General features: G+C 57.9%; 44 protein-coding genes (1 of these 44 running past the window's edge). 13 read left to right on the top strand and 31 right to left on the bottom strand.

Translation table 11 applies throughout. From position 1 onward, the window contains the following. From AB1724_18670 to AB1724_18660, 3 genes are all read left to right on the top strand, one after another. On the top strand, nucleotides 1-1,803 hold the 3' portion of the coding sequence (locus tag AB1724_18670; protein ID MEW6079838.1) for a Tex family protein. Its footprint begins 462 nt before the window's first position; the window shows 1,803 of its 2,265 coding nt (coding positions 463-2,265); the start codon falls outside the window, past its left edge; the stop codon is at nucleotides 1,801-1,803. A gap of 85 nt (nucleotides 1,804-1,888) precedes the next feature. Next, a complete protein-coding gene (locus AB1724_18665; protein ID MEW6079837.1) occupies nucleotides 1,889-3,172 on the top strand; it encodes a methyl-accepting chemotaxis protein in 1,284 nt (427 codons plus the stop codon). A gap of 11 nt (nucleotides 3,173-3,183) precedes the next feature. Next, the gene (locus AB1724_18660) at nucleotides 3,184-3,975 is read left to right on the top strand and encodes a DUF169 domain-containing protein (protein MEW6079836.1); all 792 of its coding nucleotides are present in this window, start codon (nucleotides 3,184-3,186) and stop codon (nucleotides 3,973-3,975) included. A gap of 1 nt (nucleotide 3,976) precedes the next feature. Here the strand turns inward: AB1724_18660 and AB1724_18655 are convergent, their stop codons facing one another. From AB1724_18655 to AB1724_18645, 3 genes are read right to left on the bottom strand one after another with little or no spacing between them, the layout of a single operon-like run. Beyond that, nucleotides 3,977-4,606, bottom strand: coding sequence for a TetR/AcrR family transcriptional regulator (locus tag AB1724_18655; protein ID MEW6079835.1), 630 nt, complete (start codon nucleotides 4,604-4,606; stop codon nucleotides 3,977-3,979). After that, nucleotides 4,603-6,177 carry an FGGY-family carbohydrate kinase gene (locus tag AB1724_18650; GenBank protein ID MEW6079834.1) on the bottom strand — a complete coding sequence of 525 codons (1,575 nt, stop codon included), beginning with the start codon at nucleotides 6,175-6,177 and terminating at the stop codon, nucleotides 4,603-4,605. Before AB1724_18650 ends, AB1724_18655 begins: the two co-directional genes overlap by 4 nt. A gap of 5 nt (nucleotides 6,178-6,182) precedes the next feature. Continuing rightward, nucleotides 6,183-7,448 (bottom strand): saccharopine dehydrogenase NADP-binding domain-containing protein, encoded by a 1,266-nt coding sequence (locus AB1724_18645; GenBank protein MEW6079833.1) that lies wholly within the window; start codon nucleotides 7,446-7,448, stop codon nucleotides 6,183-6,185. 151 nt (nucleotides 7,449-7,599) lie between these two features. Between AB1724_18645 and AB1724_18640 the strand changes: the two genes are divergently transcribed. The 3 genes from AB1724_18640 (at nucleotide 7,600) to AB1724_18630 (ending at nucleotide 12,532) form a co-directional block, all read left to right on the top strand. Continuing rightward, nucleotides 7,600-10,239, top strand: coding sequence for a response regulator (locus tag AB1724_18640; GenBank protein MEW6079832.1), 2,640 nt, complete (start codon nucleotides 7,600-7,602; stop codon nucleotides 10,237-10,239). Between the two features lie 86 nt (nucleotides 10,240-10,325). Continuing rightward, complete coding sequence (locus AB1724_18635; protein MEW6079831.1) at nucleotides 10,326-11,096, top strand: MCP four helix bundle domain-containing protein; 771 nt, start codon at nucleotides 10,326-10,328, stop codon at nucleotides 11,094-11,096. Further along, nucleotides 11,093-12,532, top strand: a complete 1,440-nt coding sequence (locus AB1724_18630) for a TrkH family potassium uptake protein (protein ID MEW6079830.1) — start codon at nucleotides 11,093-11,095, stop codon at nucleotides 12,530-12,532. The genes AB1724_18635 and AB1724_18630 overlap by 4 nt, the downstream gene beginning before the upstream one ends. On the opposite strand, the gene holA is transcribed toward AB1724_18630, so the two are convergent. From holA to AB1724_18560, 14 genes are all read right to left on the bottom strand, one after another. Then, the gene (holA, locus tag AB1724_18625) at nucleotides 12,516-14,009 is read right to left on the bottom strand and encodes a DNA polymerase III subunit delta (GenBank protein MEW6079829.1); all 1,494 of its coding nucleotides are present in this window, start codon (nucleotides 14,007-14,009) and stop codon (nucleotides 12,516-12,518) included. The genes AB1724_18630 and holA overlap by 17 nt on opposite strands. After that, complete coding sequence (gene lgt, locus AB1724_18620; GenBank protein ID MEW6079828.1) at nucleotides 14,009-14,785, bottom strand: prolipoprotein diacylglyceryl transferase; 777 nt, start codon at nucleotides 14,783-14,785, stop codon at nucleotides 14,009-14,011. The genes holA and lgt overlap by 1 nt, the downstream gene beginning before the upstream one ends. Nucleotide 14,786: 1 nt before the next feature. Next, complete coding sequence (gene lspA, locus AB1724_18615) at nucleotides 14,787-15,293, bottom strand: signal peptidase II (protein MEW6079827.1); 507 nt, start codon at nucleotides 15,291-15,293, stop codon at nucleotides 14,787-14,789. Between the two features lie 22 nt (nucleotides 15,294-15,315). Beyond that, entirely contained in the window at nucleotides 15,316-18,111 is a 2,796-nt protein-coding gene (ileS, locus tag AB1724_18610; protein ID MEW6079826.1) for an isoleucine--tRNA ligase, read from the bottom strand. Between the two features lie 135 nt (nucleotides 18,112-18,246). Beyond that, nucleotides 18,247-19,152, bottom strand: a complete 906-nt coding sequence (locus tag AB1724_18605) for a DMT family transporter (protein ID MEW6079825.1) — start codon at nucleotides 19,150-19,152, stop codon at nucleotides 18,247-18,249. Between the two features lie 156 nt (nucleotides 19,153-19,308). After that, nucleotides 19,309-20,703: a hypothetical protein gene (locus AB1724_18600; GenBank protein ID MEW6079824.1), complete on the bottom strand. Its 1,395-nt coding sequence runs from the start codon at nucleotides 20,701-20,703 to the stop codon at nucleotides 19,309-19,311. 12 nt (nucleotides 20,704-20,715) lie between these two features. Next, a complete protein-coding gene (locus AB1724_18595; protein MEW6079823.1) occupies nucleotides 20,716-21,174 on the bottom strand; it encodes a hypothetical protein in 459 nt (152 codons plus the stop codon). A gap of 404 nt (nucleotides 21,175-21,578) precedes the next feature. Beyond that, on the bottom strand, nucleotides 21,579-21,863 hold the full coding sequence (locus AB1724_18590; protein MEW6079822.1) for an RNA-binding protein: 285 nt from the start codon (nucleotides 21,861-21,863) through the stop codon (nucleotides 21,579-21,581). Nucleotides 21,864-22,059: 196 nt separating this feature from the next. Next, nucleotides 22,060-22,260 (bottom strand): cold-shock protein, encoded by a 201-nt coding sequence (locus AB1724_18585; protein ID MEW6079821.1) that lies wholly within the window; start codon nucleotides 22,258-22,260, stop codon nucleotides 22,060-22,062. A 165-nt stretch (nucleotides 22,261-22,425) separates the two neighbouring features. Then, the gene (gene rsmG / locus AB1724_18580; GenBank protein ID MEW6079820.1) at nucleotides 22,426-23,121 is read right to left on the bottom strand and encodes a 16S rRNA (guanine(527)-N(7))-methyltransferase RsmG; all 696 of its coding nucleotides are present in this window, start codon (nucleotides 23,119-23,121) and stop codon (nucleotides 22,426-22,428) included. Between the two features lie 52 nt (nucleotides 23,122-23,173). Next, nucleotides 23,174-25,045, bottom strand: coding sequence for a GNAT family N-acetyltransferase (locus AB1724_18575; protein ID MEW6079819.1), 1,872 nt, complete (start codon nucleotides 25,043-25,045; stop codon nucleotides 23,174-23,176). 59 nt (nucleotides 25,046-25,104) lie between these two features. After that, entirely contained in the window at nucleotides 25,105-25,806 is a 702-nt protein-coding gene (gene tsaB / locus AB1724_18570) for a tRNA (adenosine(37)-N6)-threonylcarbamoyltransferase complex dimerization subunit type 1 TsaB (GenBank protein ID MEW6079818.1), read from the bottom strand. Further along, nucleotides 25,803-28,271, bottom strand: coding sequence for an endopeptidase La (gene lon, locus AB1724_18565; GenBank protein ID MEW6079817.1), 2,469 nt, complete (start codon nucleotides 28,269-28,271; stop codon nucleotides 25,803-25,805). The genes tsaB and lon overlap by 4 nt, the downstream gene beginning before the upstream one ends. Before the next feature lie 19 nt (nucleotides 28,272-28,290). Continuing rightward, nucleotides 28,291-28,548 (bottom strand): hypothetical protein, encoded by a 258-nt coding sequence (locus AB1724_18560; protein MEW6079816.1) that lies wholly within the window; start codon nucleotides 28,546-28,548, stop codon nucleotides 28,291-28,293. A 20-nt stretch (nucleotides 28,549-28,568) separates the two neighbouring features. Here AB1724_18560 and AB1724_18555 point away from each other — a divergent pair, with 20 nt between their 5' ends. The 5 genes from AB1724_18555 (at nucleotide 28,569) to AB1724_18535 (ending at nucleotide 35,880) form a co-directional block, all read left to right on the top strand. Continuing rightward, nucleotides 28,569-29,357 (top strand): prepilin peptidase, encoded by a 789-nt coding sequence (locus AB1724_18555; GenBank protein MEW6079815.1) that lies wholly within the window; start codon nucleotides 28,569-28,571, stop codon nucleotides 29,355-29,357. Between the two features lie 60 nt (nucleotides 29,358-29,417). Next, entirely contained in the window at nucleotides 29,418-30,803 is a 1,386-nt protein-coding gene (gene purB / locus AB1724_18550; GenBank protein MEW6079814.1) for an adenylosuccinate lyase, read from the top strand. Between the two features lie 259 nt (nucleotides 30,804-31,062). Further along, a complete protein-coding gene (locus AB1724_18545; GenBank protein ID MEW6079813.1) occupies nucleotides 31,063-32,076 on the top strand; it encodes a beta-ketoacyl-ACP synthase III in 1,014 nt (337 codons plus the stop codon). Nucleotides 32,077-32,478: 402 nt separating this feature from the next. Continuing rightward, nucleotides 32,479-33,300, top strand: a complete 822-nt coding sequence (locus tag AB1724_18540) for a secretin N-terminal domain-containing protein (GenBank protein MEW6079812.1) — start codon at nucleotides 32,479-32,481, stop codon at nucleotides 33,298-33,300. A gap of 144 nt (nucleotides 33,301-33,444) precedes the next feature. Beyond that, complete coding sequence (locus tag AB1724_18535; protein ID MEW6079811.1) at nucleotides 33,445-35,880, top strand: tetratricopeptide repeat protein; 2,436 nt, start codon at nucleotides 33,445-33,447, stop codon at nucleotides 35,878-35,880. A gap of 78 nt (nucleotides 35,881-35,958) precedes the next feature. On the opposite strand, the gene pgi is transcribed toward AB1724_18535, so the two are convergent. The 14 genes from pgi to hmcA form a co-directional block, all read right to left on the bottom strand. Further along, on the bottom strand, nucleotides 35,959-37,584 hold the full coding sequence (gene pgi / locus AB1724_18530) for a glucose-6-phosphate isomerase (GenBank protein MEW6079810.1): 1,626 nt from the start codon (nucleotides 37,582-37,584) through the stop codon (nucleotides 35,959-35,961). A gap of 137 nt (nucleotides 37,585-37,721) precedes the next feature. Further along, complete coding sequence (gene fusA, locus AB1724_18525) at nucleotides 37,722-39,794, bottom strand: elongation factor G (GenBank protein MEW6079809.1); 2,073 nt, start codon at nucleotides 39,792-39,794, stop codon at nucleotides 37,722-37,724. Nucleotides 39,795-39,893: 99 nt separating this feature from the next. After that, nucleotides 39,894-40,652: a TlyA family RNA methyltransferase gene (locus AB1724_18520; GenBank protein ID MEW6079808.1), complete on the bottom strand. Its 759-nt coding sequence runs from the start codon at nucleotides 40,650-40,652 to the stop codon at nucleotides 39,894-39,896. Further along, a complete protein-coding gene (gene dxs, locus AB1724_18515) occupies nucleotides 40,642-42,531 on the bottom strand; it encodes a 1-deoxy-D-xylulose-5-phosphate synthase (protein MEW6079807.1) in 1,890 nt (629 codons plus the stop codon). The genes AB1724_18520 and dxs overlap by 11 nt, the downstream gene beginning before the upstream one ends. Before the next feature lie 28 nt (nucleotides 42,532-42,559). After that, nucleotides 42,560-43,474: a polyprenyl synthetase family protein gene (locus tag AB1724_18510; GenBank protein MEW6079806.1), complete on the bottom strand. Its 915-nt coding sequence runs from the start codon at nucleotides 43,472-43,474 to the stop codon at nucleotides 42,560-42,562. Beyond that, a complete protein-coding gene (gene xseB / locus AB1724_18505; GenBank protein MEW6079805.1) occupies nucleotides 43,464-43,709 on the bottom strand; it encodes an exodeoxyribonuclease VII small subunit in 246 nt (81 codons plus the stop codon). The genes AB1724_18510 and xseB overlap by 11 nt, the downstream gene beginning before the upstream one ends. Continuing rightward, nucleotides 43,706-45,061, bottom strand: a complete 1,356-nt coding sequence (xseA, locus tag AB1724_18500) for an exodeoxyribonuclease VII large subunit (protein MEW6079804.1) — start codon at nucleotides 45,059-45,061, stop codon at nucleotides 43,706-43,708. Before xseA ends, xseB begins: the two co-directional genes overlap by 4 nt. 67 nt (nucleotides 45,062-45,128) lie before the next feature. Next, the gene (locus AB1724_18495) at nucleotides 45,129-48,170 is read right to left on the bottom strand and encodes an FAD-dependent oxidoreductase (GenBank protein ID MEW6079803.1); all 3,042 of its coding nucleotides are present in this window, start codon (nucleotides 48,168-48,170) and stop codon (nucleotides 45,129-45,131) included. Between the two features lie 9 nt (nucleotides 48,171-48,179). Next, nucleotides 48,180-49,049: a CoB--CoM heterodisulfide reductase iron-sulfur subunit B family protein gene (locus AB1724_18490; GenBank protein MEW6079802.1), complete on the bottom strand. Its 870-nt coding sequence runs from the start codon at nucleotides 49,047-49,049 to the stop codon at nucleotides 48,180-48,182. Nucleotides 49,050-49,060: 11 nt separating this feature from the next. Next, nucleotides 49,061-50,572, bottom strand: a complete 1,512-nt coding sequence (locus AB1724_18485; protein ID MEW6079801.1) for a 4Fe-4S dicluster domain-containing protein — start codon at nucleotides 50,570-50,572, stop codon at nucleotides 49,061-49,063. A gap of 3 nt (nucleotides 50,573-50,575) precedes the next feature. Next, on the bottom strand, nucleotides 50,576-50,719 hold the full coding sequence (gene hmcD, locus AB1724_18480; GenBank protein ID MEW6079800.1) for a sulfate respiration complex protein HmcD: 144 nt from the start codon (nucleotides 50,717-50,719) through the stop codon (nucleotides 50,576-50,578). Nucleotides 50,720-50,748: 29 nt separating this feature from the next. Continuing rightward, complete coding sequence (hmcC, locus tag AB1724_18475; protein MEW6079799.1) at nucleotides 50,749-51,921, bottom strand: sulfate respiration complex protein HmcC; 1,173 nt, start codon at nucleotides 51,919-51,921, stop codon at nucleotides 50,749-50,751. Beyond that, nucleotides 51,921-52,856: a sulfate respiration complex iron-sulfur protein HmcB gene (gene hmcB, locus AB1724_18470; GenBank protein ID MEW6079798.1), complete on the bottom strand. Its 936-nt coding sequence runs from the start codon at nucleotides 52,854-52,856 to the stop codon at nucleotides 51,921-51,923. Before hmcB ends, hmcC begins: the two co-directional genes overlap by 1 nt. Before the next feature lie 24 nt (nucleotides 52,857-52,880). Further along, on the bottom strand, nucleotides 52,881-54,464 hold the full coding sequence (gene hmcA, locus AB1724_18465; GenBank protein MEW6079797.1) for a sulfate respiration complex hexadecaheme cytochrome HmcA: 1,584 nt from the start codon (nucleotides 54,462-54,464) through the stop codon (nucleotides 52,881-52,883). 162 nt (nucleotides 54,465-54,626) lie between these two features. On the opposite strand from hmcA, the gene AB1724_18460 reads away from it, so the two are divergent. Next, the gene (locus AB1724_18460) at nucleotides 54,627-54,839 is read left to right on the top strand and encodes a hypothetical protein (protein MEW6079796.1); all 213 of its coding nucleotides are present in this window, start codon (nucleotides 54,627-54,629) and stop codon (nucleotides 54,837-54,839) included. Nucleotides 54,840-54,922: 83 nt separating this feature from the next. Continuing rightward, nucleotides 54,923-57,586 carry a formate dehydrogenase subunit alpha gene (gene fdhF / locus AB1724_18455; protein ID MEW6079795.1) on the top strand — a complete coding sequence of 888 codons (2,664 nt, stop codon included), beginning with the start codon at nucleotides 54,923-54,925 and terminating at the stop codon, nucleotides 57,584-57,586. Nucleotides 57,587-57,671: the final 85 nt, after the last annotated feature.

Genomic DNA, 57,671 nt, shown 5'->3' with positions numbered 1-57,671 from the left:
GCCGGTGCCCGGGACATCATCGCCGAGATGGTCAATGAGGATGATGCCGCCCGGGCCGGCCTGCGGGAACTGTTTTTCAACACCTCCACCGTATCGTGCCGGGTCATCGCCGGCAAGGAGACGGAAGGGGCCAAGTACCGGGATTATTTCGACTGGAAGGAACCGCTGAAGGATGTGCCGTCCCACCGCATGCTGGCCATGCGGCGAGGAGAAAAGGAGGAGTTCCTGATCCTGTCCATCACTCCTGATGAAACGGCCGCCGTCGCCATCCTGGACCGGCTGTTTGTCCGGGGCGAAACCGAAGACGCCGCCCAGGTGGCCATGGCCGTGCGGGACGCCTACAAGCGGCTTCTGTCCGTGTCCATGGAAACCGAGACCCGCCTTCAGGCCAAGAAAAAGGCCGACACCGAGGCCATCCGCATATTCGCCGAAAACCTGCGCCAGCTTTTGCTGGCCCCGCCCCTGGGCGCCAGGCGGGTCATGGGCATCGATCCCGGGTTCCGGACCGGCTGCAAGGTGGTCTGCCTGGACCGCCAGGGCAAGCTTCTCCACTGGGACACGGTTTTCCCGCATTTTTCCGAAGGCGGTCTCCAGGACGCGGCCGGACGGGTCAAAGCCCTGTGCGATCAGTTTGAAGTGGAGGCCATTGCCGTGGGCAACGGCACCGCCGGCCGGGAGACCGAGTCCTTTGTCCGTTCCATTTCCTTTTCCCGGCCGGTCCAGGTCATCATGGTCAATGAAAGCGGCGCTTCCATCTATTCAGCGTCCGAGGTCGCCCGGGAGGAATTCCCGGATCATGACATCACCGTCCGGGGCAGCGTCTCCATCGCCCGGCGGCTCATGGACCCGCTGGCCGAACTGGTCAAGATCGATCCCAAGTCCATCGGGGTGGGGCAGTACCAGCACGACGTCAACCAGACGGAACTCAAGCAGGCCCTGGACGACGTGGTGGTCAGTTGCGTCAACGGCGTGGGGGTCGATCTGAACCGGGCCAGCGCCCAACTGCTGACCTATGTTTCCGGCCTGAACGCCGCCATCGCCAAAAATATCGTCGCCTGGCGGGAGGCCAATGGCCCGTTCCCGTCCCGGGAGACGCTGAAAGAAGTCCCGCGGATCGGCCCCAAGACCTTTGAACAGTGCGCCGGGTTCCTGCGGATACCCGATGCCGCCAATCCCCTGGACGCCAGCGCCGTCCACCCGGAGAGCTACCCCATCGTCGAGGCCATGGCCCGGGACCTGGGCGCCCGGGTGGCCGATCTCATGCGGGATCCGGACCTGCGCCGGCGGATCGATCTGGCCGCCTACGTCACCGACACCGTGGGCATGCCCACCCTGACCGACATCATGGCGGAACTGGCCAAGCCCGGCCGGGACCCGCGCCGTACCTTCGAGGCGGTCTCTTTTACCGAAGGCGTCAACACCATCGACGATGTCCGGCCGGGCATGCGGCTGCCGGGCGTCGTCACCAACATCACGGCCTTCGGAGCATTCGTGGATATCGGCGTGCACCAGGACGGGCTGGTCCATATCAGCGAAATGGCCGACCGGTTCGTCAAGTCTCCGGCGGATGTGGTCTCCGTCCAGCAACGGGTCATGGTTACGGTCCTGGAGGTGGACCGGGACCGCAAACGGATCGCCCTGTCCATGAAGTCGGCGGCGGCCCCGACCGGGGACAACGCCGCCCAGCCGCCCCGCAAATCCCCGGCTCCGGGCCGAACGAATCCCGCCGGCAAAAAGGTAAAGAAAGAAACCGCCTTCAACTCGCCTCTGGCCGACGCCCTGCGCAAAAGCGGCCTGTCCTGAGCCGTATATTGACATATCCTCCCGGTTTCGCTATTATTTCCGATTCAAAATTGAATTCACCGGATAAGAGGAGAGGGGCTGCAAGATGAATCCGCATGTGACGTACCTGCTGTGCGCGGGGACCGCCACCGTGGTCGCCGTGATCATGGTCCGGCTGGCGTACAAGAAAACCATTGTCACCACCATCGGCAATTCCATTGTCATGGGCGGGGCGATATCCTCGCTGGTCACCTATGTCTTTTATGTGACGCGCTGGGAAAGTATCTTCGGGATTATTCCATTTGGCATAATGGTTTTTTTCCTCATGCTGCAGCGGATCCGGCGGAGAATTCATCAGCCGCTCAAGGCCATAGTCGCCATCAGCAACGCCATCTCCGAGGGACGGCTCAAGGACAGCGGCATCGATACCAGCGCCTTTGCCTCGGAGAACGAGCTGGGGGAACTGTCTCACAGCATTTACGGCACCTACCAGGACCTGAGCCGGATCGTATCCGATATCGTTCAGAACATCGGCATTCTGACCGGCACCGTGGATGTGCTGGTGGATAAATCCGGACAGCTCCAGACCAATTCCATGCAGATGAAAGCACAGTCCGCCAACGTATCGGCGGCTTCAAAGGAAATGAATGAAAGCATGGCGACGGTCTCGCAATCGGCCGAGCAGTCGGCCAAGCGGTTAAACCTGATTTCCATGTCGATCGAAGGGATGAGCGTGACCGTGGGGGAAATCGCCCGCAATACCGAACTGGCCCGGGGTATTTCCAGCCAGGCCGTGTCCCAGACCGGAAGAGCCGCTGAAAATATTCAGCGGCTGGAGTCCAGCGCCCAGGAGGCCAACACGATTATCGACACCATCAACGAGATTGTCGACCAGACCAAGCTGCTGGCCTTGAACGCCACCATCGAAGCGGCCCGGGCGGGTGCTTACGGCAAAGGCTTTGCCGTTGTCGCCGATGAGGTCAAACAACTGGCCAATCAGACCCAGGAGGCGGTGGAAGGCATCCGCCAGAAACTCACGGCCATGGCCCGGGTCCGGATGGAAACCATTAGTGATATCGGTCAGATTAACGATGTCATCCGCAAGGTGGACGAGGTGGTTTCGTCCATCGCCGCTTCCATCGAAGAGCAGAACATCTCCACCAAGGACATCGCCCGGAACGTGGAAGAGATCAATCGCGGCGCTTCGGACGTCAACCGCAAGGTGATGGAATCGGCCGGCCTCTCCCGGCAGATGGTGACCGATATGTCCGACCTGGGGCAGGCGGTGGACGATGTCAGCGCGGCCGGGGAGTCGGTCCGGGAAAGCGCCGGGAAACTGTCCCTGATGAGCGAAAAGATGACGCAACTGGTAAGCAAGTTCGAGGTGTGAAAGGATTCCGCATGACATATCAGGAAATGCAGCGGATGCTGATGGAGGAGTTGCGGCTTTATCATTATCCCATAGCGGTTAAATTTTTTTTTGACCAGTCCCGGGTCGACGCTTTTAAGGAAAAGGCCGATGAATACCATTCACCGGTCAAGCCGCTGACGTTCTGCCAGTGGGAGATCGCGGCCCGGATGCAGGGCCGGATCGTCTACGGCGAGAAGAAGCACCTGGGGTGCGGCAACGCCCAGTACAATTTCGGCTGGAAGGAACTGGACGAGGGCGAAATCAAGGGCCAGGCCAAATACACGAAATCCCTGGAACAGGCCGAGCGCTTTATCCGGACCAAGGCCCGCATGACCGAAGGCCTGATCGGCATCGCCGTGGCCCCCCTGGCCAAAGCGGATGTCTTCGGCGGGCCCGACACCGTCCATTTCTACTGCGACAACATGCAGGCCTACCACCTGGCCGTGGATTACATGGCGGCCACGGACACCCATCCGCTGCGCGGCAACATCACCATGAATTCCTCGGCCTGCGGGGGGAACATCTGGAGTTTCCTTAACCGGGAATTCAACATGCTGCCGTCCTGTTCCGGCGCCTATAACGCCGGCAAGACCGAACGGGGCGAAATCAACGTTATCATCCCCGGTTCCGCCATCGCGGCGGTTTGCCTGCGGCTGAAGGAGCGGATCGATGAGTGCGGCAGCGGCGCCATCACGCGCCCCGGCGACGGGTTCCCCGGCGCGGACATCTGCAAGAACTGTCCGCTGATCGTCTTTAAGAAAGAACCCGGTAAAGAAGCGTAACTCACATTCGCCCGGTCAGGCTGATCAGTTCATCCGCCGTTCGGCGGTAGATTTCGGGCAGGTCTTCGGCCACGTAAGCGGCCACCTTGCTGTTGTGCAGGCTGACCATGCCGTGCAGCAGGCTCCAGACCTGGATCAGGCGGCGGAGGACGGTGCTGTCATCCGTTTCTTTATCGACCATCTCCCGGATCATGTCCGCGGCCATGGCGGCGATCTCCATGGAGATCCGCAATTCGGTTGCGGAAAGCTGCTCGTGGGGCGTGCCCCGGTAGTCGTCGTGCTTGGGTGTCGGCAGGACAAACATGATGTCGTAATAGCGGGAGTGGTCGATGCCGAACCGGATATAGGCCTCGATCATGGCCCGGGCCCGGGCCTTTCTATTCCGGTGTCCGCCCCGGGCCTTTCCCAGGGCCGCGTGCAGCATTTCAAACCCCTTGACCACCAGGGACAGGTAAATTTCGTCTTTACCCGAATAATAGTTGTAGATGTTGGGGGCGGTCATGCCCACCCGGCCGGCCAGGTTGCGCATGGTCAGATCGTCCAACCCCTCCCGGATGATGATGTCCAGGGCCTGGTCCAGGATGACGTTGCGGATTCGCTCTATTTCTTCGGGGTCGCGGGGCGTTCTCATGGGCTGACCTTGTTGAGGGTTCGGCAGATTTTCTTGTGGACCCGGTACAGGCGCAGGAACTGCCCGTACAGGGTGTCATAAATCTCCCGGTTCTCCGGGCGGGGATGATAGGTTTCGTCAAAAACCACCAGTCCGGGGATATCGTCAAACCGGATATGGCCCAGGGCCACGGCGGCGATAAAGGCCGCGCCCCGGGCATTGGCCATCATGGGCTCTTTGACCTTGCGGATGTCCCGGTTCAGCACGTCGGCGAATATCCGGCACCACAGGTCGGATTTGGCGCCGCCGCCGATGATGTTGAGAGGGTCCAGCTTCCGGCCGATGAACCGTTCCACGTAGGTCAGGCTCCAGCGGTTGTTGTAGGCCACGCCCTCCATGACCGCGCGGATGATATGGCCGGCGGTGGCGGTCTGGGACAGGTTGAACAGGCCGCCCCGGATGGTTTCGTTGTCCACCGGCGTGCGTTCACCGTTGAGCCAGGGGGTGAAGATCAGTTTGCCGCTGCCGGCCGGCGCCCCGGCCGCCAGTTCGTTGATGTGGCGGTAAACGTCCGGCCCGGTTTTCCCCCCGGCGTGGCCGGCGTAAAATTGCTCCACGAAGAAATCCAGGGCTTCACCGGCAATGTCCTGTTCGTTGACGGACTGGTATTTGCCGGGGATGGCGGTGGGGAAGGAAGCCACCGAATGGAGCACGTCGGTCTTTTTGAAGGGAACGACGCACTGCACCCAGGAGGAAGTGCCGATGTAGAGGTGGCCGGCGAAATCGGCCACCGCCCCGGAGCCGATAAGCGCCGACTGGTGGTCCGGAGAACCGGCCACTACCGGCGTGCCCCGGGGCAGACCCATGCGGTCGGCGTTTTCGTCGGTGACGGCACCGAGGATGTCGGTGGCGGCCACCAGCGGCGGCAGCTTGTCGCGATCGATGCCGAAGTCCCGGATCAGCCGGTCGTCGTAACGGACGTTGTTGATGTCGCGGATGTCGGTCACCCAGAACAGGTGGATGGAGTCGAAGGTGGCGGCGAATTCGCCGGTCAGCTTCAGGTTGAGAAAGTCCTTGCTGGGCAGGAACATGTAGGTCCGCTCGTAGATCTCCGGAAATTCGTTCCGGATGAGCAGGACATGGCCGATATCGTCCTTGCCCGACAGGGTCGGGGCGCCGCCGGTCCGGTTCACCCAGCGCAGGGCCCGGATAACGCCGTAGCCGTCGAAGCTGGGGAACCCGGCCATGGCCTTCTTGACATAAGGCCCGCCCCGGGTGTCCATCCAGGTGATGGCGTTGGCCAGGGGGCGGCCCTCCCGGTCCACGGCCACGGTGCTGGAAAAGGTGCTGGACACCGACACGGCCACGATGTCGGTTTTGTCCACCTTGCCGGAACCCGTCAGCCGGGCGGAAGTGTTCAGCACCGCCTGCCACCACTCTCCGGGATCCTGCTCCACTCCCCCGCCGGGAAGAAAATGAAGGGCGGTTTTTTCAAAGGTGAAATCCACCACCCGGCCGAAGACCGAAATCAGCGCGGTCTTGATACCGGATGTACCGTGATCCACGGCCAGAATATATTTCTCCCGGGTCATAGTGGTCAGCCTTGTTTTTTGGCCGCCGTCAGCAGGCTTGCCGCCGCCAGCATGTCCATGGTGGTTTTTTGGCCGTCTTCGTCGATGATGTCGATGATGAGCTGCTCGCTTTTGGACGGGGACTCGGCCCGGTTTTTCGAAAGAACACCCGGGATCAGCGAAACAAAATCCAGGGGATTGATGCCGGCCTCGGGCGGGAAGATTCCCTGGCGGGTGATTTTGCCCTGCTGCAGCAGGATGGCGCCCAGGGCCGCGGGAATGCCGGTGCCTTCTCCCAGGGCCTGGGAATCCGAGGCCATGTGGAAACGCAGTTCCTGGCGGCGGCCTTCCTTTTTTCCGGTGACCACCGTGGAGGTGCAGCCTTTCTGGTTACCGAAGGCGGTTTCTTTCAGGATTCTTTCCCGCTCCCGGATCAGGAAGGAGGCGGCAAAATCATAGGGGCTGACCTTGACCCCGTCCATGTCCAGGGGGGTCCGGTCGGCCATGCCCAGCCGGCAGACATCCATGGTCAACTGATAATAGGCGGCCGGCAGGATGGTGCCGCGGTTGGTGACCTGTTTCACCTTGAGATATTGGGGCAGGGTGACCTGTTCCGGATGGGGGTAGGGATAGACCATGATGCCGCTGCCCAGGATCGGGAAATCAAAAGTCCGCCGCAGGGCCATGCCGTCCGGCTCGAAAAATTTCACGTATTGCAGCCGGCCGTCCAGGTACATGGGGATATCGATGGACATGCAGTGAAAGCGGTGGCCGATGACGCCCTTGCCTTCAAAACTTTCGCCGCCGTGGGCGTGGAAGATGTCCACGGCCTCGGTCTCGTCCAGCAGGTGGTCGGCCGCCAGCTTGGCCAGCAGGTTGGTGGCGCCGGGGGAATTGCCCATGCCGATGACCATGGTGATGCCGGCCTTCTCCGCCCGGCCGCTCATGGCCAGCAGATCGCCGGTGACGTCCACGTCATCGCAGATATCCAGGTAGTTGATGCCGCTTGCGATGACCGTCTCGACGATGGGCATGACCGTCTTGTAAAAAGGGCCCACGCAGTTGACCACCAGGTCGCAGCCGGTGATGGCCTGTCGCACGGTCTCCGGCTCCAGGGCGTTGACGGCCGTGGCCGAAACCGGTTTGGTCTTTATGCCCGCGGCCAGGGACCGGGCCGTGTCCAGGTCAATGTCGCCGATGACGATAGAATCAAAAGTTTCATCCGCGGCCAGGGTTTTCACCACCACCCGGCCGACCGCTCCGCATCCGCCTAATACGATTACTTTTGCCATGTTGCTTTCTCCTGAAGGTTAAAAATTTAACAAAGTTAAATTTAACATAGTTCAGTGAAATGGGGATGTCAAGAAAATTTTGGGATTTTAGTAATTTGTTTTCCTTATATTGAAATGTTATATTAATTGATAATCTTATTTCCCGGTTACGATGAAAAGACAATTTACGGTTTCCACAAAAATCTGGTTAAGCTTGAGCCTTCTGGTGCTGGGGTATTTTATCTCCATCTCCCTCGGGTTTTATCTGGGGCGGCAGACGGAATACCGCCTGGCAAGGGTTTCCGAATACCTGTATCCGGCCGCCAGAGACAGCCAGACCGCGCTGGCGGCTTTTGACGAGCAGGTCAAGATTTACCAGGAAGCCATCATGATGGGCGAATCTCTCTATTTTACCTCGGCCGACAATCAGGCCGGGCAGGTAGATAAATCCCTGTCTCAGATCGCCGGCCGTCAGGACACGAATGCCGGGAAAATTGAGGAAGTAGCCGCTATCCGGAGGGAGTGGAGCGCTTTCACGGAGAGGGCCCGGGAGTTTTATCCCCTGCTGTTGAGTCATATGTCCCGCACCAACGCGCAAGCGGCGCTGACGGAGGTGATGAATGAAACCGCCCGCCAGCTTTCCCGGGAAAAAGACATGGTTCGGTCCGATCTGTCACGGTTGGCAGGTTCCTTTTCGCGGGAATTGAACGATGAACTGGCTTCCATCCGGAAAATCAGCAAGCATCAGCGCTACCTCAACCTGATTATCTTTATCCTGGTTTTAACGGTGGCGGTTATATTCACGTCACTGATTATCAATCGTTCCATTATCCGGCCTCTGGGCAAGACCCTCATGCTGGAAAAAGCCATGGAACAGTCCCGGGACGGGATTGTGGTGGCTGATGTGAACGGAGCCCTGCAGTTTGTCAATCGGGCCTGGGCTGAAATGCACGGTTTTGAACCCGAAGAACTGGCCGGCGTTCACATCTCCTTTTTTCATTCCGAAGAACAGTACCGGCAGGAGTTTATCCCTTATCACGAGGAAGCGCGGGTAAAAGGGGCCGGTTCCCGGGAGGTGGGCCACCAGAAAAAGGACGGCTCGATCTTCCCGACCATGATGACCGCCGGTGTCATCCGAACCAGCGACAACAGGCCCCTGCGGCTGGTTTATATCGCCAGGGATATTTCAGGACAGAAGGAACACGAAAAGGAGCTGCGACAGGCCAAGGAGGACGCCGAGCAGGCGGCCCGGACCAAAAGCGAGTTCCTGGCCAATATGAGCCACGAGATACGGACCCCCATGAACGGGATCATCGGCATGGTCCGGCTGCTGCTGAACTCGGACCTGGACAGGGAACAGCGGGAGTTCGCCGAAATCATTCAGCAGAGCGCCGATCTGCTGCTGCTGATCATCGATGACATTCTCGATTTTTCCAAGATCGAAGCCGGCAAACTGACGATCGAAAAGATCGACTTTGATATCATCAATACCGTTGAGACCACCGGCGAAATGCTGGCCTTAAAGGCTTACCAGAAGCAGCTGGATCTGTTTTACAGCATTGATCCGGAAGTGCCCATTTATCTCAAGGGCGATCCTCACCGGTTGAAGCAGATCCTGATCAACCTGGCCGGAAACGCCATCAAGTTTACGGACCGGGGTGATGTGGCGATTCATGTCGGACTGGTTGACGAAACCGAGGCCAACGCCAGGCTGAAAATCACGGTTACCGACACGGGCATCGGCATCCCCGCCAACCGGCTCAGCCTTCTTTTCCAGCCGTTTTCGCAGGTCGATTCCTCCACTACCCGGGAATACGGGGGTACCGGCCTGGGCCTGGCCATCTCCAGGCAACTGGTGGAAATGATGGGCGGAGAGATATGCGTGGAAAGCGAGGAGGGGCGGGGTTCCACTTTCTGGTTCACCGTCGAGCTGGAGAAACAGCGGGAGGACCAGATCCGGCGGGAACTGCTGCCGGACGCCATCCGCGGCAGGCATATCCTGCTGGTGTCCGACAATGTCAACGAAATGAAAGTTCTGGCGAGTTATCTGATGTCGTGGGACTGCCGTTTCCATAATGCCGCCGGCGGGGCGGAGGCGCTATCCGAGATGATCCAGGCCGCCAAGGCAGACCGTCCGTATCACCTGGTCGTCATCGGATATACCAACGGCCAGTCGGACGGACATTCCCTCCAGAAGCAGATCCGGTCCACCCCCATCATCAGCAAAACGCATGTGGCCCTGATTGCTCTGCCGGAAGAGTCCGCTCAGGACATGGCCGAAGGTGACAGTTTAACCCTCCTGCTGACCCGGCCGATCAAACGCTCCCATCTTTTTAACTGCCTTATGGCGACCCTGGGAGATGTCGGCGGGAAAGAGCCGGAGGACATTTCGGCTAAAGCGGCGGTGCCGACCATCCAGGGGGCTACGGATCATTCGTCCCATCGGATTCTGATCGTGGAAGACAACCCGGTCAATCAGATGCTGGCGACCCGTATTCTTGAAAAATTCGGTTTCCAGGTCCGGGTCGCGACCAACGGCCAGGAAGCGGTCCGGATACTGGAAATGGAGCTGTTTGATGTCGTTCTGATGGATGAGCAGATGCCGAAGATGGACGGTATCACGGCTACCGCCATAATACGGGACCCGGGATCAAAGATCAGAAACAATCATGTCCCCATTATCGCCATGACCGCTCACGCCATGACCGGTGATCGGGAGCGATTTATCGCGGCCGGCATGAACGACTACATTGCCAAGCCATTCCGCCTGGAACATCTGTATAATGTCGTTTCCAAGTATATCCCCATTTGACATCCCTGTCCGGCTCCTGCTATAAACCGGATGCTTTACGACAAGGGGCCAACTGAACGAACGTATGACTCGTCAAGAGGTGATTCATGAACCTCCGTTTTAAAATCCTTTCCGGCTTTCTCATCCTGGCGGTCATGCTCTTTGCCGCCGGCCTGGTGTCCATCGCCGAACTCAATCGCATCCGCTATTCGGTCAGGGGACTGCTGGAAGAAAATTATATCAGTATCGTTGCCGCCCGGGACATGAGGGACGCGTTGGAGGAGCAGCACAGCGGCATACTGATGCTGGCGTTAAAAGACCGGGAAGACGGCTGGCAGTCGCTGGAAAAGGCCCATGGTGATTTCCAGCAGGCCTTTGCCCGGGCCCGCGAAAACATCACGCTCCCCGGAGAAAGGGAAAGCGTTGACGCGGTGGAAACAGCCTATCTTCTGTTCCGCGCGTCCTGGTCCAATTTCGAGGCCGGGAGCCGGGGCCGAGATAAAAAATTGTTGTATCTGGAAGAGGTCTATCCGTCGCTTCAGAACGTAACCACCGCGGTAAACCACCTGATGACCTTGAACGGCAACGCCCTTCACGACACGGCAGTTGGGCTTCAGAATCAGGCCGGCCGGACCATCATGCCCGGCATCGTGGCCATTATCGCCGCCATTGTCTTTACGCTGGTGTTTAATTTTTTTATCAACCTCTATGTCATCGCGCCCATTCGCCGGTTGACCCGGGCGGTTACTTCCCATGTCCGCGACGGTGAGCCGATGATCATCCGCACTGAAAGCCGGGATGAAATTTCCCGTCTGGCGGAAGCGATTCAAGAACTGGTTCTTTATGGCGGACCCAAAAACAGCCGGAAATCATCATGAGACCGCAAATCATTCTCCGCTACCTCGGCCTGATTCTGCTGTTTAACGCCTTTTTCCTTCTGATCTCAACCCTTGTCTCCGCGGCGACCGGGGGCGGGGCTTTTTTTTCGCTGCTGTTCAGCACCGTGGTCAGCGTTCTTTTCGGCCTTTTCCCGCTGGTGTTCGTACCGCCGTCCGACGACATTACCAACCGGGAGGGGTTGTATATCGTTGTCTGCTGCTGGCTGCTCTCCTGCCTGGCGGGGGCGTTGCCGTTTGTCCTCTGGGGCGGGGAGTTCACCTTTACCAATGCCTGGTTTGAAAGCGTTTCGGGATATACCACCACCGGCGCCTCGATCCTGACCAGTGTCGAAGCCCTTCCGCCCGGCCTGCTGTTCTGGCGGGCCGCCACCCACTGGATGGGCGGCGTGGGCATCATTATTTTCGTGCTGGCGATTCTGCCGGCCATGGGCGGCGCCTACCTGGTGCTCTACCGCAACGAGATGTCCACCCTGGCCCAGGAGAGTTTGCAGTACCGGACCAGAAAGACACTGAAAATCCTTCTGTACGTTTATATCGGGCTGACGTTTATGGAAACGTTGCTCCTGATAGCCGAAGGCATGGGCCCCCTGGACGCCGTCGCTCACGCTTTCGCCACCATCGCCACCGGCGGGTTTTCCACTAAAAACACCAGCATTGCTTATTATTCCAGCCCGGTCATCGAAATAACGGTTATTGCCTTCATGTTCCTGTCAGCGGTGAACTTCGGCCTTCTTTTCCAGTGCGTCACCGGTCATCCCGGTGATCTGCTGAAGTCACCGGTTTTCCGTTATTATACGGCCTCCCTGGTGATTGGCGTCATCCTGGTGGCGGTAAACCTGCACGGCAGCATCTACCCCGGATGGATCGATGCCTGGCGGCACGCGGCCTTTCAGGTGATAGCCCAGGGGACCAGCACGGGCTTTGCCTCGGCCGACAGCGCCGTCTGGCCGCCTTTTGCCCAGCTGGTCATCATTTTCTTGATGATCCAGGGCGGCTGTGCCGGCTCAACCTCCGGCGGCATGAAGGCCGACCGGCTGATCCTGTTCTGGAAAGTCGTCAGACGGCGCATGGTGAAGCTGCGCCATCCCAAGGCGGTGGTGGTGATCCGGGCCGGTCAGTCCGTGGTGGACGATGACGTGGCGGAAACCGTTCTGACTTTTATTCTTCTTTATCTGCTGGTGCTGTTTGTTTCGACGCTCGCCATCACCCTGTTCGGGGTGGACCTCCTGACCGCGTTTTCCGGAACGACGGCTGCCATGGGCGGTGTCGGGCCCGGGTTCGGGACCGTCGGCTCCATGGCCAACTATGGTCATATGCCGGGGGCGGTCAAGTGGATCCTGACCCTGGACATGCTGGTGGGACGTCTGGAGATTTTTGGCCTGATTCTCTTTTTTACCATCACCCGGTGGAAGTAATTCCGGCTGGGCGCAATCCCCGGCGGAGGTCCGGCCTGACGATCCGGATGATCAGGGTTTCCAGCATCAACCGGGGATCCACGGCGCTGCTTTTCAGGCTCCGGTCCGTTTCGGCCATGGCCGTCAGGGCGGCCAGCAGTTCGCGGCGTGAAAAGTTATCTGCCTTGAGAAAGGTTTTGTAAGTGGGGAAGGGGCTGGCCGGATTCGGATCGATGAGCAGGTCCGATGAAACCGTTTTTTGTTTTTCCGATTTTTTGCCGGAGGCGGGGCCGGACAGCGCTTCCTCCTGCCGCCGGATGGCTTCCCGCAACCGGTCATCGTAGGCCGCGATGGCCGGCAGCGTCTGCTGTTTAAATCCCTCAAAGGGCATACCCGGGCGCCAGGCTTTTTTCCCGGCGCCGTCCATGAAATCCCGGATGACCAGCAGCTTTCTCGTCTGGTTGACGATGGCGGCGACTACCTGCAGCGGATGAATGGGCTCGGCGCCGGAAAGCAGGCTGCCGAGCAGGAACAGGGCCTGGGGGCCATTCTTGTCGAACAGGGCGCCGGTCAGTTCATAAATGGGATCCTTTTTTGTCCGGGTCATGAGGGCGGCCACATCCGCGGCGGTAATGGCCGAACGCTCGCCCGTAAAGGCGGCCAGCTTCTCCAGGCTGTTATGGAAGGTCCGCAGATTGAAACCGGTCATATCCCGCAGGGCGGCAAAAGCGTCCGGGCCCATGGTTTTGCCCTTGGGACCGAGAACGGCCCGCATGGTTTCGGACAGGGCCTCTTCCTGGCGGGCCCGGTCCGCCCGGGTGTCCCTGGCGGGAACACCGCAGTCGATGACGATCCCATGGTCCTTGATCGCTTTATAGAGCTTCCGCCGCTTGTCGACGGTTTCGGCGGTGATGATCAGGTGATTACCCGGGGCGAATCCTTTTTCAATGGCCGCGGACAGGGCGCCGGCCGCGTCGGCGGCCGCGGCACTGCCCTGCCGCCGGTCCCGGCAGCAGGCGATGACGGCGTCCAGCCAGGACGGATCGGCGTCCAGAGAACCGGTTTCCGCCTGGAGAAGGCGCTGCCGGTCATCGGCGGTCATGGTATCCGGGGCGATGTCCAGCAGGGCCAGGAGCTTGAGGAACAGCTCCGTCCCCTTGCGAAGGTTTCCGTCCGCCACGGCCGTTTTCAAGCGCTGAATCAGGGAGGCGGTATCTTCTTTGGAATAGAAAATGTTGGCGTCGACAAAGCCGATCACCTTGGCCCCGCCGTCCAGGGAGAAGGTATTGACCCGCTCGATGGCCTCATGGGCGTTGTCGTCCGTCCCGTCCAGTTCCTCCAGGCAAAAGCTCCTCCGGTTTTCGGGAACGATGGCGGCGACCAGTTCGGCGTAAACGGATTTGTACAGGTACTCTTCGCCGTAAATGAGGTAAACCGGCGCGGGAGAGAAGTCGGCGGTGATATGGGGCTTGAACTGTTTGTAGGAGATTTCGGTCATTACCCGTTGTCGCGCTTGTTACGGATGGCGATGATCGTCAGGCAGACGGCGGCAAAAGCGGCCATGGTCAGGCCGATGGTCTGGGAGGTGGACAGAAAGTCGACCACGGGCGCGCCTCTTTCGTCGCCCCGGAAGATTTCGACAAACGTGCGGAACAGTCCGTAGATCATAAGATAGATGAAAATCAATCTTCCGGAAAAACGGCCGGTGCGGCTTAACCGCAGCAGGATCAGAAAGATCAGGAAATTACCCAGTGAGCAGTATAGCTGCGTGGGATGAAGGGGAACGCAGACGGGTTGGGCCAACGTCTCATGATGGCAGAAGGAGACGGCCCAGGGAAGGCCGCTGGGCTTGCCGTAGCAGCATCCGGCGAAAAAGCAGCCGATTCTGGCCACCCCGTGGGCCAGGGGCATGCCCATGCCGATCATATCCATGATTTTGCCCGCCGGCAGTTTCTTGTATCGGATATAGACCGCGACGAAAACAAGACCGGTCAGAAATCCGCCGTAGAACACCAGACCGCCATTCCAGATGCGGAAGATTTCAAGCGGATCGGCGATAAAGGTCGGCAGGCTGAGCAGCACGTAAAATAATCTGGCGCCCACCAGCCCGGCGATGATGCTGTAGAAAAAAAGGTCGGAGATCTGGTCCGTGGGGAGTTCCCACTTTCTGGTCTGGTAAAGGATGAACCAGAGGCCGGCCATCATGGCCAGGGCCGCGAAAAATCCGTAGGTGTATACGGTAAAACCGCCGATTCTGAAGAGAACGGGATGCATGTCAGACCGGTACCTTCTTGAAAATGATGTAATACAGCAGCACGGCCATGCCGACGGATATGGCGCTGTCCGCCAGGTTGAAGGCGGGCCAGTGCAGGCCGCTGACATGGAAATCCAGAAAATCAACGACCGCGCCCTTGCGGATTCGGTCCGCCAGGTTACCCAGGGCACCCCCGAAAATCATGGCCAGGGCGGTCAGCAGAAAGGGATGCCGCCGGGGTGTCCGGACATACAGATAGAGAATGAACCCCGTGGCCACCAGGGAAACGAGAATAAACAGCAGCGAGCGGACCACCTGAGACTGGCCGGCCATGAAACCGAAGGCGCCGCCGGGGTTGAGGATATGGGTGATGCTGAAGAACCCCGGGATGACGGTGATGGTCTGGTGCAGGCAGACCTGCTGGATGATCAGGTATTTGCTCGCCTGGTCCAGCGCCGCCGTCAAACCGGCAACAATGACGATGATGAGGCGTTTGGCTAAGGCTGATGGCTCCGGCCCGGTCGACATGTCTTGTTCGGCTCCTGATTTTTCAGATTCTGGCCAGGGCGTCCCGGCATCGCCGGCAGATGGCCGGATGGGTTTGGTCCGCGCCGACGGTTTCATCATGCACCCAGCAGCGTTCGCATTTGGTCCCCGGGGCCTGGCCGACCGCGATGGTCAGACCCTCAATTTCACGGCTTTCGTAAGCACCGGTCGTTTTATCCCCGGACTTGAGCAGGACGCTGGAAACGATGAACAACTGTCTCGACTCGCCGGCGTACCTGGTCAGCACCCGGGCCGGTTCACCTTCGGCGCTGATGATCACTTGGGCGTCCAGGGGGTGGCCGATGCTTTTTGCGGCCCGGGCCGTTTCCAGCGCCCGGGTGACTTCCCCGCGGATTTTCAGCAGCAACTTCCATTCCTCGGCCAGTTCCCGGTCTTCCCAGGCGGCGTCGGCTTCGGGCAGGGATGACAGGTGAATGCTGTCGACGCTTTCCTGCTCACGGGGCAGATAGCGCCAGACCTCTTCGGCGGTAAAGGGGAGGATCGGCGCCATGAGTCGGGCCAGGCTGCTGGCAATGGTAAACATGACGGTTTGAGCGCTGCGCCGGCCGGGATCGGTCGGTGACGCCGTGTAAAGCTGATCCTTCATGATATCCAGGTAAAAGGCGGACAGGTCCACCGTGCAGAAATTATAGAGCCGGTGATAGACGACATGAAACTCGCAGGTTTCATAGGCTTCCCGCAGGGTTTTGATCAACTGCGCCAGGGAAAACAGCATGAACCGGTCGACGGCGGTCATCCGTTCCAGGGGAACGGCATCCGCGGCCGGCGAGAAGTCGTTCAGGTTGCCGAGCAGAAAGCGGCAGGTGTTGCGGATTTTTTTATAGGCCTCGCTGAGCTGGTTGATGATGTTGTCGGATATGCGGATGTCTTCCCGGTAATCGGAAGCGGCCGCCCACAGCCGCAGGATTTCGGCTCCGTACTTGCTGATGACCTTGTCCGGCGCGACGACGTTGCCCACCGACTTGGACATTTTTTTTCCGGCGCCGTCGACCACGAAGCCGTGGGTCAGGACAGCGCGGTACGGGGACGCCCCCCGGGTGCCGACCGCCGTCAGCAGGGAACTGTGAAACCATCCCCGGTGCTGGTCGCTGCCTTCCAGGTACAGGTCGGCGGGCCAGCCCAGGCTGTCCCGCATCTCCAGGACCGCGGCGTGACTGACGCCGGAATCAAACCAGACATCGAGGATATCGGTTTCCTTGATCAGGTCTTGGCCGCCGCAGGACGGGCAGACGGCATCGGCGCCGATAAAGGTTTCCGCCGGCTCCTCGAACCAGGCATCCGAGCCGCGTTCTTTGAACAGGTCGAAGATTTTCCGCTGGATGGTTTCGTTCATGAGCACGGCGCCGCATTTTTCACAGAAGAACACGGTGATGGGCACGCCCCAGGAACGCTGGCGGGAAATACACCAGTCCGGCCGGTTCTCGATCATGCCGTAGATCCGTTCCCGGCCCCAGGCGGGGATCCATTTGACCTTGTCGATTTCCGCCAGGGCCTTTTTCCGCAGGTCGTTTTTCTCCATGGAGACAAACCACTGGGCCGTGGCCCGGAAGATGACCGGCCGCTTGCAGCGCCAGCAGTGCGGGTAGGAATGGGTGAAGGTGTCCTGCTTGAGCAGGGCGTTTTTTTCCGCCAGCCGCTCCATGATGGCGGCGTTGGCGTCAAACACGAACTGGCCGGCGAAAAGCTCCACGTCCGGCGTAAAGCGGCCGCCGTCGTCCACCGGGGAGTAGATGTCCAGGCCGTAGGCCAGGGCCGCTTCGTAGTCCTCGGCGCCGTGCCCGGGAGCGGTATGGACGCAGCCGGTGCCGGCTTCCAGGGTGACGTGATGCCCGAGAACGACGGTGGCGGCCCGGTCGTAAAGAGGATGGGAAAAGCGCCGTTTTTCCAGCAGCGTCCCCGGGAAACGTTTAAGTAAGGTATGGCCGGTGATGCCGAAGGCGGCCAGGCAGCGGTCGACCAGTTCGGCGGCCAGGATCAGCACGCCGTGGTCCGGGGTCTCCACGGCCGCGTATTCGAATTCCGGATGCAGGGCCACGGCCAGGTTGGCCGGCAGGGTCCAGGGCGTGGTGGTCCAGATGACGATGGCCACCGGTTTTCCGGCTAGTTCCGGGATCAGGTCCGACAGGTCGTCTCTGGCCGGGAATTTGACGTAGATGGACGGCGAGGGCGCGTCGGCGTATTCGATTTCCGCTTCGGCCAGGGCCGTCCGGCAACTGCAGCACCAGTGGATCGGCTTTTTGCTCCGGGCCAGGCTGCCGTTGATGGCGAACTGGCAGCATTCCCGGGCGATGACGGCCTCATACTCGTTGTTCATGGTCAGGTAAGGGTTGTCCCAGTCGCCCATGACGCCCAGCCGTTTGAACTCCTCCCGCTGGATGTCGACATGCTTCCGGGCGTAGCGGCGGCAGATGTCCCTTTTTTCCACCTGGGACAGGCTGTTCTTTTTCGCCCCCAGTTCCTTGTCGACGTTGTGCTCGATGGGCAGGCCGTGGCAGTCCCAGCCCGGAATATAGTCCACGTCGTACCCGGTCATGCGGCGGCTGCGGGCGATGAAATCCTTTAAAATCTTGTTTAAGGCGTGTCCGATATGAATCCGGCCGTTGGCGTAGGGCGGGCCGTCGTGCAGGATGAACTTAGGCTTGTTGCGGGAAGCGGCTTTCGTCTTTTCATACAGGTTTTCAACTTCCCACTGCTTTAACTGCTCCGGTTCACGCTGGACCAGAGAGGCCTTCATCGGAAACGACGTCGAGGGCAGGTTCAGCGTTTTCTTGTAATCCATGATTTCCTCCGGTCATAAGGATATAAACTCGCCCTATCTAAAGCGGAAAGCCCTTTGGTGTCAAGCAAATATATCGGCCCGCGGGCCTTGGCTGGACGGCCGAACCGCCCCTGTCGCCCCGGCCGAAGCGTATTCTTATGGCTGCTCTTTTCCGTGCCGCCGGAGGGTCAGCATGACGTTGGCGAAAAAGATCAGCAGCGCCCCGATCCAGCCCCCAACGGAAAGGACCGGATCACCGGCCACCCAGGGGCCGAGGATCGCCGCCATCAGGATTCGGGACGACGAGATGACGCTCCCCTCCACAGCCGTCACATACCGAAATCCGAAGGTCAGCAGGTACTGCCCGGCGGTGCCGAACAGGGAACAAATCATCAGGAAGTAGAATTCATTTTTATCGGGCAGAAATATTTTTTCGTGAAACACGCCGTACATGATGACGCAGCCGATGCCGAACATGTAAAACAGGACGGTTTCAGAATCATGATACTGGCGGCTCAGGTTCAGATAAAGGATCGCCAGGGCCGAGGTGATGCCGGAGGCAACCCCCCAGAGGCTGGTCGTCGGGGTTTTCAGGCCCGGGGAGAGAATAAGCCAGATCCCCGCGAACGCGATCACGACCATGGCGATCATGGGGATATCCCGCTGCTCCTTTAAGAAAAACCAGGAGAATACGGTTAAAAAAACGGGATAGGTCATGTTCATGATATTGCCCTCGGCCACGGACGTGGTCTCCACCGCCTTGTAAAAGCAGTAGACGGCGATACAGTTGTAAACCGCTCTTCCCAGGAGCAGGCTGTATTTGCGGGGAACCGGTCCCTGCCGGCGGATGACCATGACGGTGCTGATAACCAAAAACCCCAGCAGAAAGCGGAAAAAACTGAAGTAGGAAGCGTCGATGACCGTTTCGGCGGCGGCCCACCGGATGACGGCCGTGGCGAAATAAAAACAGATGGCCGAGGCAAAGACGCAGGTATATCCCAGCCACCCGACGGCGCGAGGGGACAGTCGATGGGATAAAGAGAGATGAACGCCGGGTTTCATGGGACGTCGCTCACAAAAGACTTTTTTACGATCGCATCATTGTTGATAAAGTCGTAAAAGCTGGCATGGCCATGTCATTAATAAAAAAGCGCTCCAGCCGGTTTTTTATCGGCGGCATGGAGCGCTTTTATTGATCGCGGAGATCGCTGCTCCGGTTTAGAACATGTAGCTGGCCTTGGCGACCGTCAGGGTCCAGTGCTGTTTTAAATCATCGTTATCCTCCGGATTCAGGTAGGCCGCTCCGTCCATGAAGTGTTCTTCCAGCTTGAAGGCCCAGTTGGCGGTAACATCGAACCGCAGGGTTACGCAAATGTCCTTGAGCCAGGCCTGGTAATCTTCTTTGCCGGCCGCCTCAAGATCGTCACCGTCCTTGTCGTTCTTGTCCGGATAGGCCGCGGAATAGTAACCGCCCAGCTGGAACCAGTCGCAGAAGCGGTAGGCCGCGGCGACATAATAGCCCAGGGATTCCCGCTCGGTGGTCATGGAATCGGTCCAGCCGCTGCCCAGGACATTGACGGTGGTGGTGGTGGTCGGAGGCCCGGCCGCCGGAATGACGGTGGTGTCCGTGGTGGCGATAACGTCACCGGTGGAGTTAATGGTAATCTCCTGTTTCTGGTCCTGATGAAAACATTCACCGGACAGTTCCAGGTTTTTCCAGGTATATTTAATGTAATAATTCGTCTGCTCCCATTCCTTGAATTTTGTTTCCAGCCGGTCCCCGGCATTGACCGCCATGGTGGTCACGGTGGCGGTCACGGTGGTGGCGCCGGAAACGGGATCAAAGACGGTGTTGACATTGACCAGGGGCGGTCCGCCCAGGGTGTCCTCCGTGAAATGAGAATCCATGGACATATCCGCGTCGTTGTAAGATCCGCCGATGACCAGTCCCTCCAGGGGGGCGGCCCACTCCAGGTTGAAGACGGAACGGCTGTCCACATCATAATCATCGGTTTTGTCCGGGACAAAGGTGCTCACGTCTTCGATATACAGGGTCATGGCGCTGTCCCGGTCCGGGTTCAGGTCCTGGGTTCCATATTGAATTTCATAGGAAAAGCTGCCCACCCCATCGGCCGGAACGGTGCCGTAGAGATCGCCGCCGTCAATTGACAGGGAGGGATCCCGGAAGTATTCCAGATAAACGCTCTGGGGGAGCAATGCCCAGGGCCGGACCATGTCGATGTCCCTGGTGTCGTTGTAAAGGCCGGTTTTCATTTTCATCCTTCCGGCCTTGGCCCCCAGCCATGGCTTCCAGCGGTAGTTAAGCATGGCCCAGTCCAGTTTGACCTCCTGATTTTCAGCCTTGCCCAGATCCTTGGCAAAGAGCTGGAATCCGGCCGACAGTCCCGGGGTTAACCATTTGTTATAGTTAATGCCCATTTCCATGTATTCCATGGTGCCGTCTTCGGTATCGTGGGCCAGGAAATTATTGTCGCTGCTGTTTAAGTATCCCTGAGATATAAAGCCGTGAAGTTCGCCACCGGACAGTTCCACCGCGCCAGTGTTGGCAGCCATTCCCAGGCAGATGAACAGTATAAAAAGAATTTTTTTCATGGTGGCCTCCTTTTACTTGTCTGTAACCTGAAGCGTTTTGGTTCCGGCCGCCGTGGTGGAAGAGGAAATATAACCGATGGCGCCTTCCGTTCCGGCAACGTACTCGATCAGCTTCTGTTCATTGTCGAATGCAGGCGGCTGAATGCCCTGTCCGGTAAAGACCATTTTCCGCCAGTAGGTCTGGAACTGGCTGGGGGTCTTGTCAAGATAGCCGCCGACAAACCGGTCATGCGTCTCCCCTTCCGTCAGCAGGGCGCTTTTGACCGGCCGGCCATCGCCCCAGGTCACCTGCTGGCCCGTGAAAAGTTTTTTCAAGGTGTTTTTGTCAATGGCGGTAACGGTTACGGACGGGTTGGCGATAACGGAAATGCCGGTCGGAATGTTTTCCTGGCTGAAGCCGCTGCCGGACAACAGCAATAAAACCGTCGCTGTCCAGGCCAGGAATAAACCTCGTCTTCTGATGGGGTCCATTTCTTCCTCCTCCTTTACGCTTGATGATCGATGATGTCAGTACACCTCTATTCCCTGCGCATCAGCAGGAAATATGATTTCAATGGATAAGGTAAGAATGAAAAATAAATGATAATTGTTTATTTTTATTATAATTTTTATATCGCATTCAACGCCGTCCGTCAACAGTATATTCACCCGTTGTTGTTTTTCATCCGCTTGAGTCCCTGCAGGCGGACTGGCGGCCCGCCGGAAAGGGAAATGACCGGGCTGGAATCCGGTGGATGATTTTTAGTTTTTCCGGTTCTTATCGATGATCAGCGGGTATGGCTGTCCGATGCGGCCGGCACACCTGGTGCCGTCGATGGGTGGATGTATATTGGGGGGATAGGCATATCGTCGTTGCTGACATGCGAAATATCGGGTTAATAGTCCCTCCGGCGGAAGGGGCGTTTTTTTCGCTTTTTTCCACCGGGATCCGCCGGCCGGACTTTCATATAACTGCCATCGACGAGGTTCCCGTTCAGTGCTTTTATGGCCTGATCCGCTTCGGAGTTGCTGGGCATTTCGATAAAGCCGAACCCCTTCGATCTGCCGGACATTCTGTCTTTGATCAACTTAACGCTTTCGATGGTTCCGAATGCCGCGAACAAAGATGTCAGCTTTTCCTCGGTGACGCTGTCAGACAAATTCCCGAGATAAATATTCATGGTGGAATGCCTTTCGCTGGTAAGTTGTTTTATGCTTTTGCAGGGGGGCGCGGATTGGACCCGCTGTTGATGATTTTTGCGCGGATTTTTGCCGGAATCGATAACCGGCGGCGGGGGGCGGCCTTTCTTCAAGGCGCCATACTGAAAAAAAGGACACGGCTCCGGTTGTGGAGCCGTGTCCTTTTTTATTGAAAACTTAAATTACCGTAACATTGATAGCGGCCGGACCTTTTTTCCCCTGCTCAAGGTCAAAGGAAACCCGATCACCTTCTTTGAGGCTTTTAAAACCGCTGGCGTTGATTCCGGAATGGTGAACGAAAACATCGGGCCCGTTTTCCTGTTCAATAAAACCGAACCCTTTTTGATCGTTGAACCATTTGACTGTTCCATTGCTCATGCTGATTCCTCCTTTCTATAAAGTAATGCTCAAGATTTTACACTGGAGGATCCAACAGGCTGGAAAGAAAAGTTCCTTCAGAGAAAAACCGCTTCGCCAATATCAGCGAAGCCAAGTTGATTTTTTGCAAATTAACATACTTTTCGGGAAAAGCAAGTATTTTTTTTATTTCCCGGTCAGAATGATCAGGGCTCGCCGGTCTCCCAGAACGGGCAGGGCGTATTCATGGATGTCAATGGAGAACAGGTCCGCCGCTTTAACGGATTTTCCGTCCATGGACAGGGCCAGGTCGTTCAAGCCGGCGATTTCACTGCCGGCGTGTTTTCCCTTCATGGCAATCAGGCGTCCGCCCGGCCGGACCAGGCCATGGGACAGGGAAACAAATGCGGGCAGGGAATCAAAGGCCCGGCAGATCACGGTGTCAAAGGCCTGCCGGAAGGCCGGTTCATTTGACAGGGTTTCAGCCCGGCCGTGAAAAACGGTGGCATTGGTCAGGTCCAGTTGCCGGATCACCTGCCGGACGAAAGTGACTTTTTTCAGGGTGGCGTCGAGCAGGGAGACCGCCAGAGACGGAATGAAGGCCGCCAGCGGTATACCCGGAAAACCGCCGCCGGTGCCGATGTCCAGCAGAGCGGTGGCGTGAGGGATATACGTTGAGGGGGCCAGGGAATCCAGAAAATGCTTGACCGCCATTTCAATCGGGTCGGTGATGGCGGTGAGATTGATTTTCGCGTTCCAGCGGAGCAGTTCACCGGCGTGAAGGGCGAACCGGCGGGTCTGGGCCGCCGTGACGGGCAGTCCCATTACGGCGGCTTGCTCAAGGATGAATGCCTGCCACTCATCCCAGTCGGGAACGTTCATTTTTATTCACCGAAATGATCGTGGAACGAACAGAAGGCGGTTACCGCAATGCTCACCGCTCGAAATCCATGGTAATGGTAATTTCGTTGCCGCTTTCCCGCGCGAACTTGGCGTTGGGGTACCGTTTCTTGAAAATATGGAGCATGGCCGTATTGTCCGCCAGAACGGTGGCGGTAAAACCGATATAGCCGTTTTCAATGGCGATCTTTTCCAGTTGCTCCAGCAGGTAGGAGGTGATGCCCAGGCCCTGGTAATCTTCACGGACTACGAAGGCGACTTCGGCTCTGGTGTCGTCGTCTCCTCTGGCGTAGGAGGCGATGGCCATGAATTCCTTGCGGCCTTTGGTCCGGACCAGCCCGACCAGGGACATGTTTTTGCGATAATCCACCGCTGACCACTGCTTCTGCAGCATGGCATGGGAGAAAATGCGCTTTTTATGGAAAAACCGGTAATAGATGGTTTCGCCTTTGAGGGAGTAGTAGAAGTTCCGGTAGGAAAATTCATCCGACGGCAGCACCGGCCGCACTTCAATGGTCCGTCCGTCTTTAAGCTTCAGGGTACTCTTGTAATCCTCCAGAAAAATCAGGTCTTCCTGAATCGGGGGCAACTGATCGGGAAATATGTAATGATGCCTCTTGGCGACGTTGATCAAGTCTGCCCGGAATTTGGGATGGGCGATCTGGGCCAGTTCCATGGTCCGTTGATAGATGCCCTTGCCCTGAAGCTCGGCGATGCCGTATTCGGTCACGACAAAATTGATATCGCCGCGGGTGGTGGCCACGCCGGCGCCTTCGCTCAAGTGGGAGACGATACGCGAGACCTGACCTTTCTGGGCCGTCGAGGGCAGGGCGATGATGGAAAAACCGCCCCGGGACATGGCACTGCCCCGCAGGAAATCGACCTGGTCGCCGATGCCGCTGTAGAACCGGTATCCCATGGAGTCGGAGCAGACCTGACCCGTCAGGTCCACTTCCAGGGCCGAACTGATGGATACCAGGTTGTCATTGCGGGCGATGACGGTGGGGTCGTTGACGAACTCCGACGAGCGGAAGATGAAGGCCGGGTTTTTGTTCACATACTCGTAGAGTTCCGGTGTCCCCATGCACAGTGAAGCCACGGCCCGTCCCGGCAGCAGTGTTTTTTTCCGGTTGGTAATGACTTTCTGCTCGAAAAGAGGGATCATGCCGTCGGTGATGAGCTGCGTGTGCAGTCCCAGGTCTTTTTTGTTGGCCAGGTGTTTGAGAATGTAGTTGGGCAACTGGCCGAACCCGATCTGCAGAGTGGCGCCGTCCGGGACCAGCTGGGAAACATAAAAGCCGATGCGCTGCGACACGACGTTGTCGGGAATATCCCGGAAACCCACCACCAGGGGTTCATCATGCAGGACCAGGTAGTCGATGTCATCCACGTGGATAAAACCGTCACCAAAGGTCATGGGCATGTTTTGGTTGACCTGGGCGATGACCAGTTTGGCGTTTTCCGTACCGGCCTTGGTGATGTCCACGGAAACCCCCAGGCTGCAGTAGCCGAATTTGTCCGGCGGGCTGACCTGGATCAGGGCCACGTCCAGCCCGATGGCGCCTCGGGAAAACAGGCCGGGAATCTGGGAAAGATAGGCGGGAATATATTCGATTTTACCGTTGAACGCGGCCTGGCGCATGTCCCGGCTGATGAAAAAAAGTTTGAGGAAAAATCTTCTTAAAAAAGAGGGGTCTTCGACAAACTGGGCGAAGGTCGAGGACAGCATCTGGTAGACCATGATGTCCTGGATCGTTTCTTCGCCGACCATGGTCTTGATCAGCAGCTGGGGCTCCCCGCAGCCGGTACCGACAAAGACCCTGTCACCGCTTCTGATTTTAGAGATCGCCTCTTCGGCGACGACGATTTTTCCGCTGCAGTGGTCGTTCAGCCAGTCTTTATACATGATTCATATCCGATATTGTTTATGGCAACGGTAAAGCAAATCATGACTTTCCGGCCATGTCAACCATTATCCCTTAAGACGGCCGGCGGGCTGACGATAGCGTCCGGCGGCCGAACATAAACCGGCGTGAAACCGTCCAGTGATTCTGTATCGTTGTCTCGAAGCCGCCGGAGACCCAGGTGGGCGACCGTTTCCGGCCGGATGTCGTTCTGAAAGGGAAGGGCGAACCGGGCTTCGCTGCCGGCGATGCTTTCAATCACCGACCGGTAAACGCCGGCGCCGGTCCCGACAAACAGGCAGGGCCCGCTGAACCGCGCGGCGGCCTCTTCCGGGGGGATTACCACCTCTCCCGTGAGCGGTTCCAGGGCGTTGTCCCGGAAACGATACCAGCAGGCGTAAACCTGGCCCTTGCGGGCGTCGATCAGGGCGCAGACGGGGAAAACGCAGCCGGAAAACGGGTAGGCCAGGGCCTCCAGGCTGGAAACACTGGTCACGGGTTTTCCGCCGGCCGCCGCCAGCCCCTTGATGGTGCTGATGCCGATGCGCAAACCGGTAAAACTTCCCGGGCCCCGCACCGCCGCGAATCCGTCCAGGTCGGCCACCGTCAGGCGACATGAATTCAACGTCCGGTCGATGAGGGGAAGCAGTTGACGGGCATGGGTTTCCCCGCTGTTGATGACGGCGTGGGCGGACACGGTCCCCTCGTCCACCACGGCCACTCCGCAGGCCGGCGTGGCGGTATTGACGGCCAGGATTCTCATCTGGACTTTTTCCCGGCGGCCTTCTTCCGGGGCGTTTTTTTCCCGGCCTGTTTTTTTATGGCGTTCTTTTTCCCGGCCGGTTTTCCGGGTTTGATTTTCAGCGCGACGGGGAGAACCTTGTCCATGGAATCCACAAAGATAAAATTCACTTTCCGCTTGACCTCGCCGGGGATTTCCGAGATGTCCTTGCGGTTTTTTTCCGGAACGATAATGGTTTTTATCCCCGCCCTCAAAGCGCCCAGGGCCTTTTCCTTTAATCCGCCCACGGGCAGCACCCGGCCGCGCAGGGTGATCTCTCCGGTCATGGCCACGTCGCTGTTGACCGGCGATCCGGTCAGCATGGAGATCAGCGCGGAGGCGATGGCCACGCCGGCGGAAGGCCCGTCCTTGGGGATGGACCCGGCCGGGACATGGATATGGATATCGGTATTGTCCAGGACGGCGGGTTTGAGGCCGAATTTTTTCAGGTTCGCCCGGGCGTATGTCAGGGCCGCCCGGGCCGACTCCTGCATGATTTCACCCAGCTGGCCGGTCAGAATCAGTTCCCCCTTGCCCGGGAAGAAGGACACTTCCACGTACATGGCCTCCCCGCCGGTCTGGGTCCAGGCCAGGCCGGTGGACAGGCCGACCTGGCTTTCTTCCTTGTCCATTTCGGGAATGAACCGGGGGATGCCGAGGTACTTGTTCAGGTTGGCGGCGGTAACGGTCTGGGAGGTCTTTTCCCCTTCGGCTATTTTCCGGGCAATCTTGCGGCAGACCGTGCCCAGTTCCCGTTCCAGGTTTCGCAGGCCGGCCTCGGCGGTGAAATTATTGATGATCTTCAGAATGGCCGATCCGCTGATGGATACCTGCTTATCCTTGAGGCCGTTTTCCTTGAGTTGCCGCGGCAGCAGGTATTTTTCGGCGATCTTCTTTTTCTCTTCCTCGGTGTATCCCGGGATGTTGATGATTTCCATGCGGTCATAGAGGGCGTGCGGAATGCCGTCGGGCTGGTTGGCCGTCAGGATGAACAGCACCTTGGAAAGATCAAAGGCGATATTAAGATAGTGATCGGAAAACTCCGTGTTCTGTTCCGGGTCCAGGGCCTCCAGCAGGGCGGCCGATGGATCTCCCCGGAAATCGGAGCCCAGCTTGTCGATTTCATCCATGATAAATACCGGGTTCTTCGAACCGCCCTGTTTCAGTCCCTGGATGATGCGGCCGGGCAGGGCGCCGATGTATGTCCGGCGGTGGCCGCGGATTTCGGCTTCGTCGCGGATGCCGCCCAGGGAAACGCGCACGAACTTGCGGCCCATGGCCCGGGCGATGGATTTGCCCAGGGAGGTTTTGCCCACTCCGGGAGCGCCGATAAAACAGAGAATCGGGCCTTTCATTTCCGGATTGAGTTTTCTCACGCTCAGGTATTCGAGGATGCGGTCCTTGACGTTGTTCAGTCCGTAGTGATCCTCATCCAGGATGGCCTTGGCCTTTTTGATGTCCAGGACGTCCTTGGTGGTATGGTGCCAGGGGATATCCGCCATCCAGTCCAGATAGGTCCTGACAATGGACGCCTCCGAAGAGTCGGGATGCATCTGGCCCAGGCGCTTGAGCTGGCGGTCGGCCTCGGCCCGGGCGTGCTTGGGCATGCGGGCTTTTTTGATGCGCTCGGCGTATTCATTGATTTCAATGGTCCGTTCATCCGTCTCTCCCAGTTCCTTGTTGATGGCGCGCATCTGTTCCCTCAGGTAGTAATCCCGCTGGGTCTTGAAAATCTCGTCTTTGACGTTGGAGTGAATCCGGGCCTGAATGGTGGACAGGTCGATTTCGCGGGAGAGGGTTTCATTGATCCGGGTCAACCGTTGAATGGGATCGATGGTCTCCAGAAGCTCCTGGGCCTCTTCGATTTTCAGCTTCAGGTTGGAGGCGATCAGATCGGCCAATTTGCCGGGATCGTCCATGCTTTCCAGGATGCCGTCGATTTCGGCGGACATTTCGCCGCGCAGGGTCAGGATTTTTTCGCATTGCTCCCGAACGGTGCGCATCAATGCCTCGGCCTGGATGTCGATATTTTCAAGGGGCGTTTCCTTGATGAGTTCGACCTTGACCCAGTAACCCGGCGGCGCTTCCACGTACTCGGTGATTTTTGCTTTGGCAATGCCCTGGACCAGGGTTTTCAGGTGGCCGTCGGGCAGTTTGAGCATGCGCAGGATTTTTCCGACGGTGCCGACCCGGTAGATGCTGTCCGGCGTGGGAACTTCGTCGGCCGGGTCTTTCTGGGAAACCAGCAGCAGGTATTTGCTGGGAGTGGCCATGGCAGCCTCCACCGAGGCGATGGACCGCTCCCGCCCGATAAACAGCGGCAGAACCATGTCAGTGAAGATCACCACGTCCCGTATCGGCAAAAGCGGCAGTTTTTCCGGAACATCCGGGTCCAGATCCTGTTCTTCAAGTATATTGATGAGGTCGTCTTTGTCGGTTTCACCCATGGTTTTCATTCCTTTACGGTCATTTTTGAAAAATAATATAATGCTTCTTTACCTTTTTACAACCGACTTTACCACCAATATCTCCCGGCGTTTCAACAAATTTGCGTTGCGGCTGGGGGTCAGTCTGTGAAAAAAAGGTTAAGTGTTTGAATAAAAGGGGCATTAAGCTGTTCTTGTCGGGCCGTAACACCGGCGCCGGCCCTGAAAAAGCAATTTTGGCTGCTTTGTTCCGCCGGTCTTGCTTTTTAAGCGGTAACCCCGTAGTATCAAAATCCATGCGGAGGTTTGGCCATAAATATGATTAACATTCCGGAATCTATTGTAAAAATTTTTGTTTTCGTGTGGGGAGCCTGCCTGGGCAGTTTTCTGAACGTCTGTATTTACCGGCTGCCCCTGGGAAAATCGATTGTCTTCCCGCCTTCGTCCTGCCCCCAGTGTGAGCGGCGAATCAGGCCCTGGGACAATATTCCGGTGATCAGCTGGCTGCTGCTCGGCGGCCGCTGCCGGAGCTGCGGTCTGAATATTCCCTTCCGGTACTGGCTGGTCGAGGTCATGACCGGCCTGGCGGCCCTGGCTGTTTACGCCCGGTTCGGTCTGACGGCGGCGGGCGTCTTTCTTTTCGCCTTTGTCGCCGCCCTGATCGTGGTCATTTTTATTGATATCGATTACCGCATCATACCCGACGGCATCACCCTTCCCGGCATTGTCATCTGTTTCCTGGCGGCGGTTTTTATCGGGAAAATGCCCTGGACCGAACCGCTTCTGGGGATCCTGGCCGGCGGCGGCAGCCTGTATCTGGTGGCCCTGGTTTATAAACTGCTGACCGGGACGGACGGCATGGGCATGGGTGATGTCAAGCTGCTGGCCATGATCGGCGCCTGGTGCGGCTGGGTGGGCGTGCTGTTTATCATCCTGGTCAGCTCCGCGGCCGGTACCCTGGCGGGACTGATGACCATGGCCGTTTACCGGAAAAACCTGATGAAACTGGCCCTGCCCTATGGTCCGTTCCTGGCCCTGGGGGCGATACTGTACGTTTTCTACGGGCCGGAAATAATATGGTGGTACTTCGGGATGATGGGGTATTAAACCTTTGGCTTTCAATCCCTAGGCCGGGCATAATCCCGGGGGTAAGTTACTGGAGGAAAGATGGACTCATTAACGGCTTTATCCGTCCTGGATGGCCGCTACGCGGCCATGACCACGGATCTGACGGATATTTTTTCCGAGGCCGGGCTGATCCGGAACCGGGTGACGGTGGAACTGCAATGGCTCAAGTTTCTGGGCCGCGATCTGCGCCTGTTCGACCTGTCGGCCGAAGACGCGGAAAAAATCGACGCCATCGGCCGGGCCTTTGATGTCAATCGGGCCCGGGCCGTCAAGGATATCGAAAAGACGACCAATCACGACGTCAAGGCCGTGGAATATTACATCAAGGGCGAACTCGAGACCGCCGGCCTGGGCGCCGTCAAGGAGTGGACCCATTTTGCCTGCACCTCCGAGGATATCAATAACTCAGCCTATGCCCTGATGATCCGGCAGGGCCGGACCGTCGTGGCCGGGGCCCTGGCCGCGCTGCTCAAGGTCGTGGAGGATATGGCCACGGCCCATAAGGCGGTGCCCATGATGGCCCGGACCCACGGTCAGCCGGCCACACCCACCACCGTGGGCAAGGAGTTTGTCAATTTCGCCTGGCGGCTGTCCCGGGAACTGGAAAAGTTTCTGGCTGCCGAGATCCAGGCCAAGCTCAACGGCGCCTCCGGCAATTTCAACGCCCACCTGGCGGCCTTTCCCGATATCGACTGGATCGCCGCCTCCAGGCGGTTTATCGCCGACTATCTGGGCGCGGCGCCCCTGCTGTTCACCACCCAGATCAACCCCTATCATTATATATCCGAGCTGCTTCAGATCATGATCCGTTTTTCCGGCGCCCTGATCGATCTGGACCGGGACATGTGGGGATATATTTCATTGGGCTATTTCACCCAGAAGCTCAAACCCGGTGAAGTGGGTTCATCGACCATGCCCCACAAGGTCAACCCTATTGACTTTGAGAACAGCGAGGGCAACCTGGGTGTGGCCATTTCTCTGATGTCCCACCTGTCCGTCAAGCTGTTGCACTCCCGCTTCCAGCGGGACCTGACCGACAGTACGGTCCTGCGGAACATGGGTGCCGTCTTCGGCTATGTGCTCATCGGCATCAAAAACTGCCTCAAGGGGATGGGTAAGCTGGCCGTCAACCGCGCGGCCATTCAGGCGGACCTGGACAACAATCCGGCCCTGCTGGCCGAACCCATCCAGACGGTGATGCGCATGTGCGGCGAAGCGGACCCGTATGAAAAGCTCAAGGCCCTGACCCGGGGGAAAACCATATCCTCGGCTGATCTCTGCCGGCTGGTCGATTCCCTGGAAAAGGTTCCGGCCGATTGCCGGCAGCGGCTGCGGGCCCTGACCTGCGATGCCTACACCGGCGTGGCGGAACAGCTGGTGGACGCCTATTTCAGTGCCCGGCAGGGCAAAGATGACGGACGATAGCCCCCATTCCGGAACAGCGATCTTCAAAAAAACTTGCAAAATGCGATTGGCGCGCATAGACTTTCAAAAATTTTATCGACCTGCCGGTCGATAATATCGGGCGGGGAAAGCGGACTGATGCCGCGCGGTTGTTTTTCAGATTTGTTTATTCCAATCCGGATGGTGGTCGACATCCGGATTTATTTTACTGGCCGGGATATTTGACATAACGGATTCAATATCCGGTCTCGTCATGGAAAAAAGTTCAGAGGAGAAAAAAATGAAACGTACCCTGATCAGAGGTACCGGGCGGTATCTGCCCGAGCGGTTGGTGACCAACGAAGACATGACGCAATGGATGGATACCTCGGATGAGTGGATCCGCAAACGGACCGGCATCGAACAGCGTTACTGGATCAAGCCCGAGGGCGAGACCGGCGCCTCCGATCTGGGGTTGTACGCTTCTAATATCGCCCTGGAGAAGGCCGGCTGGACCGCCAAAGATCTGGACCTGATCATTTTTGCCACCTTGAGCCCGGACATCACTTTCCCGGGATCGGGCTGCCTGCTCCAGCACAAGCTGGGCCTGACCGACACCCCGGCCCTGGATATCCGGCAGCAGTGTACCGGCTTTATTTACGGGCTGGCCACGGCCGATGCCTATATCCGCAGCGGGCTGGCCAACCGGATCCTCTTTGTCGGTGCCGAAGTCCACAGCACCGGCCTGGATATTTCCACCAAAGGCCGGGACGTGACCGTGATCTTCGGGGACGGCGCGGCCGCAGTCTGCCTGGAAGGGGTGGAGACCGAGGAGAATATCGGCGTTCTGGCCTCGGTCCTGCACGCCCAGGGCGAGTTCGCCGAAAGCCTGTGCGTGGAAGCGCCGGCGTCAAGAATTTATCCCAGCCGGATTGATCATCAGTTGATAGACGAAGGCCGCCATTATCCCAGGATGAACGGCAAGCTGATTTTCAAGATGGCGGTGACGAAACTGCCGGAAGTGACCCTGGAAGTCATGGCCAGAGCCGGCATGACCTCCATGGATGAAATCGATCTGATCATCCCCCATCAGGCCAACCTGCGCATCAACGAATTTTACCAGGAGATCATGAAACTGCCGGCCGGAAAGATTTACAACAACATTCAGAAGTACGGCAATACCACGGCGGCCACCATACCCCTGGCGCTTGATGAAGTGATGGAGCAGGGGCGGTATAAGAAGGGCGATACCGTGCTTTTCCTGGGATTGGGAGCGGGGGTGACCTGGGGAGCCAATCTGTACCGGCATGGGTAATTGTCGTCCTTTTCTTTGACGCAAAGAAAAGGACCAAAAGAAACATTGGCCGGCAGCTTGGCCACGCCGCGGGCGTGGCTTCCCTCGCGCGAACGATTTTTTCGGCGCGGGCAGAAACTCGCTCGGGAACCGGTTCTAAACCCTGTTTCCCGGTTGACGAAATATCACCTCTTTATCGCCTTCATCAGGGATTGGCGCTCGGACAGTCTGCCCGCTGTTTCCGAAAAAACCGTTCGCCCTCGGCGGCGCTGCAACGGGCAGGGGGGAGCATAGAGGTACTTAATAATAGAGGAAATCCGTATGCTGGAACCGGAATTCGTGGTCGCTTGGTGTCCATGTCAGGCGATTGATAGAAATGCGGGGGATTTAAATCGGGATCTGTCATAGAAGAGGAAGCAACACGTGTCTGTCCGGCAACGCAAGCACAACCATAGCGTAAAGTACACGATCAATGTTGTCCTTGTACTCCTCTTCGGGTTGTTACTGTTGCCTTGCGTATGCCCGGCGGAAGTCGCCGTTATCCCGGTCAAGTACAGTAAGAGTGCCGAACTGCTGCCCCTGGTAAAAGGCCTGCTGTCGCCACGAGGGTCAGCCACCTTCAATGAGCGCACTCATTCGCTGGTGGTGGTGGACGAACCGGAAAACATCAATGCCGTCCGCTCCTTTTTGTCCCGTCACGACGTTCCGGGCAAACAGGTGAAAATAAGAGTCCGGTTCGATTCCGACCGGTTGACCGGCCGTCAAGCCGCGTCCGGCAGCGCCAGCAGCCGGGACGGGGTGCGGATCAGCTACGGACAGAGCAGCGTCCGCGAACAGGGCGATAGCGAGTATTTTATCCTGGCCACGTCCGGCAGTCCGGCTTATATCCGAACGGCCACCGATATCCCTTATAAGGAGAGGTGGCTGACCCTGGGGCAACGGCACGCGGAAATTTCGGAAACACTGGTTTTTCAGCGGGTCGAGACCGGCATGGAGGTTACGCCAATTGTCCGGGGGGGGTACGCCGACATCACCATTACGCCGCGAATCTCCTACCTGGATGACCGGGGCGGTCAGACCGTTGTCCGCTGTACCGAAGCGTCCACGTCCGTCTCGGTGCCGCTGGGCCAGTGGACAACCATCGGCGGGACCGGTTCCTCCGAAAGCGAAGAAATGAAAGCCATCCTTGGCGGCTCGCGGGAAAATCGCAAAGCCTCGACGTCCATTTCCCTGATGGTCGAGTAAACGCATTACTTCATCAGCATTTTCAGATAACGCCGTGAGATGGGACCGACGCCGTCTTGCCGGCATTCAACCCTTGCGGAATACTGCCGGAGATGATAATTTTTTTTCAAAACGTGTCCACTGTTTTAAAGAAATCACTCCGGCATGTCACAGACACAAGACAATGATAGAAATTTTAGCGGTAAGCCGCATGAGGCCGGAGATAAGGCTGCCTCCGGTTTTCTTTATACCCTTCCGTTCCCCCTGCTTCTGTTGACAGTGATCATCATGTGCACAAGGCCGGTAATGGACGCTGATATATGGTTCCATCTGGCTTATGGAAAATATATCCTCACCAACAAGACCCTGATTCTGGACCATCGGATTTTCACCTGGACTCCCGCCAGCAACGATATCGTCTACTGCCAATGGCTTGCGCAAGCGTTTCTTTATGTCTGCTATGAGATGGGCGGCCGCGCCTTCCTGTTCGCGGTAAGGTATGCCACCTTTTTGACATACTTGATGCTTCTCTATTTTTATATCCGCAGGCATGACCTGGCTCACCAGCCGACGGCATGGCTGATCGCGTTTTTGTCTTTAATCATCAGTTCCAGCGCCATCATCATCAAACCCAATATGTTTTCCTGCATATTTATGCAGTTGTTTGTCTTGATCTGGTTTCAACTCAAGACCGCGACCGGAAAAGACGTCTGCTGGTGTTATGCCTATCCGGTTTTAACCATATTCTGGGTGAATACTCACGGCGTATGGATATTCGGATTGGCTTACTTATGCGTTATCGGTGCGGGAGAAATAATGAACATGGTTTTTTCTCCTGATAAGGCATTGAATCCAATTATCCGAAAGCATTTTTTTGTCGCCGTTATCCTCAGCGCGTTGGCGACACTGGTGAACCCTTATGGCTGGGTGTATCCTTTTCAGGTGGTTGAGTCTATGTTCAGCGCTGAGTTCAAGACCCATTTTGCCACGAATTTAGATTATGTATCATTGTATACCATGATACGTGTTTTCGGGGGATTAACGGAATACAACACGTTGTTCCTTCTTATTGTCTCGGTATTTATTTTTTTGATGCTGTTCCGGCATCAGATCAAATCCCGTTCTCTTGACTGGACCATTCTGCTGCCGTTTTTATTGTTCGCTTTCTTATATGTTTATATTTCCAGGACCATGTTCCTGTACGCTTCAGTTTTTGCTTTCAGCTCTTTTTATCTTCTCTGTCGCCGCCAAGTTGCCGGGATCTGGACGCCGGCCGGCACGACCTTCTCTCGCGTTCTTCTCTTTTTTCTGTTTGCCGGAATGCTGGTTTACTTTAATGCATTGAATATTTATTCGGGGGGAGACTGGCTGGGGTTCGGCACAGTAGATGACGCCCCGATAGAAGAAACCGGATTTCTAAAAGATCATTTCCATGGACCACGAATCGGAAATGATTATGAGAGCGGCAGCTATCTGTCCTGGATGTTATGGCCCCAAGTAAAAACCGCAATTGATTCCAGATATTTTCCATTCGAAGCGTGGTATCCTGAATATATCCGGTTCATACAGGGCGTTGACGTTAATCGGTTTTTAGAAAAGTTTGCCTGTGACCTCTGGTGTATCGGTCTTGATAAACCGGTCATTAATTATTTTTTACAGGCCCCGGACTGGGTCTTGATTTTTTACGGTTCCTGGGACGCGGTGTTTATAAAAAAAGGCAGCGATCTGATAGACGTCCGTGAAAAAACGGTTTCAACGTCAATCTTAAAAATTAAAAACACGCGCCGTCTCCTGCAACTCATCCGTTTCGCTCAACGTGTCGGGGATTTTCATGTCGCCCTGGATCTGATTGAAAACGCGCGCCTGATCAAAGGGAGATCGCAATTAAAAAGCAGATTATACGCCAGTCTAGCGGGGGAAAAATTTAAGGCGGGAGATTGGGCCGGGGCGTCTTTGTTGTTTTCCAGGGCGCTGGAAGAAGATCCGGACAACATTGATGGCCTTTATGGCCTGGGGGTGAGCAGGTTCGCTGTAGGCGACTTGTCTTCAGCGGAGCGTCATTTGGGCAGCGTCAGGAAAATGAATGCCAACTACAAAGAGGCGAATCAGTATCTGGACCGTGTTTTGAATCAGAAGCGACAGGTTCAGGAGTCTATCAGGAATATCAGTGAATCCTTGCGCCATAACCCGGGAAACGCTGATTTGTATTGTCAGCTTGGTTTACTGCACGAAATGAACGGGGATTCCGAGAAGGCTGAAGCGCATTACCAAAAAGCACTGGCGATAGATCCTGACTCTCTTGGCGTCTTGAACAGCCTGGCTTGCCTGGGCGTAAAGAAGAAACAGTACGCTCATGCCGTTGAATATTACGCAAAAATGTTTTCATTGCAGCCGGATTCACCCAGCGCGGGAAAGATATGTTATAATATCGGATGTTTATATTCTCTTCAGGGAGAAGAAGATAAGTCCGTTTACTGGTTAAAACGCGCCGTCGAAAAGGGTTATGATAATTGGAATCAGATAAAAACAGATAGTGATTTAAACAATATCAGGGGGTCCGCTGAATATCAGGATTTAGTGCGCTGTTCCGATGATCGATAGCGTTGCCGTAATAATAAAGGGCATCTCTGAAGATACCCAGATACTTTCTCTTGGCCCCTTGACCCCTTGTTCCCTTTTTTACTTCATCAGCATTTCCAGGTAATGCCGTGAGATAGGATCGACACCATCAAATTGATGGGCGGCGTTCTTGTTCTTTTCCGCCATCTGCTTGCGGAGACCGTCGGCCAGAACTTTGCCCAGTTCCACCCCGAACTGGTCAAAGGGATTGATTCCCCAGATGAAGGCCTCATAAACCGTACGGGCTTCGTAAAAGGCGATCAGCCGGCCGATGGCGGCCGGGGACAGATCCGGGACAATGATGGTGGACGAGGGCCGGTTGCCGGAAAAACACTTGTGCGGGTCGTCCGACTGTTTCCCCTCGGCCAGGGCCCGGGGCTGGGAGATGAGGTTGGCCCACAGTTCCTGGTGGTTAGTGACGCCTTTGGACATCTCCTGGTACTGGCCATACTGGGGCGTGATCACGCCGATGAATTCAACCGGGAAGGGATTGCCCTGGTGGGCCAGCTGGAAGAAGGAATGCTGGGCGTTGGTGCCCGGCTCGCCGAAGATGATGACGCCGGTGGGCACTTCCACCGGTGCCCCGTCGGCGGTGACGGCCTTGCCGTTGCTCTCCATGTAAAGCTGCTGGATGTGCGGCGCCAGTTCGGCCAGGGGCGACGAATAGGGAATGACGGCCTGACAGCGGTAGCCGAGGAAATTGTTGTTCCAGATGCTGATCAGGGCGGCGATCAGGGGCATGTTCTTTTCCGGCGGCGCGGACAGGCAGTGGACGTCCATGTCATTGGCCCCCCGCAGGAACGCTTCGAACCGGTCATACCCCAGATAGAGGCTTAAGGGGAGCCCGCCCACCGCCGAGGTAACACTGTAGCGGCCGCCGATAAAATCAAACATATGAAAGGCGCGCATGACCGGAAAGGCGCCCGGGTCGTCCGGCCGGTCGCCGGGGCTGCCCTTGCTGGTCACACCCACGAAATGGCGGGCCGGGTCGAGGCCTCTGTGTTCCATGAACCGCCGGGCCTGATTGGCGTTGGCCATGGTTTCGGCGGTGGTGAAGGTCTTGGAGACCACGATCCAGAGGGTGGTCTCCGGGTCGATGCGGGCGGCGATCCGGCCGAAGTCGTGGATGTCCACGTTGGCCAGAAAATGGAGGGTGATGCCCTTGTCGGCCACGGCCTCCAGGGAACGGGCCACGCACTCCGTGCCCAGGTAGGAGCCGCCGATGCCGATGACCACCACGTGTCGGAAGGGTTTACCGGTGGAGCCGGTCACGGTCCCGTTGTGGACGGCCGCGGAAAACGCCCTGATTTCCTCCAGCACCCGCCGGATTTCCGCGGTTACGTCCAGGCCGTCGGCAGTGAGCGGTTTGCCGGAAAGGTCCCGGGCCGCGGTGTGGAGGGCGGCCCGCTTCTCGGTGACGTTAACGACGGCGCCGCTGGCCATGGCCCGGAACTGATCCGTGACCTTCCTTGCCCCGGCCAGTTCCAGCAGCAGGTCCATGACGGACTGGTCAACCCGCTGCCGCGAAAAATCATAGAAAAAACCGGAACCGGCCAGCGAAAAGTCCTCCAGCCGCCGCGGGTCGGCGGTGAGATTTTTCAGGTGCATTTCAGGCCGGGTCATGGTTTCCGCCTGGCGGGTCAGGCGCTGCCAGACATCGAGACGGGTGAGTGATTCTTTCTGCATGGTCATTTCTCCGACTTGTTGTCGCGGGTTTCTCACAATCCAATCGGAGAAGAGGATTCAGGGAAACGGGGGCAGGGGGCAAGCGACCCTAGGCCCCTTGACCCCTTGAACCCTCGACTCCTTACGGGCGAAGCCCGTTATTCTTTTTCACGGTTGGCCGCTTCGATGACCTTGTTGGCTTCCTGGGCCGGCATGATCTCATAATGAGAGAAGGTCAAGGTGAATTTTCCCCGGCCGCCGGTCATGGACCTGAGGTCCGGGTCGTAGGTCTGGAATTCGGACATGGGCACAATGGCCTTGATGATCTGGTTTTTGCCCTTGCTGTCCATGCCCAGCACCCGGCCGCGCTTGCTGTTCAGGTCGCCCATGACGTCGCCCATGAACTCTTCCGGGGTGGTGACGACGATTTCCATGATGGGTTCGAGCAGCACCGGACCGGCTTCCACCGCTGCTTTTTTGAAGGCCAGGGAACCGGCGATTTTAAAGGCCATTTCCGAAGAGTCCACCGCGTGGTAGGAACCGTAATCCAGAATGGCCCGGAAATCCACGCAGGGGAACCCGGCAATGGGGCCGGCCACGCAGGCTTCCTGGATGCCCTTATCCACCGCCGGAATATAGTTCCGGGGAATGGCTCCGCCGACGATCTTGTCGACGAATTCATAGCCGCCGCCCCGTTCCATGGGTTCCAGCTGAACCCAGCAGTCGCCGAACTGGCCGTGACCGCCGGACTGTTTCTTGTGCCGGCCCTGGACCCGCACCGATTTGGTGATGGTCTCCCGGTAGGGAATCTTGGGAACACTCAAGGTGACTTCCACGTTGAATTTGCGTTTCAGTCGCTCCACCGCGGTTTCGATGTGGATCTGGCCCCGCCCGGCCAGCATGATGGCCCGGGCTTCGGCGTTGCGTGACAGCTGCAGCGCCGGATCTTCTTCGATAAGCTTGTTGATGGAGGACTGAAGCTTGTCTTCATCGCCCTTGTTCTTGGGCTCGACCTGGAATGAAATGACCGTGGGCAGGGGCTCGGCGCATTCGAAGACGACTTTCCGGGTCGGGTCGCAGATGGTGTTGCCGGTATTGGTGTTCTTGAGCTTGGCCAGGGCGACGATGGAGCCCGGCACGGCGCCGGTGGAAATCTTCTGCTTTTTCCCGACCGGCACCAGCAGCTGGTTGTACCGCTCGCTGGTGTCGGTTTTGACGTTGAGAAAAGTGCCGTCCGTGCCCATCTTGCCGGAAACCACCCGGAACAGGGAAAGGCGGCCGGCAAAGGGATCGGCTACGGTTTTAAAGACAAAGGCCGCCAGCGGTTCGTTGGCGTCGGGCAGGCAGGTCACTTCATTGCCGTCGGTGTCTTTGGCTTTCCAGGCGCCCCGGTCGGCCGGCGAGGGCAGGCAGTTGACGACAAAATCGGACAGCAGGTCGATGCCGATGCGGGAGGTGGCGGCGCCGCACAGCACCGGCACGAAGAGTCGCGACAGGATCCCTTTTTTCAAGGCGGTGTTCAACTCTTCGTCGCTCAAGGATTCTCCTTCCAGGTACCGTTCCAGCAGGGAGTCGTCGGCTTCGGCGATGTTTTCGATGAGGGCCTCTTTTTCCGCTTCCGCCTCTTCCTTCATGTCCGCCGGAATTTCGCCGGTGGTGCGGTTGCCGCTGGCGTCATAGGTGTGGGCCTTCATGTTGATCAGGTCGACCACGCCGGAGAATTTTTCCTTTTCGCCGATGGGCAGCTGCAGCAGAATCAGTTTGGGCTGGGCCAGGATATCCCTGGCGTCGCTGAGGGCCTGCTGGAAATCGGCCCGCTCTTTGTCGAGCTTGTTGATGAAGACAGCGCAGGGGATATGGCGCGTGGCGGCGAATTCCCAGGACTCCTCCGTTTGCACCTTGACGCCGTCGACGCTGTCGATGACGATAACGGCCGCGTCGGCCGCCTGCATGCAGCTGATGGAATCGGAGAAGAAGTTCTGGTCGCCGGGAGTGTCCAGCAGGTTGATGATGTGTTTCTTCCATTCATGCTGAAATATCCCGGTAGTGATGCTGGAACCGCGCTTGACCTCTTCCGGCTCGGAATCCATGGCGGTGTTGCCTTCCTCCACCCGGCCGAAACGGTCGATGGCTTTGGCGTTGAACAGCATGCCTTCGGAAATCATGGTTTTACCCGATCCGGCGTGACCGGCCAGGACGATATTTCTGATTTTTTCTACCTGCTCATCCATTTAACGCTCCTCTTCCGATATCAGGGTTAACGACTGTCGGCATGACAGCGACGGACATATTCCGTAATTACGAAAGGTTCTGCTATAAATTCAAAACGATTAGCCTATCTTTTCGGGAAAAGCAAGGCTAAAAACATTAAAAAATTCTACATTCCCCTTGGGCCCGATGATCGGCGAGACCACCGGTGTCCGGCCGTTCAGCCCCTGTTCCCCGGCAAAGGCGGATATATCCGTCAGCACTTCCCGGTGATCGGCCGGGTCGCGGACGACGCCCCCTTTGCCCACGCGGCCCTTGCCGATTTCAAACTGGGGCTTGATCAGGGCCACGATCAGACCGTCGGGTTTGAGAAACTTAATCACCGCCGGGATGACGATTTTAAGGGAGATGAAGGAAACGTCGATGGTGATCAGGTCGACCTTTTCCGGCAGGGCCTTTTCCTGCAGGTGCCGGATGTTGGCCCGTTCGATGACCGTCACCCGCTCGTCCTGGCGCAGCTTCCAGGCCAGTTGGCCGTAGCCCACGTCCACGGCAATCACTTTCCGGGCCCCGTGCTGGAGGAGACAGTCGGTGAAGCCGCCGGTAGAGGCGCCTACATCCAGGCAGACCCGGTCCCGGGCATCGACGGCGAAGGCGGTCAGGGCGGCCTCCAGTTTCAAGCCGCCGCGGCTGACATAACGGCAGGTCTCCTTGACGGCGATGTCGGCGTCACCGGCGACCAGATGCCCCGGCTTGACGACGGTTTCGCCGGCGACCTGGACGTCGCCGCTCATAATCATGGCCTGGGCGCGGTGACGGGATTCCGCCAGACCCCTTTCCACCAGGAGTTGGTCGATTCGTTTTTTGTTTTCAGGACTCATGGGATGAGATCAGGTCCAGGGCGGCCGCCATGACGGCATCGGCGTCGATCCGGTAAAGGGACCGGAGTTCACTCTGGGAACCGTGTTCCACGAAGGTGTCCCGGATGCCCAGCCGTCTGACGGAAACGCCGGAAGTGCCGGCGTCATTTAAGGCTTCCAGGACAGCGCTGGAAAATCCGCCGACCAGCAGGCTCTCCTCGACAGTGACCACCCGGGGGATCTTCTCCGCCAGGGTGCAGATCAATTCCGTGTCCAGGGGCTTGATGAAACGGCAGTTGACCACCGTGGCCGATATGCCTTTCTCGGTCAGTCGGCCGGCGGCCGTCAGGGCCTGGCAGACGGTGCTGCCCACGGCCAGAATCAGCACGTCTCCGCCGGACTGCAGCACCTCGCCCCGACCGACGGGCAGGGGGGCGATGCTCGGCTGGATGACCGCACCCGGACCGCGTCCCCGGGGGTATCGCACCGCGGCCGGCCCGTCATGCTGCACTGCGGTCAGCAGCATCCGCCTCAGCTCGTTTTCATCGGCCGGCGCCATGACAATCATGTTGGGCATGCTGCGCAGGTAGGACAGGTCGAACAGGCCGTGATGGGTGGGGCCGTCCTCGCCCACGATACCGGCCCGATCGATGGCAAAAGTGACCGGCAGGGCGTCCAGGCAGACATCGTGGATGATCTGGTCATAGGCCCGCTGGAGAAAGGTGGAATAGATGGCCACCACCGGCCGCAGCCCCTCGACGGCCATGCCGGCGGCAAAGGTGACGCCGTGCTGCTCGGCGATGCCGACGTCGAAGAAGCGGTCGGGAAAGGCTTCGGCAAAAGCGGTCAGTCCGGTTCCTTCCGGCATGGCGGCGGTCACGGCCACGATACGCTGGTCATTTTTCGCCAGCTCCACCATGGTGTCGCCGAAGACCTGGGTGTAGGTGGGGCTGTGTCTTCGGGCGGGGACGCAGTTCCCGGTTTCCTTTTCAAAGGCACCGACGCCGTGAAAATAGACCGGGTTCTTCTCGGCCGGCGGATAACCCTTACCCTTGGTTGTGGTGACGTGCAGCAGCACCGGTTCCCTGATTTCCCGGATGTTTTGCAGGATATTAATCAGCTGCTTGATGTTATGACCGTTGATGGGGCCGAAATATTCGAAGTTGAAGGCTTCAAACAGCATGCCCGGGGTGACGAAGGTCTTAAAGGATTCTTCTGAGCGCTTGGCAAACTGGTAGATATCGTCCCCTATCTTGGGCAGGGCCCGGAGCAGTTCCCCCAACTCTTTCCGCCACTCCTGAAGGTAAGTGGCCGACAGCGTCCGGCTCAGAAAGGAGGAGATGGCGCCTACATTGCGGGTGATGGACATTTCGTTGTCGTTGAGAATGACGATCAGATTTTTGTCCTTGTGCTGGTAGCCGGCCTGGTTGAATCCTTCATAGGCCAGGCCCGCGGTAAGCGAACCGTCGCCGATGACGGCGATGACGCTGGCGGGGTCGTCCCGGAGGTCGTTGGCGCAGAGTAAACCGAGCCCGGCGGAAACGGAGGTGCCGCTGTGACCGGTGGAAAAGACGTCAAAGGGGCTTTCCCCCCGGCGGGTAAAACCCGACAGGCCGCCATGCTGGCGGAGGGTGGCGAAGCGGTCGCGCCGGCCGGTCAGGATCTTGTGGGCGTAAGCCTGGTGGCCCACGTCCCAGATGACCTTGTCCACGGGAATGTTGAAGACGTAATGGATGGCGATGGCCAGTTCCACGGCCCCCAGGCTGGAAGCCAGGTGCCCGCCGGTCCGGGAAACCACGTCGACGATCAACTCTCTGATTTCCAGGGCCAGTTTGTTGAGTTCGGCCACGGAAAGCGTTTTCAGGTCTTTCGGTGAGTTGATGGTTTTTAATAGATCCACGTTAACTTCTGACTCCTTTGATTCCTTTTCAGTAGCCGCGTTCGATGATGAAAGCGGCGATTTTCCGCAGGGGGTCGGCGTTTTCTCCAAAAGACGCCAGGGCGGCCAGGGAGTCTTCCACCAAGGTGTGGGCCAGTTTCCTGGCATCCTCCTTTCCCATAAGCCCCGGGAAGGTGGCCTTCTTCTGCCTGGCGTCTTCCCCCGTCGATTTTCCCATCAGGGACGGATCGCCTTCAATGTCCAGCAGATCATCGGCGATCTGAAACGCGAATCCGATCTGTCCGGCATACGCGATCAGACGGCCGGTCGTAACGGCGTCGGCACCGCCGAGCAGGGCGCCGACATGGACGGCGGCGGTGATCAGGGCCCCGGTCTTCAGTTCCTGAAGACGCCGCAGGTCCTCCGGCGTCTGGGGCTTTTCCGTGGCCAGCATGTCCCGCATCTGGCCTTCGATCATGCCGGTGTTCCCGGTGGCGGCGGCAATGATCCGGATGCATTCCAGACGCGTTTCCGGTCCGGTCGGAACATGTTTCGCCGAGGCCAGGACCTGAAAGGCCAGGGTGTGCAGGGCGTCTCCGGCGAAAATGGCGGTGGCCTCGTCAAACGCCGCGTGACAGGAGGGCCGACCCCGTCGCAGAGGAGCGTTGTCCACACCCGGCAGATCATCATGGATCAGGGAATAGGTGTGGATCAGTTCAATGGCGCAGCCGGCATGAAGGGCGACTTCCGGGTTCCCGCCCACGGCTTCCGTGGCTGCCAGGCAGAGAATGGGCCGCAGGCGTTTGCCGCCCGCTTCCAAACAGTATGCCATGGCAACGCGCAGGCGCCCAGCCGGCACCATGTCGTCCAGGATGGCGGACAGGGCTTTATTGATCACGTCGCGGCGCTCCCTCAGGTACTGGTCCAGGGCGGCGGCCGGCCCGGCCGGGCGGTTAGCTGTCATTGCGGCTATCATCGGGAATAAAAGGCGTCTCCACGTATTCGCCGGCGCTGTTTTTCAGCAGCAGGCTGATTTTCTGTTCCGCTTCGTTCAGTTTTTCCGCGCAGGCCGCGGACAGTTTCATGCCGGTTTCAAATTTTTTCAGGGCGGTTTCAAGCGGCAGATCGCCGGATTCGATTTCAGCCACGATGGTTTCCAGTTCCTGCAGCGCCTGTTCAAAATTCTTTTTCTGTGTCATGGCGTTTCCCTCCTGTCCGGTTTGACTTGACAGTTGATGATTCCCCGGGCCACCCGCAGCTCCAGGTTGTCGCCGGCGGATACCTGCAGGGGGGTTGTGATGACGCGTCCGCCGGGAATTGTCCGGGCAATGCTGTATCCCCTTTCCAATACGGCGGTGGGGTCAAGGGCGGTAAGGGTGGCGGTGATGGTATGCAGGCGGTGGCGCTTTTCCCGGATAAAAGCGGCCGTCTGCCGGGTCAGGCCGGCACGGGCAAGTTCAATGGATCGCCGCCGGTCTTCAAGCAGCCGGGCCGGCTGTCCGCCGGTCAGCCGTTCATTCAGCCAGTCCAGACGGGTCTGCCGGCCCCGGAGGCTGTTCTTCAGCATCCGTTCCATGCGGGCCATCAGGTCATCCAGCCGCAGCCGGATATCCTGGACATGACGACGGGGATCGGCCAGGCGGCGCAGCAGGGAGGACAGCATTTCACGGTTGCGGCGAAGGAGTTTGTCGGCGGCGCTGACCAGTCGCCGGTGCAGTCCCCGGCGGGCCGCCAGCAGATCCTGCCGGACCGGGACCATCAACTCGGCGGCGGCCGAAGGCGTGGGGGCCCGCAGGTCCGCGACAAAGTCGCAGATGGTGAAATCCGTTTCATGGCCCACGGCCGATATGACCGGTATGACGGATCCGTAAACGGCCCGGGCCACGATCTCCGAGTTGAACGGCGCCAGATCCTCCAGGCTGCCGCCGCCCCGGGCGATGACCAGCACCTCCGCTTCGGCCCGCTGGTTGGCCAGGGCCACGGCTTCGGCTATCTCGCGGGCGGCGTTTTTCCCCTGGACCGCCACGGGAAAAATCTGGATGCGCAGGCCGGGAAAGCGGCGGGTGGCGACCTGGATAATGTCGTGGACTACCGCTCCCGCGGGCGAGGAGATGATGCCGATGGTGGCCGGCATGAAGGGAATCGGTTTCTTGCGGGCCGGGTCGAACAACCCTTCTTCCCCCAGTCTTTTCTTGAGTTGTTCAAAGGCGATGAGGAGTTCTCCGGCGCCCTTGGGCATCATATGTTCCAGGATGATCTGATAGGTTCCCCGTGGCTCATAGACGCTGATCCGGCCCAGCCCGGTGACCTTCAGGCCGTCTTCCGGGATGAACTTCAGGTGACGGTGCTGGCCGGCGAACATGACGGCGCCGATGCCGGCCTTGTCGTCTTTAAGGGTGAAGTAGTAGTGACCGGACCCGGCGGTCCGGAAATTGGAGATTTCGCCCTCAATCCAGATGATGGGGAAGTTTTTCTCCAGCAGGTGCTTGATCGCGGCCGTCAGGCCGGATACGGAATAAACCGTGCCGGTGGTGTTTTCAGGTGACGCCATAATCCCTTTTCATTTCAACAAATCCTGGACCCCGGGGCTGTCTCCGTCAACGACCGCGCCCGGCTGTCTACTCCTCGGTCAGCGCCGTGATCTGCGCCAGGACCTGCTGCGTGTCAAAGCCCTTCAGGCGGATGGCCCCGGACCGGCAGGAGGCCACGCAAAGGCCGCACCCCTTGCACAGGGCCGGATTGATGGTCGCTTTCCCGGGGTTGAATCTGGCGCTCTTGTCGATGAAGGACGGGGCGGAGTAGGGGCAGATGGACACGCACACTCCGCAGCTGCAGCATATCGAGGGAACGACCTCGGCAACAGTGCCGCTGGTGCGGATGGTCTTCCGGGCCAGGAGCGTTACCGCCCGCGTGGCCGCCGCCGTGGCCTGGGCAACGGACTCGTCAATGGGTTTGGGGGCGTGGGCCAGGCCGCAGATGAACACACCGTCCGTGGCGCAGTCCACCGGCCGCAGCTTGGCATGGGCCTCCATGAAGAAACCGTCGTTGTTCAGGGTGACTTTATACTGCTGGGCCAGGGGATTGTCTTCCGGGGGGACGACGGCCGTGGCCAGCACCATCAGATCCGGCGTTATTTCCAGGGGGCGACGGAGGACGGTGTCGACAACGCGGACTTTGAGACAGCCGCCTTCCGCGCGCACGTCCGGCCCCTGTTCGGCGCGATAACGGAGAAACACGATCCCTTTCTCCCGGGCCTGTCGGTACAGGTCTTCCCGTAACCCGTAGGAGCGCATGTCCCGATAGAGAATATAGACGTCCGTTTCCGGGTTAAGGGCCTTCAGCCGCAGGGCGCTCCGGATGGAATGGGTGCAGCAGACCTTGGAGCAGTAAGGCCGTTCGGGGATCCGGGAACCGACGCATTGAACAAACAGGACGGTGTTTTTCCGGGACAGGGCCGGATCTTTTTCGATCATTTTACGGTCCAGTTCCAGGCTGGTCATCACCCGCGGATCCTTCCCGTAAAGATATTGATCCGGTTTCAGCTCACCGGCGCCGGAGGCGATAATGATGACGCCGTGCTCCAACTCCACTGTCTTGTCCGGGGTCCGGACGGTGGCCTTGTAGTTGCCGACGAACCCGTCCGCCTTGATAATCTCCGAGCTCGCGAAAATATCGATCTTGTCGTCGGCCTTGATCTCCTCGATCAGGCGGTTGAGATTTTTCTGAACATCTTCTCCCTGCCAGGTTTCCTGAATCTGCCTGGCCTGGCCGCCGAGATGATTGCTTTTTTCAATCAGGTAGACGTGGTAGCCCTGCGCGGAAAGGGTTTTCGCGGCGGTAATGCCGGCAATGCCGCCGCCGACCACCAGGGCCGACGGGTTGATCTGCAGTTCGGCTTCCGTCAGGGGCTCGATGAGGGATGCCTTGGCCACCGCCATGCGGACCAGGTCTTTTGACTTGGCGGTGGCGGCTTCCGGGTTGTCCTTGTTGACCCAGGAGCACTGGTTGCGGATGTTGGCCATTTCAAATACATACTTGTTCAGGCCGGCGTTGGTCAGGGTTTCCTGGAAAAGCGATTCATGGGTTTTGGGGGTGCAGGCGGCGACCACCACCCGGTTGAGATTTTGCTCCCGGATGATTTTGGCCATGTTGTCCTGGGTGTCCTGGGAGCAGCTGAACATGTTCTTCTCGGCGTAAACGACGTCTTTCAGGGTCCTGGCGTATTCCACCACCGCCGGCACGTCGACCACCCCGGCGATGTTGGTGCCGCAGCAGCAGACAAAAACGCCGATACGGGGCGGTTCGCCGCGGGTATCCAGTTCCGTCGGTGATTCCTTCTTTTTACTCAATGTCCAGCGGGCTTCCACCAGGTCGCAGCCGGCAGTGCCGGCCGACGCGCTGGCCTCGATGACGGAGGAGGGGATGTCCTTGGGCGCTTCAAAGGAACCGCACACGAAGATGCCGGGCCGGGAGGTCCGGACCGGTTCGAAACTGCTGGTTTTAACAAATCCATAACCGTCCAGGTCGACCGCCATGGATCGAGCCAGAGCCGCCGCCGTCGGGTTTACCCCCAGGCCCACGGACAGCACCACGATATCGAACTCTTCTTCCATCCGCCGGCCGGATTCGTCAAAATACCGGATGAGCTGATTGCCGTTCTCGGTGGGAAGGATGTTGGTAATTCTGGACTTGACGAAACGGACGCCATACTGGTCGCGGGCCCGGTTGTAATACCTTTCGAAGTCTTTCCCATGGGCGCGGATATCCATGTAAAAAACAGCCGCGTCCAGGGGGTCCTTGCAGTGCTCCTTGGCCAGCATGGCCTCCTTGATGGCATAGGTGCAGCAGACCGATGAACAGTACCCCCGGGCGCCGATATGGACGTCCCGGGACCCGATGCACTGGAGCCAGGCGATTTTCCGGGGCTCTTTTTTGTCGGACGGCCGGACCAGGTGCCCGCCGTAGGGACCGGATGACGACAGGATCCGCTCGAATTCCAGGCTGGTGACGATATTTTTGGATTTTTCGTATCCGAAGTTGTCGTGGCCTTTCGGATCATAGGGGTCGCATCCGCTGGACAGGATGACCGCTCCCACCTGGAGGGTGACGTCCTGGGGCTTTTCGTCGTAATTAATGGCGCCGGTGGGGCAGACCTTTTTGCAGTTCCCGCATTTCCCCTTGGTCAGAAAGATGCAGTGGTCGGCATCGATGGCGTATTTAAGCGGTACCGCCTGGGCGTATTTGACGTAAATGGCCTTGCGCTGACTCAGGGCGCCGTCGTATTCGTTGGCGACTTTCTTCGGGCATTTTTCCGCACACAGACCGCAGGCGATGCATTTGTCCATATCCACGAACCGGGGGTGCTTTCGCAGGGAAACAGCGAAATTTCCCGCCTCGCCGGATATGTTCAATACTTCCGATAATGTCAGTAACTCGATATTGATGTGCCGGCCGACCTCGACCAGTTTGGGCGAGATCACTCACATGGCGCAATCATTGGTGGGGAAGGTTTTATCCAGTTGAGCCATCAGCCCGCCGATGGAGGAGGAGCGTTCAACCAGATAGACGTAATAGCCGGAATCGGCCGCGTCCAGTGCCGCCTGCATACCGGCAATGCCGCCGCCGACGACCATTACTGCCCCGATTTTCTTTTGAGACATGGTGATCACCTATTCCAGTAATGATTCGATTCTGCTGACATCGAGGACATGCCTGTCCATCCCCAGTTCGCTTCCCTTGATGCCCATGGCAAGCCCGAGAAGCTGGGGAAATAAAACGCTCAAGACACCGATTTCCATCTGGCGCTGCAAGGCCATCATCTGCTGGACCCGGCCGAACTGCATCTGACAATAGGGACAGGCGACGCATAGATAATCGGCCCCGGACCGCTTGGCATCGGCAAGTTTTCTTCCGGTCAGGTCCAGGGAAAGCCCGTCGTTGACGCCCAGCATGGGAGCGCCGCAGCATTCCAGCTTTAACGGCCAGTCGACGCTGACGGCGCCGGTGACCGTGACCAGTTCATCGAGCAGAACCGGCGCGACGGGATTGTCGAATTCAGTGACGTCGCTGGGCCTCAGCCCGTGACATCCGTAGTGCGACGCGATGCGAATGCTTTTAAACGGCCGGACCACTTTTTCTTTCAGCGCGCTGATGCCGATGTCATGGCACAGAACGGACAGAAAATGCCGGATGCCGATTGTTCCCGTACAGGTCAGGCCTTCTTTGGACAGTGCTCCGTTGACTTCATCCCGGAGGGCCGGGTTGTTTTTGATCAGGTGGGCGGCTTTCTTCAAATTGCCGAAGCAGCACATGCACAGCACCATCATGTCCAGGCCCGTCTTTTCCGACAGGGCCAGGTTGCGCGCGGCCATGAGCAGGGAGGTCCCGGCGTCGATGTTCCGGACCGGATAGCCGCAGCATTTGAATTGGTCGTTGTCGGCGATTTCGATTCCCAGCCGGTTGCACACGGCCCTGGCCGAAAGTTCATAGTGCTGGACTCTGGCCGGAATATTACACCCGAGAAATAACGAATATTTCATTATCGTATTCCTTAATGAGCGGCGCGTTCCCCGGAAACGGCCGGAACGGAAGTACGGGCCGCCTTTTGCGCGGCGAGGTTTTTCAGTTCATAGAAGATATCGGTTACCTTAACGCCCTGCGGGCAGTGCTCCTGGCACTGATAGCAGGTCAGGCAATACCACAGCATTTTAGAACCCATGGCCAGATCCTCCAGGCCCAGGACCAGGGAACGGATGATCTGGTGGGGAAGCAGGTCAAGATGCTCCCGGGGATCGTCGTAGTTGCCGGCTACCGGGCAGACCGTGGAGCAGTTTTCGCAGGTAAAACAGGAGGCAAAGGTGGCGGCGCGGCCGGAAAGGGCGGCGGAGAGACCGAATCCTCCGTCGGCCGGCGCCAGTGCGATTGTCTGTTCCGGCTGCCGCAGCCGCGCGGCATCACCGCCCAGAGCCTGCTGCGCTTTCCGCGGCGGCTCGGCATATTGATCCGGCGCCAGCTCCCGCTGACGAAGTCCCCGGTAAAAAGACAGGGGGGTCAGCGTCAGGGGAACCGCCTGGCCGCGCAAAATCATCTCTTCCCGGACCCGGAACCACAGATCCCGAAGGTTGATGCCTGCCGGGCAGACCACCGTGCAGCGGTCGCAGTTGGTGCAGAGGTAAACGCCCTGCTGAATGGCCGCCAACCCTCGCGGGCTCAACTGTTTACCGGCGATATAATCCTTCAGGAAGGCCATTCTCTCCGAGGGCAGAATCAAATCATTGCCGAGGCTGTCGCCGGCGACCGCCACCGAGCAGTGGAGACTGCAGGTGCAGCAGCGCGTGCAGGCATCCAGCTCCATGACCTGGCGGGTCATGACGTTGGCGGCGGCGGAATGTTCATTCATGACGCCGTTGGCCAGCAGGCTGGCCGGGGTGGTGAACACGTGAAGCATTTTGCTGAAAGGAAGATAGGCCAGGCCCAGGAGGCAGGCCGGGACATGGATGTTCCAGAAGAACTGGTAGTACTCGTAGGAAGTGAGCTTGGTCAGTTCCATGGCGATTCCGGAGAGCATGATCACCGCCAGGAGGGTCAGGGCGTAACGATCCATGGGGCCGGTTTTCAGTCGCGGCACCTTAAGGACAAAACGCCGGTAGACGGCCAGGGCGATTCCCGCCAGGACCATGAGCCCCGGAACGATCAGGAAGGGATTGAGCTTCAAATAATACCGGTCGGCCAGGGGAGTGGCGATGATCCGGTCAAGGGCATGGGTGAAGAACAGGAACATGAAGCCGGTGAAGATCAGCATGTGCATGATCCAGCGCAGCCTGTCTTTTTCCAGAATCCGCAACTGAAGCAGCACGTCCCGGAAAAAAACGCGGATCAGGATCATCAGCCGGGGGCTGAACAGGACACCGGACAGGCCCTTCAGAACGGCCGCAACACGGGTCGACATCGTCGTCTCTCCGGGACCGGTTCCGATCTGAAACCGGAACCAGCCTGACATCTTATAGAGCAGGCCGACCCCGAAGACCGCCAGGGCGCAATAGATCGCAAGCGTGTAAAACATGTCTCAGATTTCCTTATTTTCGTCGTCTTTTCCGGTCAGAAATCGCCAGAAGAACACAAAACCGATCAGGGCGGCAATCATCAGAACATAGACCACCCCCTTGGTGTGCGTATAAAATTCCTGATAGGTAAAATAAACGGGTTCCATCAATACGGTCTCCTTAAGGCTGTGCCTTTTTAATGGACATCCTTGTATTCCGGGTGTTCATAAAAGATCGGCATCCGGGTGACGATAAACCGGAAAGCAACAATGCCCACGGTGACGATGAAAACGGACAGAGAGATCTCCATCCAGTGCGGGAAGTATCGCTGGCTCGCGGGAAGCTGCCAGTTGAACGCGATCAGGCAGACATTCAGGCGGTTGATGACAATGCCCAGCACCGTCCAGGCGGCGGTCCATTTGATCAGCCCCAGATCCCTGTTGCGGACGCCGACCGCGTATAAGAGTGACGGCAGGGCGATAAATCCCAGCAGTTCGACCAGAAACCACATCCCGTAAGGCGTACCCAGCAGCCGCCAGTGGTTGCCGGCGGCAATCCCCATCATCTTGATGGTGAAGTAACCCAGCAGGACCATGGAAGCGGCTTTGCCGAACCCCAGGGTTACGCCCTCTTTTTCGCTGCGATGGGTTTCATCCATTTTATCCGCAAAATAGCGGTGAGACAGCGTGCTTTCAAAGATCACCATGGACAGCCCCGCGATGATGCTCGATATGAAAAAGAATACCGGCAGATAGGACGAATACCACAGGGGATGAAGCTTGGACGGCGCGATCAGGAAGAGGGCGCCCAGGGAGGACTGATGCAGGGTGGACAGCACGACGCCCAGCACCGTCAGCGCCAGGGTCAGCCGGACGGCCAGCTGCCGCACTTTTTTCAATCCCAGCCATTCCAGGGGGGCCGGCAGGAATTCAAGAAACAGCACCGTCAGATAGAGGGCGACGCACGCGGCCACTTCAAAAAGCAGGGAAGTGGTGCCCTGTTGCATGATAAACGGATAGGGCAGGCGCCAGGGCCGGCCGACGTCGTAATTGAGGGCGAAAACGACCAGCGCGTATCCCAGAAATCCCGTCAGCACCGCCGGCCGGACCGCGGAGTGGTATTTTTTCATTCCGAAAAGGTAGACGGCCGCCGAGGTCACGTATCCTCCGGCCGCCAGGGCCACGCCGACCAGCAGATCGAATCCGATCCAGAGCCCCCAGGGGTTGTCGTCGGAAAGATGGGTCACGGCCCCCAGTCCCATGGTAAACCGCAGGACGGTGATGATCAGCCCGAGGAAAATAATCAGCCCGGCCACGATATGAAAAGGGGTCAGCAGTGATTTGACGTCGAATGATGTTTTGTCGAACATCAGAGATCCTCCTCGGCCGGCGCCGGCGCGGCCGTTTCATGCGCCGGTGCTTCCCGTTCCTGATTGAAGATTATTTCCTTGCGTTTGGATATGGCGTAGATCCCCATCAGCAGCACCGGCCACAACCCCACCACCACGGGAACCGCGGACAGGGCGCCGGATGTCAGCTCGGGGGCCGGGGTGACGCCGAGGTCCTCCCGCATGCCGATTTGAGAGAACGGAACGCCGGAAATATACAGCCAGCTGGTGCCGCCCATTTCCGTCTCGCCGTAAATGTGATCCACATACCGGCCCGGATACTTGCGGAACCTTTCCCGGGCGATCTTGAGCAGTTCTTTCCGCTTGCCGAAGATCAGGGCCTCTTTGGGGCAGGCTTCCACGCATCCGGGAAGTTTTCCTTCCATTACCCGGGGGTAACACATGGTGCATTTCATGACGCGGGGCGTCAGGGGCTCGTCATATTCGTAAGTCGGAATCTCAAAAGGGCAGGCGATCATGCAGTAGCGGCATCCGACGCATACGGAGGGATCGTAGACGACCGCGCCGGTTTTTGTCTTCTGGAAGGCTCTGACAAAACAGGCGGAGGCGCAGGCCGGCTCCAGGCAGTGATTGCACTGGTTCTTCCTGAACAGAGGCGCTTTCCGGCCGTCGATCGCATACTTGTTGACCACCGTAAATGTCTTGGCTGTTGTCCGCCGTTTTTCATTGAGTACGGTCAGATCGGTAAACGGCTTTTCGGGCGCGGGCAGTTCGTTGACCCTGGCGCAGGCCGCTTCACAGCTGCGGCACCCCACGCACAGCGTGATGTCGTGCAGGACACCGAAGCTGTCGGGATAGCCTTCAAAGTGCTTGCCGCCGCCGGCAAGGGCCGATTTTCCCACGGCCGATCCCAGCCCCGCCGCGCCTATCCATCCGAGAAACTTCCTTCGTGACATGGACATGTGATGTTCCTCAACTTACTATGGGTTTGACTCGATTTTCTTATGGCATTCCGTGCATCCGGCCGGTTTGGCGATGTCCATTTCCCGGTGACAGCCCATGCACTGCTGATGATAGGCGCCGATGATGCCGGGTTTTAACGGATTTTCCCTGTCAAAGGTTTTGCCGTGGCAGCTGGCGCACTGGGGCGGTTTTGTCGAGGCGGGGCTGTGATGATGACAGCCCATGCACAGGGTGCCTTCCTGGTCGTGGAAGTACCCGGCCAGACGGTTTTCCTTGATATTATCCGCCAGCGCCCGGACGATCTTTCGATGGGGAAACTCGACCGCTTCATATTCTCTGGAAAGATGCTTGATCACCACTTTCTCCGGGATATCCTCATCCGGGTAGGTGCCGGTGACCGGTTTTCTGGATTGGAGCATGTCGCCGGCCATGGTCTTTTCCGCTTCCGGCGTCAGGGGAGATTCGTATCCAGACGGCGGCGTCATATGGCAGATCAGGCATGATCGATCTTCGTTGGCCGGCTTTGTTCCCATGAGGGCATGACAGCCGGCGCAATTCTTGTCCCGCGTTTTTCCGGCATGACAGCCCGTGCAGCTTCGTTCCGTATCCGCCAGATGCATGGCGGTTTCGAGGCGGACGTCTTTGCCTTCCTTTGTTCCGGTAAGGGTATGACATTGGTTGCACGGCTGGAGGCTTTCATGGTGACAGACCCGGCAGGTGTCGTTATAGGTTTCATGGCCTTTATGATCAAAGGGCACATAATTCATCCGGGTCGGTTTTTCTTCTTCCCCTGCCGGTTTCGACGCGGTCTTCAGCAGCGCCACGTCCGGTTGCTTCCGCTCCATTCTCGGAAGGGGCCAAACTTTTTCGATTTTCGCCTGGGCCTCGGCGTCGTGACATCCGGCGCAATCGATGGGCCCGCTTTCCATCTTTCTGGCCAGGTTGCCGGCGTGGCAATTGACGCAGGCCATGTGGGAGGCCAGGCGCATGGAAATGACCTTGTCCGTTGTTTCGGCACGATGACAATAGCGGCAGGTGCCTTCCTGGCCCTTGGCATAAAACAGTTTTTGCTCTTTTTCGTCATATTCGTGGTGACACTGCTCGCATTTTTTCTGCCGCGCTTCAGAATGCCGGAAGTGCAGGGAGGCGTCAAACCCCATGGGCCGGCGGGAAGAAACGTACTGTTTTTGTTCTTTATGGCAGCCGTCGCACTCCACCGGGCCGGTTTTTTCCCGCGCTTTTTTCATGTCCCCGTGGCAGGAGATGCATTCCTGGTGATAAATATTCATCACCTCGACCCGGTTCGTATCTTTTGTCCTTTTGAACTTCAGGGAAATACGGTCTTTTTCCGGTAGATGGCAGACGGTGCAGTCGCGGTTTTTTTCGGACAGGGCCTTGGTGTGAGCATCGTGAAGAAATTCAACCGGTTGCTTTTCCAGGTGGCCGAAGGCGGTCAGGCCGTCGATGGAAATCAGGTCAGGGCGAAGCTGCGAGGGTTCCGGCGAAGACGGATCCCGTCCATACAGGTCGGTGCAGAATATGCCCATCGTGACTATTGATAACACACAGGCGAAATAAGCCAGATGTTTTCTCGTCATCATTTTCCGATAATCCTTAAATAATGATCAACCGTTTCAACTGGTTGTCGCCGCATCCCGGGATTATATCCGGTTACGGCCCGCGCTCATGCCCGGCGACCCTCCACGGAAAAATGTTTTTTCCGCAATAAAACGACCCTCCTTTTTAGAATATTTTTCTACGGATTGCAAAAAAAAATTGCTGTTATTTCGGAAAAGGCGCAAGTTTATTCCCGTCTTGAATCGGAAGGCGCATCGCGATCGCAGGCGGGAAACCATGCCTTCCGCTACTGGTCTAAAAGCGGAAAAGGGGTGAAAAAGTATTTGATTATCGAAAAAGTTTTTGATACTTATTCCCCCTTGTGGCGTTGGTGCAAAAAACGAAAAACAGGTCAGTGACCGGAAGCGACAGCGCCGCCCGAATACAACGCTTGATATTTAAATCGATATATTGGCAAACCCGTTTTTTCGGAGGAATTCAAATGGTTCGATTGACAATCGATGGAAAGGAGATCCTGGCGCCGGAAGGAAGTACCATCCTGGGAGCGGCCAGGAGCGTCGGCATTCGTATCCCGACGCTTTGTTTCCATGAAAGGCTGAAACCCATCGGCTCCTGCCGCATGTGCGTGGTCGAGGTCCAGGGGTTTCCGGAGCCGGTAACGGCCTGTGACACCCAGGTGGCGGAAGGCATCATGGTTACCACCCATTCGGAAAATCTTTTTCGGATGCGGCAGGAAACCCTGAAGCTCCTGCTGGTCGATCATCCCCTGGATTGTCCCATCTGCGACAAGGCTGGTGAGTGCACGCTTCAGGATCTGGTGGTTGAGTTCCAGGTCAAAGATGTGCCCTACCAGATTCCCCGGAAGGAAAAGAACGCCACCTATGCCACCTCCCTGATCCGATACTGGCCGGATCGTTGCATCCTTTGCCTCCGCTGCGTCAGCGCCTGCAGGGAAATCAAAGGGATCGGCGCTCTGGAGGTGAAGAATGAAGACGGTGTGCATCAGCTCGCGGTCAATACGGAAACATGCGTTTCCTGCGGCGAATGTCTGCAGGTCTGCCCGACGGGCGCGCTGACGGAAAATCTAAGCGACATCAAGGGGAAAGCCTGGACCATAGAGAAAGTGCCCACTACCTGCACTTATTGCGGCTGCGGCTGCCAGATGGAGCTGAACATATTTAATAATCAGATTGTCGCCGTCACGGGGCGAAAAGACAGCAGCGTGAATCAGGGCAGTCTGTGCGTGAAAGGCCGGTTCGGCTATGAGTTTGTCTCCAGTGAAGAGCGTCTGAAAACCCCCCTCATCAAGCGGGACGGCCGGCTGGTCGAGGCCTCCTGGAACGAAGCGTTGAGCCTGGTCGCCGAGAAGTTAGGTAAAATAAAAAAGGAATACGGTCCGGACGCGATTGGCGGGCTGACCTCCGCCCGGTGCACCAATGAAGACAACTATATATTTCAGAAATTCATGAGAGCGGTGATCGGTACCAACAATGTCGATCACTGCGCCCGCCTCTGACACAGCTCCACGGTAGCCGGTCTGGCTGCCTCTTTCGGAAGCGGCGCAATGACCAATCCCGCCAGGGACGTACTGAAGGCGAAGGTGATCCTCATTACCGGAACGAATACGACGGAAAACCATCCCATCATCGCCAACTCTATCTATGAGGCGGTCCAGAAGAACGGTGCCAGGCTGATCGTGGCCGACCCCAGACGGATCAAGCTGGTCGATATCTGTGACCTGTGGCTGCGCCCGAAGGTGGGAACGGATGTCGCCTGGATCAACGGTCTCATCAACGTCATTCTCAGCGAGAACCTTCAGGCTACGGAATATATCGAGGCCAGGACCACCGGTTTTGAAGAACTGAAAAATTGCGTTGCCCGTTATACTCCTGACTATGTATCGGAAATCACGGGGATCCCCGCCGATGACCTGGTTGCCGCTGGCCGGATGTACGGGACGGCAAAACCCGCGTCCATTCTTTATACCATGGGAATCACTCAGCACACACACGGAACCGACAATGTAAAGTCTCTGGCGAACCTGGCCATGCTCTGCGGAAATGTGGGTGTCGAAGGCGGTGGCGTCAATCCCCTGCGGGGTCAGAACAACGTGCAGGGCGCCTGTGATATGGGCGGCCTCCCCAACGTGTTCACGGGCTATCAGCCGGTAACGGATGCCGCCGTGCGGGAGAAGTTCGCTGCGGCCTGGAAGGTGGCGTCCCTTCCCGCCGATATCGGCATGACCGTGACGGAAATGATCCCGGCGGCCGGCAGCAAGATCAAAGCCCTTTATGTCATGGGAGAGAACCCCCTGCTCAGTGATGCCGACCTGAATCACGTGGAAAAGAGCCTGGCGAAACTGGATTTTCTGGTGGTTCAGGATATCTTCCTGACGGAAACCGCGAAAATTGCGGATGTGGTACTGCCCGGCGTCTGTTTCGCGGAGAAAAACGGCACATTTTCCAATACCGAGCGCAAGGTACTGAGAGTGCGCAAAGCCTTGGATGCCCCGGGCGAAGCCATGGATGATTATCGAATCATCACGGAGATCGCCGGCAGAATGGGTTACCCCATGGTCTACACGGACGCGTCCGCCATCATGGATGAAATCAACAGGGTCACCCCGAGCTACGCCGGCATCCGGTATGATCGGATAGAAAAAGAGGGGCTGGTGTGGCCGTGCCCGGATGAAAATCACCCGGGAACTCCTGTCCTTCACGTCAACCAGTTTACCAGGGGAAAGGGACAGTTCTTCCCCATCGAGTACAAGCCTTCGGCGGAAGTCAGCGACGGCGAATATCCTTTTGTCCTGACAACCGGCCGGGTCCATGCGCATTATCATACCGGCACCATGACCCGGAAAGGCACCGCGTTAAACCGTATCTATCCCGAGGCGCTGGCGGAAGTCAACACCGAGGACGCGAAGGCCATTCATCTCGCGGACGGGGATTATGTCAATCTGATTTCCCGGCGCGGTCAGATGAAAATAAAGGCCATGGTTTCCGATGTGACCGATCGGGGGGTCGTGTTCGTGCCGTTCCATTTTATTGAGGCCGCCGCCAACAAACTGACGAACAGCGCGCTTGATCCTGTATCCAAGATACCGGAGTTTAAAATCTGCGCCGTCCGGATGGAGAAAGTGTGATGGAACCGTCTGGAGTCTGTCCGTAACAAGTAAATAAAAAATGTACACAAAGGCCGCCCGAAAGAAATTCAAGGGCGGCCTTTTT

Source organism: Thermodesulfobacteriota bacterium (genome assembly GCA_040753795.1).
In the GTDB taxonomy this organism is placed as follows: Bacteria; Desulfobacterota; Desulfobacteria; order Desulfobacterales; family Desulfosudaceae; genus JBFMDX01.
This window is presented reverse-complemented; position numbering and strand designations above follow the sequence as displayed.

What these genes read in the sequence shown, in the direction of transcription:
- AB1724_18665 (MEW6079837.1), top strand. Translation starts at nt 1,889, where the DNA reads ATGAATCCGCATGTGACGTACCTGCTGTGCGCGGGGACCGCCACCGTG.
- AB1724_18660 (MEW6079836.1), top strand. Translation starts at nt 3,184, where the DNA reads ATGACATATCAGGAAATGCAGCGGATGCTGATGGAGGAGTTGCGGCTT.
- AB1724_18655 (MEW6079835.1), bottom strand. Translation starts at nt 4,606, where the DNA reads ATGAGAACGCCCCGCGACCCCGAAGAAATAGAGCGAATCCGCAACGTC.
- AB1724_18650 (MEW6079834.1), bottom strand. Translation starts at nt 6,177, where the DNA reads ATGACCCGGGAGAAATATATTCTGGCCGTGGATCACGGTACATCCGGT.
- AB1724_18645 (MEW6079833.1), bottom strand. Translation starts at nt 7,448, where the DNA reads ATGGCAAAAGTAATCGTATTAGGCGGATGCGGAGCGGTCGGCCGGGTG.
- AB1724_18640 (MEW6079832.1), top strand. Translation starts at nt 7,600, where the DNA reads ATGAAAAGACAATTTACGGTTTCCACAAAAATCTGGTTAAGCTTGAGC.
- AB1724_18635 (MEW6079831.1), top strand. Translation starts at nt 10,326, where the DNA reads ATGAACCTCCGTTTTAAAATCCTTTCCGGCTTTCTCATCCTGGCGGTC.
- AB1724_18630 (MEW6079830.1), top strand. Translation starts at nt 11,093, where the DNA reads ATGAGACCGCAAATCATTCTCCGCTACCTCGGCCTGATTCTGCTGTTT.
- holA (MEW6079829.1), bottom strand. Translation starts at nt 14,009, where the DNA reads ATGACCGAAATCTCCTACAAACAGTTCAAGCCCCATATCACCGCCGAC.
- lgt (MEW6079828.1), bottom strand. Translation starts at nt 14,785, where the DNA reads ATGCATCCCGTTCTCTTCAGAATCGGCGGTTTTACCGTATACACCTAC.
- lspA (MEW6079827.1), bottom strand. Translation starts at nt 15,293, where the DNA reads ATGTCGACCGGGCCGGAGCCATCAGCCTTAGCCAAACGCCTCATCATC.
- ileS (MEW6079826.1), bottom strand. Translation starts at nt 18,111, where the DNA reads ATGGATTACAAGAAAACGCTGAACCTGCCCTCGACGTCGTTTCCGATG.
- AB1724_18605 (MEW6079825.1), bottom strand. Translation starts at nt 19,152, where the DNA reads ATGAAACCCGGCGTTCATCTCTCTTTATCCCATCGACTGTCCCCTCGC.
- AB1724_18600 (MEW6079824.1), bottom strand. Translation starts at nt 20,703, where the DNA reads ATGAAAAAAATTCTTTTTATACTGTTCATCTGCCTGGGAATGGCTGCC.
- AB1724_18595 (MEW6079823.1), bottom strand. Translation starts at nt 21,174, where the DNA reads ATGGACCCCATCAGAAGACGAGGTTTATTCCTGGCCTGGACAGCGACG.
- AB1724_18590 (MEW6079822.1), bottom strand. Translation starts at nt 21,863, where the DNA reads ATGAATATTTATCTCGGGAATTTGTCTGACAGCGTCACCGAGGAAAAG.
- AB1724_18585 (MEW6079821.1), bottom strand. Translation starts at nt 22,260, where the DNA reads ATGAGCAATGGAACAGTCAAATGGTTCAACGATCAAAAAGGGTTCGGT.
- rsmG (MEW6079820.1), bottom strand. Translation starts at nt 23,121, where the DNA reads ATGAACGTTCCCGACTGGGATGAGTGGCAGGCATTCATCCTTGAGCAA.
- AB1724_18575 (MEW6079819.1), bottom strand. Translation starts at nt 25,045, where the DNA reads ATGTATAAAGACTGGCTGAACGACCACTGCAGCGGAAAAATCGTCGTC.
- tsaB (MEW6079818.1), bottom strand. Translation starts at nt 25,806, where the DNA reads ATGAGAATCCTGGCCGTCAATACCGCCACGCCGGCCTGCGGAGTGGCC.
- lon (MEW6079817.1), bottom strand. Translation starts at nt 28,271, where the DNA reads ATGGGTGAAACCGACAAAGACGACCTCATCAATATACTTGAAGAACAG.
- AB1724_18560 (MEW6079816.1), bottom strand. Translation starts at nt 28,548, where the DNA reads ATGGATTTTGATACTACGGGGTTACCGCTTAAAAAGCAAGACCGGCGG.
- AB1724_18555 (MEW6079815.1), top strand. Translation starts at nt 28,569, where the DNA reads ATGATTAACATTCCGGAATCTATTGTAAAAATTTTTGTTTTCGTGTGG.
- purB (MEW6079814.1), top strand. Translation starts at nt 29,418, where the DNA reads ATGGACTCATTAACGGCTTTATCCGTCCTGGATGGCCGCTACGCGGCC.
- AB1724_18545 (MEW6079813.1), top strand. Translation starts at nt 31,063, where the DNA reads ATGAAACGTACCCTGATCAGAGGTACCGGGCGGTATCTGCCCGAGCGG.
- AB1724_18535 (MEW6079811.1), top strand. Translation starts at nt 33,445, where the DNA reads ATGTCACAGACACAAGACAATGATAGAAATTTTAGCGGTAAGCCGCAT.
- pgi (MEW6079810.1), bottom strand. Translation starts at nt 37,584, where the DNA reads ATGCAGAAAGAATCACTCACCCGTCTCGATGTCTGGCAGCGCCTGACC.
- fusA (MEW6079809.1), bottom strand. Translation starts at nt 39,794, where the DNA reads ATGGATGAGCAGGTAGAAAAAATCAGAAATATCGTCCTGGCCGGTCAC.
- AB1724_18520 (MEW6079808.1), bottom strand. Translation starts at nt 40,652, where the DNA reads ATGAGTCCTGAAAACAAAAAACGAATCGACCAACTCCTGGTGGAAAGG.
- AB1724_18510 (MEW6079806.1), bottom strand. Translation starts at nt 43,474, where the DNA reads ATGACAGCTAACCGCCCGGCCGGGCCGGCCGCCGCCCTGGACCAGTAC.
- xseB (MEW6079805.1), bottom strand. Translation starts at nt 43,709, where the DNA reads ATGACACAGAAAAAGAATTTTGAACAGGCGCTGCAGGAACTGGAAACC.
- xseA (MEW6079804.1), bottom strand. Translation starts at nt 45,061, where the DNA reads ATGGCGTCACCTGAAAACACCACCGGCACGGTTTATTCCGTATCCGGC.
- AB1724_18490 (MEW6079802.1), bottom strand. Translation starts at nt 49,049, where the DNA reads ATGAAATATTCGTTATTTCTCGGGTGTAATATTCCGGCCAGAGTCCAG.
- AB1724_18485 (MEW6079801.1), bottom strand. Translation starts at nt 50,572, where the DNA reads ATGTTTTACACGCTTGCGATCTATTGCGCCCTGGCGGTCTTCGGGGTC.
- hmcD (MEW6079800.1), bottom strand. Translation starts at nt 50,719, where the DNA reads ATGGAACCCGTTTATTTTACCTATCAGGAATTTTATACGCACACCAAG.
- hmcC (MEW6079799.1), bottom strand. Translation starts at nt 51,921, where the DNA reads ATGTTCGACAAAACATCATTCGACGTCAAATCACTGCTGACCCCTTTT.
- hmcB (MEW6079798.1), bottom strand. Translation starts at nt 52,856, where the DNA reads ATGTCACGAAGGAAGTTTCTCGGATGGATAGGCGCGGCGGGGCTGGGA.
- hmcA (MEW6079797.1), bottom strand. Translation starts at nt 54,464, where the DNA reads ATGATGACGAGAAAACATCTGGCTTATTTCGCCTGTGTGTTATCAATA.